Origin of the sequence: Sorangium sp. So ce128, from assembly GCF_051525245.1 — a bacterium.
Lineage (GTDB): Bacteria > Myxococcota_A > Polyangia > Polyangiales > Polyangiaceae > Sorangium > Sorangium cellulosum_B.
The window spans coordinates 3,163,834-3,207,500 of record NZ_CP150313.1; the positions used below are offsets into that span (position 1 = coordinate 3,163,834).

37 protein-coding genes (1 of these 37 running past the window's edge) are annotated in these 43,667 nt (G+C 70.5%); 23 read left to right on the forward strand and 14 right to left on the reverse strand.

From position 1 onward, the window contains the following. From WME82_RS12370 to WME82_RS12385, 4 genes are all read left to right on the forward strand, one after another. Positions 1–529 carry the final stretch of a sugar ABC transporter ATP-binding protein gene (locus tag WME82_RS12370; RefSeq protein ID WP_438043007.1) on the forward strand. 992 nt of this gene lie to the left of the window's left edge, so the window shows 529 of its 1,521 coding nt (coding positions 993–1,521); its start codon lies beyond the left edge, outside the window; its stop codon occupies positions 527–529. Next, entirely contained in the window at positions 522–1,604 is a 1,083-nt protein-coding gene (locus tag WME82_RS12375; RefSeq protein ID WP_438043008.1) for an ABC transporter permease, read from the forward strand. The genes WME82_RS12370 and WME82_RS12375 overlap by 8 nt, the downstream gene beginning before the upstream one ends. A gap of 143 nt (positions 1,605–1,747) precedes the next feature. Next, complete coding sequence (locus WME82_RS12380; RefSeq protein ID WP_437870755.1) at positions 1,748–2,608, forward strand: ABC transporter permease subunit; 861 nt, start codon at positions 1,748–1,750, stop codon at positions 2,606–2,608. 27 nt (positions 2,609–2,635) lie between these two features. After that, entirely contained in the window at positions 2,636–3,628 is a 993-nt protein-coding gene (locus tag WME82_RS12385) for an NAD-dependent epimerase/dehydratase family protein (RefSeq protein ID WP_438043009.1), read from the forward strand. Between the two features lie 76 nt (positions 3,629–3,704). Here the strand turns inward: WME82_RS12385 and galK are convergent, their stop codons facing one another. The 3 genes from galK to WME82_RS12400 all read right to left on the reverse strand — a co-directional run bounded on the left by galK (position 3,705) and on the right by WME82_RS12400 (position 6,857). Then, entirely contained in the window at positions 3,705–4,826 is a 1,122-nt protein-coding gene (gene galK / locus WME82_RS12390; RefSeq protein ID WP_438043010.1) for a galactokinase, read from the reverse strand. Positions 4,827–4,953: 127 nt separating this feature from the next. Continuing rightward, entirely contained in the window at positions 4,954–5,778 is an 825-nt protein-coding gene (gene aroE, locus WME82_RS12395) for a shikimate dehydrogenase (RefSeq protein ID WP_438043011.1), read from the reverse strand. A 176-nt stretch (positions 5,779–5,954) separates the two neighbouring features. Then, positions 5,955–6,857, reverse strand: a complete 903-nt coding sequence (locus WME82_RS12400; RefSeq protein WP_438043012.1) for a bestrophin family protein — start codon at positions 6,855–6,857, stop codon at positions 5,955–5,957. A 258-nt stretch (positions 6,858–7,115) separates the two neighbouring features. On the opposite strand from WME82_RS12400, the gene WME82_RS12405 reads away from it, so the two are divergent. Then, positions 7,116–8,432 (forward strand): metallophosphoesterase, encoded by a 1,317-nt coding sequence (locus WME82_RS12405; protein WP_437745662.1) that lies wholly within the window; start codon positions 7,116–7,118, stop codon positions 8,430–8,432. 114 nt (positions 8,433–8,546) lie between these two features. Here the strand turns inward: WME82_RS12405 and WME82_RS12410 are convergent, their stop codons facing one another. Then, a complete protein-coding gene (locus WME82_RS12410) occupies positions 8,547–8,813 on the reverse strand; it encodes a hypothetical protein (RefSeq protein ID WP_012234867.1) in 267 nt (88 codons plus the stop codon). A gap of 331 nt (positions 8,814–9,144) precedes the next feature. On the opposite strand from WME82_RS12410, the gene WME82_RS12415 reads away from it, so the two are divergent. The 3 genes from WME82_RS12415 (at position 9,145) to WME82_RS12425 (ending at position 15,962) form a co-directional block, all read left to right on the forward strand. Beyond that, positions 9,145–11,538 (forward strand): glycoside hydrolase family 9 protein, encoded by a 2,394-nt coding sequence (locus WME82_RS12415; protein WP_438043013.1) that lies wholly within the window; start codon positions 9,145–9,147, stop codon positions 11,536–11,538. 204 nt (positions 11,539–11,742) lie between these two features. Next, on the forward strand, positions 11,743–13,767 hold the full coding sequence (locus WME82_RS12420) for a bifunctional serine/threonine-protein kinase/formylglycine-generating enzyme family protein (protein ID WP_438043014.1): 2,025 nt from the start codon (positions 11,743–11,745) through the stop codon (positions 13,765–13,767). A gap of 230 nt (positions 13,768–13,997) precedes the next feature. Next, complete coding sequence (locus tag WME82_RS12425) at positions 13,998–15,962, forward strand: sensor histidine kinase (protein ID WP_438044881.1); 1,965 nt, start codon at positions 13,998–14,000, stop codon at positions 15,960–15,962. A gap of 123 nt (positions 15,963–16,085) precedes the next feature. On the opposite strand, the gene WME82_RS12430 is transcribed toward WME82_RS12425, so the two are convergent. Beyond that, a complete protein-coding gene (locus WME82_RS12430; RefSeq protein WP_438043015.1) occupies positions 16,086–17,861 on the reverse strand; it encodes a rhamnogalacturonan lyase in 1,776 nt (591 codons plus the stop codon). Positions 17,862–18,521: 660 nt separating this feature from the next. On the opposite strand from WME82_RS12430, the gene WME82_RS12435 reads away from it, so the two are divergent. From WME82_RS12435 to WME82_RS12445, 3 genes are all read left to right on the forward strand, one after another. Next, positions 18,522–19,019: a DUF1585 domain-containing protein gene (locus WME82_RS12435; protein ID WP_438044882.1), complete on the forward strand. Its 498-nt coding sequence runs from the start codon at positions 18,522–18,524 to the stop codon at positions 19,017–19,019. Between the two features lie 44 nt (positions 19,020–19,063). Continuing rightward, a complete protein-coding gene (locus WME82_RS12440; protein ID WP_438043016.1) occupies positions 19,064–20,446 on the forward strand; it encodes a DUF1552 domain-containing protein in 1,383 nt (460 codons plus the stop codon). Between the two features lie 266 nt (positions 20,447–20,712). Continuing rightward, positions 20,713–21,135 carry a hypothetical protein gene (locus WME82_RS12445; protein WP_438043017.1) on the forward strand — a complete coding sequence of 141 codons (423 nt, stop codon included), beginning with the start codon at positions 20,713–20,715 and terminating at the stop codon, positions 21,133–21,135. 118 nt (positions 21,136–21,253) lie between these two features. On the opposite strand, the gene WME82_RS12450 is transcribed toward WME82_RS12445, so the two are convergent. Beyond that, the gene (locus WME82_RS12450) at positions 21,254–22,192 is read right to left on the reverse strand and encodes a LysR family transcriptional regulator (RefSeq protein ID WP_437870768.1); all 939 of its coding nucleotides are present in this window, start codon (positions 22,190–22,192) and stop codon (positions 21,254–21,256) included. Between the two features lie 91 nt (positions 22,193–22,283). Here WME82_RS12450 and WME82_RS12455 point away from each other — a divergent pair, with 91 nt between their 5' ends. From WME82_RS12455 to WME82_RS12470, 4 genes are all read left to right on the forward strand, one after another. Continuing rightward, on the forward strand, positions 22,284–23,276 hold the full coding sequence (locus WME82_RS12455; RefSeq protein ID WP_438043018.1) for a quinone oxidoreductase family protein: 993 nt from the start codon (positions 22,284–22,286) through the stop codon (positions 23,274–23,276). A gap of 126 nt (positions 23,277–23,402) precedes the next feature. After that, positions 23,403–23,732 carry an ArsR/SmtB family transcription factor gene (locus WME82_RS12460; protein WP_437870770.1) on the forward strand — a complete coding sequence of 110 codons (330 nt, stop codon included), beginning with the start codon at positions 23,403–23,405 and terminating at the stop codon, positions 23,730–23,732. Next, positions 23,729–24,220, forward strand: a complete 492-nt coding sequence (locus tag WME82_RS12465; protein WP_438043019.1) for an SRPBCC family protein — start codon at positions 23,729–23,731, stop codon at positions 24,218–24,220. The genes WME82_RS12460 and WME82_RS12465 overlap by 4 nt, the downstream gene beginning before the upstream one ends. A gap of 931 nt (positions 24,221–25,151) precedes the next feature. After that, entirely contained in the window at positions 25,152–26,789 is a 1,638-nt protein-coding gene (locus tag WME82_RS12470) for a basic secretory protein-like protein (RefSeq protein WP_438043020.1), read from the forward strand. A gap of 84 nt (positions 26,790–26,873) precedes the next feature. Here the strand turns inward: WME82_RS12470 and WME82_RS12475 are convergent, their stop codons facing one another. Continuing rightward, positions 26,874–27,479: an ATP-dependent Clp protease proteolytic subunit gene (locus tag WME82_RS12475; protein ID WP_437745674.1), complete on the reverse strand. Its 606-nt coding sequence runs from the start codon at positions 27,477–27,479 to the stop codon at positions 26,874–26,876. 123 nt (positions 27,480–27,602) lie between these two features. Here WME82_RS12475 and WME82_RS12480 point away from each other — a divergent pair, with 123 nt between their 5' ends. Together WME82_RS12480 and WME82_RS12485 are read left to right on the forward strand one after the other, a co-directional pair. Continuing rightward, positions 27,603–28,517 carry a helix-turn-helix domain-containing protein gene (locus WME82_RS12480; RefSeq protein WP_437745675.1) on the forward strand — a complete coding sequence of 305 codons (915 nt, stop codon included), beginning with the start codon at positions 27,603–27,605 and terminating at the stop codon, positions 28,515–28,517. Between the two features lie 403 nt (positions 28,518–28,920). Beyond that, positions 28,921–29,322, forward strand: coding sequence for a YciI family protein (locus tag WME82_RS12485; protein ID WP_438043021.1), 402 nt, complete (start codon positions 28,921–28,923; stop codon positions 29,320–29,322). Positions 29,323–29,364: 42 nt separating this feature from the next. On the opposite strand, the gene WME82_RS12490 is transcribed toward WME82_RS12485, so the two are convergent. The 3 genes from WME82_RS12490 to WME82_RS12500 all read right to left on the reverse strand — a co-directional run bounded on the left by WME82_RS12490 (position 29,365) and on the right by WME82_RS12500 (position 30,848). Next, positions 29,365–29,535, reverse strand: coding sequence for a hypothetical protein (locus WME82_RS12490; protein ID WP_438043022.1), 171 nt, complete (start codon positions 29,533–29,535; stop codon positions 29,365–29,367). Between the two features lie 255 nt (positions 29,536–29,790). Then, the gene (locus tag WME82_RS12495; protein WP_438043023.1) at positions 29,791–30,654 is read right to left on the reverse strand and encodes an NAD(P)-dependent oxidoreductase; all 864 of its coding nucleotides are present in this window, start codon (positions 30,652–30,654) and stop codon (positions 29,791–29,793) included. Beyond that, positions 30,651–30,848 (reverse strand): hypothetical protein, encoded by a 198-nt coding sequence (locus WME82_RS12500; protein ID WP_438043024.1) that lies wholly within the window; start codon positions 30,846–30,848, stop codon positions 30,651–30,653. The genes WME82_RS12495 and WME82_RS12500 overlap by 4 nt, the downstream gene beginning before the upstream one ends. Before the next feature lie 102 nt (positions 30,849–30,950). On the opposite strand from WME82_RS12500, the gene WME82_RS12505 reads away from it, so the two are divergent. Further along, positions 30,951–31,862: a LysR family transcriptional regulator gene (locus WME82_RS12505; protein WP_438043025.1), complete on the forward strand. Its 912-nt coding sequence runs from the start codon at positions 30,951–30,953 to the stop codon at positions 31,860–31,862. Between the two features lie 223 nt (positions 31,863–32,085). Here the strand turns inward: WME82_RS12505 and WME82_RS12510 are convergent, their stop codons facing one another. Then, complete coding sequence (locus WME82_RS12510; RefSeq protein WP_438043026.1) at positions 32,086–32,949, reverse strand: hypothetical protein; 864 nt, start codon at positions 32,947–32,949, stop codon at positions 32,086–32,088. Between the two features lie 100 nt (positions 32,950–33,049). Between WME82_RS12510 and sigJ the strand changes: the two genes are divergently transcribed. Further along, positions 33,050–33,931 carry an RNA polymerase sigma factor SigJ gene (sigJ, locus tag WME82_RS12515; RefSeq protein WP_438043027.1) on the forward strand — a complete coding sequence of 294 codons (882 nt, stop codon included), beginning with the start codon at positions 33,050–33,052 and terminating at the stop codon, positions 33,929–33,931. A 330-nt stretch (positions 33,932–34,261) separates the two neighbouring features. Then, complete coding sequence (locus WME82_RS12520) at positions 34,262–35,401, forward strand: glycoside hydrolase family 16 protein (protein WP_438043028.1); 1,140 nt, start codon at positions 34,262–34,264, stop codon at positions 35,399–35,401. 186 nt (positions 35,402–35,587) lie between these two features. On the opposite strand, the gene WME82_RS12525 is transcribed toward WME82_RS12520, so the two are convergent. Then, positions 35,588–36,043 (reverse strand): GNAT family N-acetyltransferase, encoded by a 456-nt coding sequence (locus WME82_RS12525; protein ID WP_438043029.1) that lies wholly within the window; start codon positions 36,041–36,043, stop codon positions 35,588–35,590. Positions 36,044–36,413: 370 nt separating this feature from the next. On the opposite strand from WME82_RS12525, the gene WME82_RS12530 reads away from it, so the two are divergent. From WME82_RS12530 to WME82_RS12540, 3 genes are all read left to right on the forward strand, one after another. Next, on the forward strand, positions 36,414–37,922 hold the full coding sequence (locus WME82_RS12530) for an FAD-dependent monooxygenase (RefSeq protein ID WP_438044883.1): 1,509 nt from the start codon (positions 36,414–36,416) through the stop codon (positions 37,920–37,922). A 459-nt stretch (positions 37,923–38,381) separates the two neighbouring features. Then, positions 38,382–39,851: a glucuronyl esterase domain-containing protein gene (locus tag WME82_RS12535; RefSeq protein WP_438043030.1), complete on the forward strand. Its 1,470-nt coding sequence runs from the start codon at positions 38,382–38,384 to the stop codon at positions 39,849–39,851. Positions 39,852–39,870: 19 nt separating this feature from the next. Continuing rightward, positions 39,871–40,950 carry a hypothetical protein gene (locus tag WME82_RS12540; RefSeq protein WP_438043031.1) on the forward strand — a complete coding sequence of 360 codons (1,080 nt, stop codon included), beginning with the start codon at positions 39,871–39,873 and terminating at the stop codon, positions 40,948–40,950. A gap of 68 nt (positions 40,951–41,018) precedes the next feature. On the opposite strand, the gene WME82_RS12545 is transcribed toward WME82_RS12540, so the two are convergent. Next, entirely contained in the window at positions 41,019–42,299 is a 1,281-nt protein-coding gene (locus WME82_RS12545; RefSeq protein WP_437745686.1) for a sigma 54-interacting transcriptional regulator, read from the reverse strand. A 119-nt stretch (positions 42,300–42,418) separates the two neighbouring features. Then, a complete protein-coding gene (locus tag WME82_RS12550) occupies positions 42,419–43,432 on the reverse strand; it encodes a hypothetical protein (protein WP_438043032.1) in 1,014 nt (337 codons plus the stop codon). Positions 43,433–43,667 lie beyond the last annotated feature (235 nt).

A 43,667-nucleotide genomic window follows, 5' to 3' on the forward strand; every position in this document is an offset into this window, starting at 1 on the left:
CCGCGCCGGCCTCGCGTACTGCCCGGAAGACCGCAAGGTGGATGGCATCATCCCGAACCTCTCCGTGCGAGAGAACCTCGTGCTCGCCTTGCAGGCCTCCCAGGGGGCGCTGCGGGTGCTCCCGCGCCACGAGCGGGATCGTCTGGTCCAGCACTACATCAAGGCCCTGAGCATCAAGACGCCGTCCCCCGAGACGCCCGTCAAGCTGCTGTCGGGCGGCAATCAGCAGAAGGTGCTGCTCGCGCGCTGGATGGCCATGCAGCCACGGATCATGCTGCTCGACGAGCCCACGCGCGGCGTGGACATCGGCGCCAAGCTGGAGATCGAGGCGCTGGTGAGGTCGCTCAGCGAGAAGGGGGTCGCCACGGTCTTGATCTCGTCGGAGCTCGAGGAGATCGCGCGCAACTGCTCCAGGGTGGTGGTCTTGAGAGACCGCAAGCAGCAGGGCGAGCTCGCGGGAGAGTCCGTGACGCCTTCGTCCATCATCCAGGCCATCGCCCATCAGAAGGAGGCGCCGCCCGATGCTTGAGAAGATCACGGAAGCGGCGCGCACGAACGCCACCCCCACGGGCATCGGGATCCTCCTCTTCATCGGGTGCGCGGGCGCCCTGCTGCTCATGCGCGGGCGCCGCGAGGCCTGGCCTTTGCTCGGCCTCCTGGCGCTCCTTCTGTTCAATTCCGTCCTGTCCAAGAATTTCTTCTCCATCGTCGAGCGCGACGGGGCTTATTACGGGACGCCCATCAACCTGCTCAACCAGGGCTCGGAGGTGATGCTCCTCGCGATCGGCCTGACCCTGGTGATCGCCGTCAGGGGCATCGACCTGTCGGTCGGCTCGGTCATGGCGTTGTCCGGGGCCACCTGCGTGATCCTGATGAAGGAGGCTCACTGCGGGCCGCTCCTGGCTGCGTTCTTGTCCCTCGCCGTCGCCGGCGGCGTCGGTCTGTTCAACGGCGCGCTGGTGACGGCGCTGAACATCCAGCCCATCATCGTGACCTTGATCAGCATGGTCGGTGTCCGCGGCGTCGCCATGCTCATCACCCGCGCCGAGCCCGTGACGCACACGGATGCGACGTTTGCGTTCATCGGCAACGGTCACGTCGGTGGCTTGCCGTTCTCCATGGTGCTTGTGGCCGCCGTGTTCGTCGTCGCCGCGCTGCTCTGCCGGAGGACGGCGCTCGGTCTGTTCATGGAAGCGATCGGCGACAACGAGCGGGCGAGCCGGCTCGCAGGCGTCGACGACCGCCGCATCAAGCTCTGGTTGTACGGCTTCTCGGGCCTGTGCGCCGGCATCGCCGGGCTCGTGGCCGCCTCGTACATCTCCACGGCCGACCCCGATCGCGTGGGGCGCCTGCGGGAGCTGGACGCCATTTTCGCCGCGGTGATCGGCGGTACGGCGCTCACCGGCGGGCGCTTCTATCTGGGGGGCACCCTGATAGGAGCGTTGCTGATACAAACGCTCTCCACCACGATGTACATCCAGCATGTCCCCTCGGAGATCGAGCCGATGCCCAAGGCCGGCGTGATGCTGCTCAGCTGTCTGCTGGTTTCGGAGGAGTCGCGCCGGCGGCTCGTCGAGCTCCTCGGGCTCAAGCGGTGGCAGTAGCGATGCTCAGCTGGGATCGGCGGGATCTGCCGCTCATGGTGACCGCGGTCCTCCTGATCGCGCTCTACTCGGGGGTGCTGGTCTGTTACGACACGGCGCGTAGCCTGCGTTTCCTTGTCGACCTGATCAAGGGGAACGCGGCGATGGGCCTCTGCGCGGTGGGCATGACCTTCGTCATCCTGTCGGGGGGGATCGACCTCTCGGTCGGCTCCGTCGTCGCGCTCACGACCGTGCTCGTCGGTACGCTGGTGGCCGGTGGTTGCCACCCGCTGCTGGCGTTCTGTATCGGCCTCGCGGTGTCGGTCGCGTTCGGCGCCATGACGGGGCACCTGATCCATCGTTTCTCTCTGCCCCCGTTCCTGGTGACGCTCGCGGGCATGTTCTTCGCCCGCGGCGCGGCGTTCCTCGTCAGCATGCAGCCGATCGGCATCGATCACCCTGTGCTGGACTGGATCGTCGATGAGCTCGGCTTCGCGCTGACGATCCCGGGCCTGGACCGAACCTGGGTCCCGGCGACGGCGCTCTTGTTCCTGGTCGTCCTCGTGCTCGGCGTGATCCTCGGCCGTAGCACGAGCTTCGGCCGGAACGTCCTGGCCATCGGCGGGGACAGGCAGGCGGCGCTGCTCATGGGGGTGCCGCTGGGCGCCACGACGGTGGGTTTGTACGCGTTGTGCGGCTTGTGCGCGGGCCTCGGCGGGGTCACGACGGCGCTGATCGACAGCGCCGGAAAGCCGAACATCGGCGCCGGCCTGGAGCTCGAGGCCATCGCCTCGGTGGTGATCGGCGGAACGCTGCTGACCGGGGGGGCTGGCAGCGTCGTCGGCACCGTGATGGGCGTGATGATCACGGGCATCGTGCGGGCGGTGATCAACCTGGATGGACGGCTGCCGTCGCCCTGGCACCACATCAGCATCGGGCTGCTGCTGCTCGTCTTCATCGTCATGCAGCAGGTACTGATCCGCTCGGCCCCCGCAGCCAGGGGGGTAGAGTACGGTCGTCATTGATGAATGTGGAGAGCGAGGAGCGATAGAATGAACGAGACCAAGCGAATTCTGGTCACCGGGGCGGCGGGCAAGGTCGGCCAGGCATTCATCCGCAGGTTCCTGTCGAACCCCGCGTTCGAGGGGTGGAAGGTCCGTGCGCTGTGCCACAACCGCATGCTGGAGCGGTCGGCGCGCGTCGAGGTGCTGCGTGGGGCCATCGAGGACAGGACCGTCGTCAACGAGGCGATGGAGGGGGTGAGCCACGTGCTGCACCTGGCGACCAGCAAGGAGACCCCCGAGAGCATCATGGACGTGGCCGTCAAAGGCATGTTCTGGCTGCTGGAGGCCTGCCGCGTCAGCCCTGCGTTCGAGCAATTCATCCTGGTCGGGGGCGACGCCGGGATGGGCCACTTCTTTTATCCGCACCCCGTCCCCGTCACGGAGGCGCAGCGGCACAGCGCCTACCCGGGCTGTTACGCGCTGTCCAAGGTGCTCGAGGAGGTCATGCTCGAGCAGTACTATATTCAATATGAGCTCAACGGATGCTGCCTGCGCGCGCCGTGGATCATGGAGAAAGACGACTTCAAGGCGCAGCTATCCTTCGGTGACGACGTGTTCGGAGGGCCGAGGTGGCGCGATCTGGTCGGCGCCGAGGCGGCAGAGGGGTACGTCCGCTCGGGCGCCGTGCCGGTGATGCTCGACCGCCGCGGCGAGCCGGTGAAGCGTAACTTCGTGCATGTGGACGATCTGGTCACCGCGATCCAGAAGGCCATCAATCATGAGAAGGCTCGCCAGCAGACCTTCAACATCTGCATGGACGAGCCGGTGGACTACGGGGAGCTGGCGCGTTACCTGGAGGCGACGCGGGGCCTGCCGAGCGTGAGGGTGAAGACGCCGTTCCATTCGACTTGGCTGGACAACTCGAAGGCGAAGTTTCTGCTCGGCTGGCGGCCGCAGTACGATCTGGCGCGTCTCACGGACGCCGCCTTCGACCACGTGCGCGCGCCCGATGACCCGCGCGTCACCTGGTACCCTGGTTGATGGGCCCTGCCTCCCCGCGGCGGCCCTTTCCCGTGGCGGGCGAGGCTGGCGATCACGCCGACGCCGAGCTTCGCTGCTAGGGGACGGGCCCGCCTACAAGCACCGTCGCCCGGCGGCCCGGCGTGCGCGCGTAGGCCTCCACGACGGCCCGCCCCACGCTCGCCGCGCGCCCGCGCTTCACCAGGGCCACGATCGCGCCGCCGAAGCCGCCGCCGGTCAGCCGGGCGCCGAACACGTCCGGCTGCGCCCGAGCGCTCTCCACCAGATCGTCGACCGCCGGCACGGACACCTCGAAATCGTCGCGCATCGACCGGTGGGACGCGTCGAAGAGCTCGCCCAGGCGGCCCAGATCCCCGGCGCGGAGCGCGGCCACGGCGGCGAGCACCCGGGCGTTCTCGGTCACGACGTGGCGCGCGCGCCGGTCGAGCGGCGCCGGCAGCGACGCGATGCGCGGCTCGATCGACGCGCGCGTCGCGTCGACGTCCCGGAGCTCCGGGACGCCGAGCGCCGCGGCCGCCCGCTCGCACTCCGCGCGCCGCGTCTTGTAGTCGCCGCTCGCGTGCTGGTGAGCCACCCCGGAGTCGATAACGAGCAGCTCGGCCTCCGCGGGCAGCGGGATGCGCTCGAACGCGAGCGTCCTCGTGTCGATGAAGAGCGCCGTGCTCTCGTCGGCGAGGCTCGCGGCCATCTGATCCATCGTCCCGACCGGCGCGCCCACGAAGTCGTGCTCCGCGGCGTGCGCGATGCGGGCGATCTCCACGTCGTCGATGGACAGGCCGAGCATCGATCGCAGGGCGCGGGCGAGCGCCACGAGCAGCGAGGCGCTCGACGACAGGCCGCTTCCGAGCGGTACTGTCGACTTGATCCTCGCGTCGAAGCCGGGGATCGATGCGCCACGGCTGCGGAGGACCGCGGTGATGCCCTGCACGTAGTCGAGCCACAGTCCGCGGCGCGCCTCCTCGCCGGCGCGGAACGAGAGCCGGGCGCCGCCGTCCACGTTCGCCGTCGCGACCTGGATGAGCCTGTCTTCCCGGGGCGCGAGCTCGACGCGCGTCTTCTGCGGGATCGCCGTCGGCAGCACGTAGCCGCCGCTGTAATCGGTGTGTTCGCCGATCAGGTTCACGCGCCCCGGCGCCTCGGCCACGACCTTCGCCGGACGGCCGAAGACGACCTCGAAGCCATTCTCCTTCACCGTCATCGCGGCGCACCCATGTTCACGGGGGACAGGGAACCCAAATGGTTCGGAGACGTCAAGCCACAACTGCGGGAGATCGCCGTCCTTGGTTGAGCTCGAGGGGCTCGCTCATCCATGCCGGGCGCGCCGCTCAGGCTCCCCGCAGCGCAGCGATGACGGGCGCCGTGTCGGGCCGCATGCCGCGCCACAGGGTGAAGCACTCGGCGCCCTGCTCGACCACCATGCCGAGGCCGTCGGCTGTCTGACCCACGCCGGCCGCGCGCGCGGCCTGCACGAAGGCGGTCGGTTCCTTCTTGTAGGCCATGTCGTAGGCCAGCGAGCCCTCGCTCCACACGCCGGCGGGCAGGGGCGGCACCTCGTTGGTCATGGAGGAGGCGGAGCCGTTGATGATCACGTCGAAGCGCCCGGCGATGTCGGCGAAGCCGCCGCCGGCGAGCCGGACGGCGCCGGCATGCGGGCCGAACTCGGCGGCGAGCTCCACGGCCTTGCTGGCGGTGCGGTTGGCGACGAAGATCTCGGCCGGCTGCTCATCGAAGAGCGGCAACAACGTGCCCCGCACCGCGCCGCCCGCGCCGAGGAGCAGCACGCGCGCGCCCTCGAGGCGGCGGCCGAGGTTATGGGTGATGTCGCGCACGATGCCGAAGCCGTCGGTGTTGTCGCCGAGGACGGTGCCGTCGGCGCGCAAGGTGAACATGTTGATCGCCCCGGCGGCTCGGCCGCGCGGCGTCAGCTCGTCGGCCAGCGCAAAGGCCTCGAGCTTGAAGGGCATGGTGATGTTCATGCCCTTGCCGCCGCTCTTCTGGAACTCACGCACGGCGGCGGCGAAGCCATCCAGCTCGCCGAGGATCGCGCCGTACACCATGTCCTGCCCGCACTGCCTGGCAAAGGCGGTCTGCAGCGCCGGCGACTTGGTCTGGGAGATGGGATTGCCGATGATGGCGTAGCGATCGGTCATGGGTGCGTCCAGGCCTCAGCGACGCGGGGCCACGCCCGCGAGCGCCGCAGATCTACGATGGTGTCCGGCCAATTGCCAGGAGCGCGCGACGGCGCCACGGTGGCCGAGGTGCAGAGCGCCTTCCACCGCCCTCCCCGGGAAGAGGCGAGAAAGGCGCCGCCATCGCCGCGCCGCGCTCAGTCCTGGTAGCTCTCGGCCTTCGACGCCATCACCAGATTGAGCGGCGACGACCCCAGGAGGTCGCGCTCGATGGTGTCGCAGATGCGCGTGAGGGGCAGGTCGTTCGGCTCGTGGCCGAACGGGTCGTCGAGCTCCCCGCCGAGCGCCTCGATCATCAGGACGGGATACGCCACCATCATCGTCACGACGGGCGTCAGCACCCCGAGCGCATCGACGAGGGCGAGGGGCAGCGTGGCCAGGTAGAGCGCCACGCCCCGCTGGAGCAGCAGGATGTAGCCGAGCGGCGTGGGGGTCTTGAGGATGCGCTCGCAGCCGCCGAGGCAGTTGACCAGGACGCTCAGCTGCTCCTCGGCGCACACCGCCATGTTGCGCTCGAGGCTCCCGGCCCGGACGAAGGCCGCGAGGCGCTCGGAGACCTGCTGCGCCGCGCGGAGCGGCGGGTGAGGGTGCGCCGAGAGGGCCTCGATCTGCTCCGCCGGGAGCAGCCGGTCGATCTCCGGGCGCTCCGCCTGCCCGCGCAGCGAGCGCCGCGCGGCGTGGACGAACACCACCACCCAGACGGCCACCTCGCGCGCCGCGCCCGGGTCCACCGCGGCGTGCGCGTTCACGATGCGCGTGATGTTGCGGCTCGCGTTCACGATCGAGCCCCAGAGGGTGCGGCCCTCCCAGAAGCGGTTATAGGCCGTGTTCGTCCGGAACGCGAGGATGAGCGCGATCACCGCGCCGGCGACCTCGTGAATGCCGATCGAGAGCGACACGCGGGGGATGTGCCTGTGCGCGAGCCAGAGCGCGGCGGCGATGACCCCGAAGGCCAGCACGCGACGCATCACGCCCGGCGACAGGGAGCCCCGCGGCGAGACGAGCATCGGCAGCCAAGCGCGCCTGGTGTAGGGGATCATCGGGGCGACCCTCGTGGCGATGCCCTCCCGGAGCACCGGAAGGAGCCATGGACGTGAAGAGGCTTCAGCCTTTCATCGAACGTGCCAATCCTCGTGTGGCCCTGTCGGGATCGCCGCCCTGATCGCCGGGATCCAGCGCGCGCAGCGCGTGGCTCACCAAGAGGAGCATCGCGCCTCCCTACCAGCGAGGTGCCTGTGCCGCAACGCCGCCGGGCGGCGCGGGCGCACGCGCGTCACACGGCAGGCGGTCGGCCTCCGGTGGCGCCTGGCGCGGACGCGCTGGACGCGGGACACTCCGCGTCCGTCCAGGCAGAGCAGACCACGGTGGTCCTGTGCGCCTGGATCGCCTGGAGCCGTCGATTGAAGTTCGTGTCCCCCATCGTCCTGTTCTGGGCGGCCTCCGCCCTGGCCTGGCTCGTCGTCGTGGCAGCGGCGAGGCGCCGCCGGGGCGGGCTCTACGCGCGGTTCGTCGGCGTGCTGCTCGGCATCCACACCCTGATCTCGTGCGCGCTCTTCCGCCATGTCGGCCCGCTCGCGCCGGGGTTCGCCTACCTCCAGGGCGCGGTGTACCTGCATTTCCTCCTGCTCTCGCGCCCCCGGATGCGGCCGCTCGCCTACCGCGCGCTCGTGAGCATCCCCGCGTCCTACTTCGTGGCGGCGATCTTCCTGTCGTTCCCGTGGGCCATCGCGAGCGGGCTCGGGGCCACGCCGTACGGCCTCTGGGTGCCCTTCGCGCTCGCCGTCGTCGGTATCCTCCAGTCGCTCACCGCCCGCCGCGAGGAAATCGAGCTCGTCGTCGACCGCGCCCCCGTCGACGGGCTGCGCCGCCACCCGCTCCCGCGCGAGGGGGCGCCCGGCGCGCGCCGGGCCCTCCGCATCGTCCAGATCACCGATCCGCACCTCGGTCCGTTCATGTCGGTCGCTCGGCTCCGCGGCATCTGCGAGCGCGCGGTGGAGCGCGATCCCGATCTCGTCGTGCTCACCGGCGATTACCTGACGATGGAATCGCAGGACACCGCGGATCACCTCGCGGAGGCCCTGTCCCCGCTCCGCGCCCTGGAGGGGCGTGTGTTCGCGTGCCACGGCAACCATGATCACGAGTCGCCCCGCCACGTAGCGACCGCGCTGGAGCGCGCAGGGGCGCGCCTGCTCGTGGACGACGCGGCGCTCGTCGAGACCGCCGCCGGGCCGGTCCAGGTCCTCGGGATGGACTTCCATTACCGCGATCGCGCCGAGCGCATGGCGGCCGTCTGCGCCCGTCACCCGCGCATCAAGGGCGCGCTACGGCTCGTCCTGCTCCACGATCCGGGCGCGTTCCGCCACCTCGGCGAGGGGGAGGGTGATCTCGTGCTCTCGGGCCACACCCACGGCGGGCAGCTCGGCCTGGTCAGCCTCGGAGGCTCCTGGACGGCCCTCCAGCTCTTCGTGAAGATGCCCGATCATGGCCTGTGGGCCCGCGGCCCCGATCGGCTCTACGTGCACCGCGGGACAGGACACTACGGGTTTCCCCTTCGGCTCGGCGTGCCGGCGGAAGAGAGCGTTCTCAAGGTCCACCTCGCCGGCGACGGCGTCTGACGGGCCAGGCGCCGCCGCCTTGAACGCGGCGGCCACGGGGCGGATTTCAACGCAAAGACGCAAAGACGCAAAATCCGGGGCGTGCGCGCTCGCCGGCGTGCGCTCCGAGAGGGCTCAGGCCGTCTCGAGGAACTTGCGCACCTGGGACTCGATCGCGCTGCCGGGCACGATGAAGGGCTTGTCCGTGATGTCCACGGAGAAGCTCTGAGCCGAGACGGCATACGTCCCCTTCACGGTCCCCGCCGGCGTCGGCACCGAGAAGTCGCCCTTGCCCTCGTTGCCCGTGAACTTGCCGCCGGCCTTCTCGATCGCCGCCTTGGCCTTCGCGACGATGTCTTGAGAGGGACCGTTGAAGGGGACAGAGAAGCTGTGCTTTGCCATGTCGTCTCCTGGTGGGGTGCTCGATCGCCATCCTGGTACGGCGCGAGGTGCGGCGGAGGTTAGTGCGGCCTCGCCACGGGTACCAGCGCGAACTTGCTGGGCCTTCCGCGCGCCGCAGAACACGCGGGATCGCTGCGCGACGCAGGGTCGCGCCGCAGGGGCGCGCGGGATGGAGGGTGATGGCTGGTCGCGCGCCGCTGGCTGGCGAAGGTCGACGGGACGGCCGCCTCGACGGCTCGAATCCGCGCGTCCGTAAGGATTGCGCTTGACAAGACGGACGGAATCGCCGCTTTCTATGCGCCGATTGCTCCCAGCCGTGAACCGAGGACTTATGAAGGACCTTTTTCTCAAGCAGTCGATCCTCCACCGGGCGGGGCGGGTGTCCGCGCTCGCGCTCGCGCTCGGGCTGAGCGCTGGATGCGTGGTCACGCAGGGCCCCGGAGCGGGGGCCGCCGCTCCTGGCGGTGCGAGCCCCGGCGCGGGCGCTGACGCGAGCGCGGCGGGGGGCGAAGGGCCCGCGCAGACCAACCTGCTCAAGGCATCCAACTTCGACGACAACAAGAGCCTGCCCTGGACCACCTCGTTCACCGCGCCTGGCGCGGGCAGCGCCGAGGTGAAGAAGGGGGCCTATTGCGTCACGGTGACGAACAAGGGGTCAAACAACTGGGACGCCCAGTTCCGCCACCGGGAGATGGTGATCCAGAAGGGGCACAGCTACACCCTTCAGTACAAGGCCTGGGCGTCCTCGCCCACGAAGGCGCGCCCGAAGGTCGGCATGTCGGGGCCGCCTTACGAGGAGTACTGGTCGGACACCGTGATCCTCGGGACCGAGCCCAAGACCTTCTCCGGCAAGTTCACGATGGGGAAGGCCGATGACGCCACGGCGGAGCTCGCGTTCCACATCGGCGGCGCCATGGCGTCGGCCAAGGAGCCGTTCGAGGTCTGCATCGACGACATCCGCCTGGACGACCCGCAGTTCAAGGCCGCCGCGCCCGTGACCGAGGCGGCGGCGCCGAAGGTCGCCGTGAACCAGGTCGGGTATCTGCCCGGCGCCATCAAGATCGCCAGCGTGAACAGCGCCGCGACCGCGCCGGTCGCCTGGGAGCTGCTCGACGCCTCCGGCAAGTCGGTCGCCCGCGGCCAGACCAAGGTCTTCGGGAAGGACGGCGCCTCCGGCGATCACGTCCACCTCGTCGACTTCACGGCCGTCAAGGCGCCTGGCCAGGGCTACGTGCTCAAGGTGGGGGAGGAGAAGAGCTTCCCGTTCGACATTGGAACGGGCCTTTACCAGAAGCTCAAGTACGACGCGCTCGCGTATTTCTACCACAACCGGAGCGGCATCGAGATCAAGATGCCGTTCGCCGGCAAGCCCGAGCTGGCGCGCCCGGCGGGGCACCTCCACGACAAGAGCACGCGCTGCCTGAAGGACAGCGGCTGCGACTATGCGCTCGACGCGTCCCGCGGCTGGTACGACGCCGGCGACCACGGCAAGTACGTGGTCAACGGCGGCATCTCGGTGTGGACGCTGCTCAACTGGTACGAGCGCACGAAGCACGTCGGCGCCTCGAGCGCCGACTTCGCGGACGGCAAGCTCAACATCCCCGAGGGCAAGAACGGCGTGCCCGACATCCTCGACGAGGCGCGCTGGGAGCTCGAGTTCCTGATGGGCATGCAGGTGCCGGAAGGCAAGCCGCTCGCCGGCATGGTCCACCACAAGATGCACGACGAGTCGTGGACGGGCCTCGGCCTCGCGCCGCACGAGGACAAGCTGGCGCGCTTCCTCCACAAGCCGAGCACCGCGGCGACGCTCAACGTCGCGGCCACGGGGGCGCAGTGCGCGCGCATCTGGAAGACGGTGGACGCGGCGTTCTCGGCCAAGTGCCTGAAGGCCGCCGAGCGCGCCTGGGCGGCGGCGAAGCAGAACCCGGCCCTCTACGCGCCGCCCGGCGGCGACAAGGGCGGCGGGCCCTACGACGACACCGACGCCAAGGACGAGTTCTACTGGGCCGCGGCGGAGCTGTTCGTCACGACGGGGAAGCCGGAGTACAAGCAGTTCCTGCAGGCCTCGCCGCTCAACGCGCGGTTCCCGACGGAGATCGAAGGGGGCGCGGCGTCGATGAACTGGCGGGTCACCGACGGGCTCGGCCAGATCTCGATGGCGATCGTGCCCGGCCACGTGGACGCGGCGTGGCAGAAGGAGATCCGCGGCCGCATCGCGAAGGCGGCCGACCAGTACCTCGCCATCGCCGACAAGGAGGGGTACCGGACGCTCATCGCCCGGACGCGTGAAGGCAAGTACGACTGGGGCTCGAACTCGGGCGTGCTGAACAACATGCTCGTGGTGGCGCTCGCCCACGACTTCACCAAGCAGCCGAAGTACCTCGACGGCGTGGTGCTGGGCATGGACTACCTCCTCGGGCGCAACCCGCTCGGGCAGTCGTACGTGACCGGCTACGGCGACAAGCCGCTCGAGAACCCGCACCACCGGTTCTGGTCGCACCAGGCGAACAGCAAGTACCCGAAGGCGCCGCCCGGCGCCGTCTCCGGCGGCCCGAACTCCTCGCTCCAGGATCCTCACGCCCAGAGCGCCGGCCTCAAGGGGTGCGTCCCGCAGCGGTGCTTCGTGGACAACATCGAGGCCTGGAGCGTGAACGAGATCACGATCAACTGGAACGCGCCGTTCGCGTGGGTGACCGGCTTCCTCGACGAGAAGGCGAAGCCGTAGCCGCGTTGGCCGAAGGCGGGGTCGTTTGAACCGCCAAGCGCGCCAAGGACGCCAGGTAAACCACAAGAATAGTGGCGTCTCATGGCGCCCTGGCGGTTCCAACCTTCCGGCAGGGTGGGGGAGTTCCCCCACCGCCTGAGGGCAGGCTCCCGCCGGCCACGATGCGGCCGCCGGCGCGCCGGTGGTACCATCCGCCTGGTCCTCGTGGAGCTCCGACCCGACGCCGTCATCGCGGACAAGCTGCACCTGCTGAGGCCTCTCGGGCAGGGCGGGATGGGCGTCGTGTGGGCGGCGCGGCACCTCGCCCTCGACACCGACGTCGCGGTGAAGTTCATCCGCCCCGAGCGGGCGGCGGAGCGTCCTGCCCTCGTCGCGCGCTTCCAGCGCGAGGCGAGGGCCACGGCGCGGATCGCGCACCCGCACGTGGTGCAGGTCATGGACTACGGCGTCGTCGACGGCGCCGTGCCGTACCTCGTGATGGAGCTCCTGCGCGGCTTCTCGCTGGCCGAGCTCCTCGAGCGCGGCGGCCGCCTCAGCTTCGCCACAGCGAGGTCGCTCGCGCGGCAGGTGGGGAGCGCGCTCGAGAGCGCCCACGAGCTCGGCATCGTGCACCGCGACATCAAGCCCCACAACGTCTTCATCACGGAGGGGGGCCAGGGATACCCGCTCTTCGTCAAGGTGCTCGACTTCGGCGTCGCGAAGGTGGCGGGCGACGCGGCGGTGCCGGCGGCGAACCCCGCGCTCACCGAGACCGGGATGGTGATCGGATCGGCTCCGTACATGAGCCCCGAGCAGCTCGAGGGGAGCAAGGACGTCGATCTCCGCTCCGATCTCTGGTCGCTCGGCGTCATCCTCTACGAGGCGTTGACCGGCGCGCAGCCGTTCCAGGGCAGCTCGTTCGTCGCCGTCGGCGCGGCGGTCCTGAGGGGGAGGTTCCGCCCCGCCAGCGAGCAGAGGAAAGGACTGCCGGCGTCGATCGACGACTGGTTCTCCAAGGCGCTCTCCGTCGATCCGACCTGCCGATTCCAGTCGGCGCGCGAGATGGTCGATGCGTTTCTGAGCCTGGAGGTCCGGACGGCGGATGTCGACGCCCCCGCGGGCCGCCATCACCCGGCCGCGTTCGCCACGACCGTGGCCGCGCCGGTCGCTCTTCTGGGCGCGGGCCACGGCGCCGGCGAGCTCGCGAGAGAGCCTGTCACCTCAGGCGCGCTCACGAGCTCAGGCGCGCTCGCGGGCGACCCTGTGACGGCAGCCCCTGTCCCTGACACCGCGGCCGGCCACACCGTGCTCCACCAGCGCGCCGCGGAGCGGCCCGCGGCGCGGGGCCGCGGGGGCGGCTCGCGCGCGCGCGAAAGGCGCCTCCGCCGCGCCGCGCCGCTCGCCGCCGCCGCGTGCGCCGCGGGCGCGGGGGTGTACCTCTTCCTGCACGAGCCGTCGGCCGGATCGGGCGGCTGCCCGGCCGGCATGGTGCTCATCGAAGACACCGAGTTCCAGATGGGCTCCGACGCGGACGCGGAGACGCCCAGCGACGAGACGCCGCGACATGGCGTGACCGTGGGTCGGTTTTGCCTCGACGTCACCGAGGTGACGGTGAAGGCCTACTCGGACTGCAAGGCCTGCGAGCGGCCGCGGCAAACCGTCGAGTCGGAGGGGCTCACGCCCAGCGGCCGCTCCTTCTGGAGCCAGTTCTGCAACGGCCCCGAGGCGCCGGACCACCCCGTCAACTGCGTCGATTGGTACCAGGCGAAGGCGTATTGCGCCGCCTCCGGCAAGCGGCTGCCCACCGAGGCGGAGTGGGAGCTCGCGGCGCGCGGCAAGGACGCTCGGACCTACCCCTGGGGCCACGCGCCTCCCTCGGGCGAACGCCTCAACGCCTGCGGGCCCGAGTGCAGCCGGATGCTGACGGAGCGGCTGGAGAAGGTGGGGAAGGGGCCGTGGCCTCGCATGTACAACGACGGCGACGCGGCCCCGGCGACCGCCCCCGCCGGACGATCGCCGGCCGGGAAATCACCCGCCGGCGCCCTGGACCTGGCCGGCAACGTCTGGGAGTGGACCGAGAGCCATTATTGCCCTTACGACAGGGACGATTGCGACGACTCCCGCCGTGTGCTCCGCGGCGGCGGGTGGGATACGGTCGAGAGCCAGTATGTGCGCTCCGCGCACCGCCGCCCGAGCGCCTCCACGGCGCGCGGCTGGAGTATCGGCTTCCGCTGCGCCAAGACTCCGTAGGTCCGCGGGTCGGGAATCCTGCCGAGCGCGACCTGGCGGAGCCGCCGCTCGACCTCACGTCATCGATCTCGATGCGCCCGGCGCTCGCAGCCGGCGTGACCTCGACGGTCGCCCGCGGGCGTACCAAGAGCTTCCGCATGATCGTGGAGTCGTTGCTCCCCTGGCCAGTGATGAGGCTGACCAGCACGGGTGAAGTCCAGGCGAGCGCGTCCTTGAGCGAGCTCCTGGAGATGGAGTCACCGATCCCGGAACGCCTGTCGGAGCGCTTCGAGATATCACGGCTCGGGAGCCAGGCGGCGCTCGCCGAGGGAGAGTTGCCGTGGCGGCGCGCCCTTCGCGGCGAGTCCTTCAGCGACGAGGAGGTCTGGTACGATCGACCGACCGGCCGCTGCCTCCTGTTGCTTGTGCGCTGCCGCGCGTCGGCCGGCGAGGCGCTGCTCGTGTTCGAAAACGTCGCCGATCAGCCCTTCGCGATCCGGCTCGCCGATCTCGTGGCCAGCGTCGGCACCGCGCTGCCCAGCGCGGAGGAGCCCTCGGCCCTGGCCCATGGGCTGCTCGACGAGGTGGCCGCCGCCGTTCGTGCCGACGCCGTGTTTCTCGTCGCCACCGAGGGCGGCGAACGCCTCAGGCTGGTCGCCTCGGTCGGCCTTCCCGAGGCGTTCGCGCAGGATGACAACCTGAACCTGGCTGCCAGCGTCATGGCGCTGGCGGTCGAGACCGGCGACATCCAGGAGGTCGCGCGCATCGAGGATCTACCAGAGGGCGCCTTCCGCGGCACCCTGCGCCTGCTCGAGCTCGGGCTCCACGCGGTGGCGGCGTTCCCCCTGAGCGCGGGGGGCGAGCGTGTCGGGGTGCTGGGGCTCGCGCGGCGCAAGCCGGGGAGACTCAGCCGGATCGAGCGCCGCTTGCTCCGGGGCGTGGCGGGCGCCTGTGCGCTCGGGCTGCGGCAAGCGCGGCTGCGCGACGCCGAGCGCCGCGAGGCCCGCCGGCTGCGCCTGCTCCGCGACGTGGCCATGGACATCGAGGCCGCCATGCCCCTGCGCGCGCTGCTGCGCCGCCTGGTGGAGCAGGCCTGCGAGCTGACCCGCGCCCGTTACGGCGCGCTGGGTGTGCTCGACGCCGAGGGCGCCGGGCTCTCCGACTTCATCTATGTGGGCGTCGCCGAGAACGTCGCCGGCGACATCGGCCGCTTACCCGAGGGCCGCGGGCTCCTGGGCGCGCTCATCCACGACCCGCGGCCCAGCCGGGTGGCGAAAATCCACGCCGATCCGCGGTCGGTCGGCTTCCCCGCGCATCACCCCGCGATGACGTCCTTCCTCGGCGTCCCGCTGCTCATCGGGCAGAAGGTGTTCGGCAATTTCTATCTGTGCGACAAGGACGGTGGCGCCGAGTTCGCGGAGGAGGACGAGCGTATGGTCCGGCTCTTCGCCGCGCAGTCGGCGCTGGCGATCGCTTACGCCCAGCAAGTCGAGCGCACGCAGGAGGCCCATCGCGAGATGGACCGCCTGCGAAGCGAGTTCGCAGCCGTCATCGCTCACGATCTCCGCAACCCCGTCGCGGCCATGACGCTGCTCCTGGACGCGCTGCTCGCGAAACGCGAGGACGGTTCGGTCGTCGTGTCGGTTCAGCAACTCCAATGCTTGCGCCGGATAGGCAGCCGGATCTCGCGCATGAGCCAGGATCTGCTCGACGTCTCTCGCATCGAGCTCGGGCGGCTCTCGCTCGAGCGCCAGTCCGTGTCGCTGGAGGAGGCGACGCGCGCGCTGCTCACCGAAATCGAGCCGACCCTCGGGCAGCACCCGGTGACCCTCGACGTGGAGGGGCGTGTGCCGGAGGTCTTCGTCGATCCGGCCCGGCTGTCGCAGATCCTCACGAACCTGCTCGACAACGCCGCGAAGTACTCCGGTGCCGGCTCGCCGATCCACGTGACCCTCCGTCCGGAGTCGGGAGGCGCGGCGCTGACGGTCGAGGACCGCGGCCCGGGTATCGCGGCGGCGGATCTGGGCAGGCTGTTCGATCGCTTCTTCCAGGCCCCGCGGGCGCGCGAGAAGAACACGGGGCTCGGCCTGGGCCTCTACATCGTCAAGGGGCTGATGGAGGCGCACGGCGGCAGCATCGCCGTGGAGAGCCCGCCGGGCCAGGGCTCGACCTTCCGGCTGTGGTTTCCGGCGGCTCACCCCGCGCAGGCAGCATAGCTTGCCCGGCGCTGAAGCTCCCACGCGTCACGGCACGAATCTATTCTTTTTTCCTCAGCCCGTCGATGCGGCGGAGCGAAGCCGCTGACGGCAGCGCTCCGGCCGCACGACGGCGCTCGGGCATCACCGCACCGTGATGTCGGGTCTGGGGGGCTCCCTCATGCCGTCGCCGATGTGGAAGCTGGTGTGCGGCGGCTGGTTGTAGGTCGCGTTTTGCGCCGACACGTTCGCGCGGTACTGCGGATCGTGCATCAGCGTGTAGATGCGGCGTTCGGTGATCTGATCGGTGGTGTAGATGCGCAGGCTGTCGCCACACAGGAACACGACCTCCTCGCGCCAGTCGCCGAACAGATCCGCGCTGAGCGTCGGCACCGATTTGCTGCCGTTGATCGAGGTGCAGCCGCTCGCAGTGAAGCCCCGGCCTTCGCCGTCGAAGTTCGTGACGGTGTTGCCGTCGAGCAGCTCGCGGCTCTCGTCGCCGTCCCACCAGATCAAGAAATTCACCTGCCGGGGACGGGATCCGATGTTGCGACCGTCGGCCGCGTTGAACAGGCCGGCGGTGTTGGTCCAGGCCTCGCCTCCGGGGTTGTCGGGAGAGATGTCGTCGGCGGCGCCGCGGCCCGGTCCCTCGCCGTCGCTGTTGGGGCCGCGCCACAGGATCTCGCAGGTCTCCGCGTCTCGGAGGAAGTAGGAGGGCACGCCGTTCGATTCGGTCGGCTGGAACACCTCGAGCCCTGGGCGTGAGGGGACCAGGTCGGTGATGTGAAGCGCGTCGCCGTGCGCGCCGAAGTTGACGGCGCACTTGCCCTTGCCGTCGGGGCCGATCGTCGCGCCACCAGGGATGATCTCCTGTCTCAAGTCGCCGTCCGTATCCGCTGCCATGACGCTGTGAGTGCCCTTGCTGGCGTAGGCACCGTTGCCGTTCGCGGACGAATCGAAGCTCCACATCAGGCTCAGCTTGTCGTCGCGGTAGTTGTACGCTCCGAACGTCGTTCGGGCGTAGTAGCCCCGCTGCATGACGACGCTCGGTTGGCCCGAGTCATCGAGGAACGCCAGCGTGGCGTTGTAGCGATCCGAGCGGTTGCCGTTGTTGTCGCCGAAGCTGCCGCTCGTGATGGGGGCGTGGTACGCGATGGTCGCGAGCTCCGAGCCGTCGACGCCGCTGAAGATCGTGAGATATTCCGGCCCGCTCAAGATCTTGCCCGCGCTGTTGCGGTAGTCTCGCGAGTCGTCATCGTCGGCGGCGGGACCGGTGTGCAGGAACGCTCCCTTCCCATCGCGTGTGCCGGGCGCGGTCTTGACGGCGATCTCGGCGCGGCCATCGCCGTCCAGATCGTACACGACGAAGGGCGTCGTGTGCTCGCTCTCGCGGATGTTGATGCCCAGGTCGATGCGCCACAAGAAGGTGCCGTCGGTGTCGTAGGCCGCGAGCTTGGGCTGGCCGGTGCGGCCGTCTTGCGACGGATCGCGCGGGCTGTTCTGCTCTTTGACCACCAGCTCGTAATCGCCGTCGCCGTCGAGATCGCCGGGAGAGGCGTCACCGGCTTCGTAGTTGTCGGGCGTCTTGAGCGGGATGGTCAGGTAGTTTCGCTCCCACGTGGGTGTGCCCGCGTCCCCGTCGCGCGTGTTGGCCGAGTCGCCCTGCTCGGCGCCATCGATCACGGCGCGGACGGTGTACTTGGCGTCTCCGGGGGCCCCCGGGTCGAAGTAGTTGGTCGAGTCGGTGATGGGCGTGTCGTTCACCTTGGCGCCGTCGCGGTAGACGTTGAACCCGATCTCGGGATCCTCGTAGCCCATCAACCGCCAGCTGATGAAGTTGCCTTCGCCCGAGCGCACGGCCACCACGCCGCGGCACAGGTTCTCCAGCGTGACGTGGCCAGCCGCGGCGGCCGGCGTCACTCCGCAGATCGACTCGCCTGGACTGTCGGTGCCGCCCGTGCCGGAGGCTCCACCGCCCGAAGCGCCGCTGGAAGTCTGCCCCGAAGCGCCGCTGGAAGTCTGCCCCGAAGCGCCGCTGGAAGTCTGCCCCGAAGCGCCGCTGGAAGTCTGCCCCGCCGCGCCGCTGGACGTTTGCCCCGCCGCGCCACTGGAAGTCTGCCCCGCCGCGCCGCTTGCATTCGGAGCGCCACCGGAGCCGTCATCGCCCGACTCGGACCCGCTGCACGCACTCAGGGCTGCCGCCACGACCAGAGCCATGGTCCCATACGCAATGTCTCTCATTATAGTGTTCGCCTTTCAAGCCAATCGAGAATAAGCCGAACGCCGACGCCGGCGCTGCCGGACGTGGCGTGCGTGAGCGGGTCGCGGATCACCCCGCAACCGAGCGGCCGCGGAGCCGCCGCTACGGAACGTCCGAGATCACCGTTTCCAGAGCTCGACGGGTATGTGGGACGAGGTGCTGGCTTTCGGTCACCACTCTGAGGCGTCCACTCGTTTTTTTTCGATGGCGCATCCCGGAAGAACCACAGGAGTGCAACTTTGTGGCCTGGCGCGCCTCGGGAACTCGAGTGTACTGCTGCTGTGTTTCTACCATGACATGATATTAAGGACATTTAACTAATTGAACCGGTTAATTACCCCCCGCCGGCGAACGTCGCCAACGTCCCCCCGCCGGTGGACGACGTGACCTCCACGCGCGAGCGCTTCGCCCAGCACGTGGCGGACCCTGGCTGCGCGGGCTGCCACCGGTTCATCGATCCGATCGGCCTCGGCTTCGAGCATTACGACGCCATCGGCAAGTACCGCGCTATGGACGGCCTCGGCGAGGTGAACGCGGCGGGCGAGATCACGAGCGCACGCGAGGACCTCGCGGGTCCGTACTACGGCGGCGTGGAGCTCGCGAAGAAGCTCGCGGGGAGCCCGGAGGTGGCCGAATGCGTCGCGAACCAGTGGTTCCGCTTCGCCCTCGGCCGGATCGAGAGCCTGGACGACGCTTGCTCGATCCAGACCCTCCACGACGAATTCAAGGCGTCGGGCGGGAACATCCGGACCCTGTTGTCTCAGGTGGCGCTGAGCGACGCCTTCCGCCACGTGCGGCTCACCGCCAGCGAGGAGTGACCGTGATGAATCGTCGAACGCAACTCGGAGCTTCACGCCGCAGCATGCTTCAGGCCCTCGGCCTCGGCGCCGGGGCGGCGGCGGTGGGATCGCTGCTTCCGCTGATGAACGCCTCCGGGCAGGAGAAGGTGCGCCCGAGGCGCCTCCTGCTCATCTTCCAGCCCGACGGCGCGCCGGCGCGGGACTGGAACAACGTGATCGACTGGAGGCCGCAGGGCTCGGAGAGCAGCTTCTCGCTGCACGCCATTCACGCGCCGCTCGAACCCTGGAAGTCGAAGCTGGTGATCCCGTGGGGGCTCACGATGACGGCCGGCGGCGCCGGCGAGGCGCACGCCTACGGCATGGCGGGGCTCTGGACGGCATCGACGCTGAACGGTCCGTCCTCCGGAGCGAACTTCGACGGCGGCAACGGAAACCGCACGGGCTGGGGGAGCGGCGCGTCCATCGACCAGATCATTGCCGGCGCCCACGGCAGCGGCATGCCCTACGAGCGCGCTCCGGACGACCCCATGCAGGAGACGCCGTACCGCACCGTCGAGCTCGGCGTCCAGTGCCTGAATCCGAACAGCCTGAACCGGATGATCTACGCCGGCGAGAACTCTCCGATTCACCCCGAGACAAGCGCCAAGGCCGCGTTCAATCGGCTGTTTGCCGGGGTGACGTCGACCGGCGAGGCGCACGCGATCGATCTGGGGGCGGAGCAGGAGCGGGCGGAGCGCAAGGCGATCGTCGACCTGCTCAAGAGCGATCTCACCAGGATCCGCAGGCGGGTGGGCAAGGAGGACTACCACAAGCTCGACGCGCACCTCGAGGGGCTGCTGGCCATGGAGCGCAGGCTGAACCGGTCGGCGGAGCCTGCCGACCCGGCGCTGAGCTGCACGGTCCCGGAGGCGCCGGTGGAGACCAGCGGCCGCGGCTCGGACTATCCGGCGGAGATCAGGAGCATGATGGACATCGCGGTGGCCGCGTTCTCCTGCGACGTCACGCGCGTCATGAGCCTGCAGCTCAGCTACGCCTTCAGCCATATCCTGCACTCGTGGCTCGGACACACCAGCGATCACCACACCATGTCCCACGACGGGCGGGATCGGCGCCAGGAGCTCCAGCAGATCGACGCCTGGTACTCGGAGCAGATCGCGTACCTGCTCGGGAGGCTCGACTCCGTGAGCGAGGGCGACGGCACGCTGCTCGACAACACGCTCGTCGTGGTGGGCAGGGAGCTCGGCAGCACGGCGCACCGGATGGAGCGTGTTCCTTTCGTGATGGCGGGAGGCGCGCGCGGGGCCCTGAAGACCGGGCGTTACCTCGATTGCGACGGGGAGGACCACGCCAGGCTCCTGGTCTCGATCGCCCAGCTCATGGGCCTAGAGACGAGCAGCATCGGGAACCGCAAGCGCGATTCCGGCCCCCTCTCCGGCCTCGTGTGATCCGCCGGACGCAGACGCCCGCCGAGCGCCGCTGCTGGCTCGCCTCGGCGGAGCTGGGATGGATCGACGAGTACGAGTTCGGCTGGAAAGACTGATGTTTCCTGACATCCACAAAAGCGCTTGGGCCTCCTGCCCGCCCAGGTTGTGCCGGGGCACACGCCATCGAGCGCCTTCCGTTCCCGCGGGTGGAGCCTCATGACAGGCGAGTAGCCGCGCGATGCGCCCGCGTCGCCGGCGACTGCGAGCACGCGCGCGATGGAGGCAGCATGAAAACGAACCGGACTCGCCTGGGGATCTCTGCGCTCTTTGCCATGGCTTCATTCGGGCTCGCGATCGCGGGCTTCACCGACACGATGGAACGCACGGAGGACGAGAGAGAGGTGGACTGGAGGGCCTGTCAGCAGCTGCATGCCCGCGCCTCCGGCCAGGTGGAGCGTGTCCGGGCCGCTTACCGGGCATGTGGTACCGACAACGATTGCGTCATGGTCGATACGAGCACCGACTGCGGCGGCACCTGTGGTGAGGTGGTCAACCGGGCGGGCGTCCAGCAGATGAGGCGCCTCATCGTCCACCTCGACGCGACCGTATGTCGTGAGCATCGGAGGATGGGCTGCCCCTACGGCACGCCTGCGTGCCTCGCGTCCAGGCCCGTCTGCGCCGGCGGTGCGTGCACGTTCGCCCCTCTGTAGACGACGTCGCGCTGCCCGGCGTCACCGCGCCGACGCGGGCCGCCCGGGCGCGCCGAGAAGATGTACCCGCAGGCCGTGGAGTGAAGGCTGCCTCATCGTCGATGCGTGGAGGGCCGCGTCAGGCGTCGCGCGACCGCCGGGCGGGCGCGGAGGCCGGCCGCGACGCCTGCTGCTCGGCCGCGGCCTCCGCGAGCTGCTCGCGCAGCCAAGCGTGCGCCGGATCGTCCGTGAGCCTGGGGTGCCAGACGGCCGAGAGCGTGAAGCCCGGGAGAGCGAGCGGCGGCGGCGCGACGACGAGCTTCAGCGCGGGGGCGATGTCCCGCGCGACCTCGCCAGCCAGGACGCCGATGAGATCGGTGCCCGAAAGCAGGTGCGGCGCCATCAGGAAGTGCGGCAGCGTGACGTGGACGTCGCGCTCGAGCTGCTGGGCGGCGAGCGCGCGATCGACCACCCCGACGCGCCCGCCGTGCGGTGAGACGAGCAGGTGCGGCCGCGCGAGGAACGAGCGCAGCGTGCGCGGCGCGGGCGGCTGGCAGACGAGGGCGAAGTCGTCGCGCAGGAGCGGCCGGGACTCGAGCCCGGTCAGCCCGGGCCCCTCCACCGCGAGGCCGACGTGGACCTCGCCCGCGTCGAGCGCCCGGGCGGCGTCGCGCGTCTCGAACGCCAGCACCGCGAGCCTGGCCCTCGGCGCGCGCGCCCGGAGCCGCCGGACGAGCCGCGGCAGCAGCACGTACGCGGCGTAGTCGTTCATGCCCACCCGCAGCTCGTCGCAGAGCGCCGCGGGGTCGAACGCCGGGCGGCGGGCGAGCGCCGCCCGCAGGCGGTCCAGGGCCGGGCGCACGTCGCGCCGGAGCTGCTCCCCGCGGGGCGTCAGGAAGAGCGCGCGGCCGCGCCGGACGAGCAGGCGATCGCCGAGCAGCGCGCGGAGCCGGCCGAGGGCGTTGCTCGTCGCGGGCTGGCTCAGGCCCACGCGCTTGCCGGCGGCGGTCACGCTGCGCTCCTCGAGCAGCGCCTCCAGGACGACGAGAAGATTGAGGTCGAGCGCAGAGAGATTCACGGCGTGAATGCATAGCATCCGGTGCATCCATTGGACCGGCGGACCGCGCGCCCGCACGCTCGGGCCTGTTCAACGCGGAGGGACAGCACGGATGAGAGCTGCATTGTTGGGGCCGGGCCCGGGCGCGGGCGGCGCTGTGATCGGCGAGCGGGAGCTCGGCCCCGTTCCACGCGGGCACGTGCGCGTGCGCGTCGCGTTCGCCGGGGTGAACCACATCGATCTGCTCCTCGCCGACGGGAAGCTCCCGCTCACGCCGAGGCCCGTGGGGCTCGGCCTCGAGCTCGCGGGCACGGTCGAGGCGCTTGGCGAGGGCGCGCGCGGGCCGGCGGTGGGCGCGCGCGTCGTCGCGATGGGCACGCCGCACACCGGCGCGTTCGCTGAGCTCGCCGACGTCGAGGCGCGCCGCGCCGCGATCGTGCCCGACGGTGTGCCGCTCGACCGTGCCGCCGCGTCGATCGTCAACTACGCGACGGCGTGGGGGCTCCTGCGCGAGCGCGCCCGGATCGCCTCCGGCGAGACGGTGCTCGTGCACGGCGGGGCCGGCGGCGTTGGGACCGCCGCGCTGCAGCTCGCGCGGCACCTCGGCGTGCGCGCGGTGGCGCTCGTCGGCGACGCCTCCAAGGTGGATCATGCGACGCGCAACGGCGCCGCCGCTGCGATCGTCCACGGCCGCGAGGACGTCGCGGCGCGGGTGCGCGCGCTGACCGATGGGCGCGGCGTCGATGCGGCGCTCAACGCGACCGGCGGCGCGACGCTCGCGCGCGATCTCGGCTTGCTCGCTCCCTTCGGCCGCCTCGTGTCCTTTGGCTTCCTCGAAGGGCCGCCAGGCGTCGAGCTCGGCGCCGCGCTCGCGGACGGCTTCGGACGCAGCGTATCGCTCGCCATGAGCGACCTGTTCACGGTGGTCGATGAGGCGCCGGAGCGGTTCTCGCGCACGATGGAAGAGGTGCTCTCGCTCGTCGAGGGCGGAGCGCTCGAGCCGGTCGTTCACGCGACATGGCCGCTCGAGCGCGTCGCCGACGCGCTCGATGCGCTGCGGGCGCGCGTTGTTCAGGGGAAGATCCTGCTGCGCTGCGCTGCCTGAGGACGCGGCGACGGAGGCACCGCGCCGGGGGCCAAGGCGCAGAGGTGCCGGCTCAGGCCGCGCCCTGGGGTGTGACACAATCAATTAGCACTTGCTAATTGATGAGTCGTGACTAATGTATGGGGCATGGCCGAAGCCGCCGCGCTCGACGCCGTCATGCGCGCGCTTGCCGATCCCACTCGGCGGGCCGTGTTCGAGCGGATCGTCAGCTCCGACGAGATCACCGTGGTGGAGCTGACGCGGGGCAGCGGCGTGACCCAGGGCGCCATTTCCCAGCACCTGAAGTCCCTGAAGCAGGCCGGCCTGGTCGCCGAGCGCCCGGAGGGGCGCAAGGTCTACTACCGCGCCCAGCCGGAGGGGCTGGCGCCGCTGGTCGACTGGATGAGCCACTACGGCGTCTTTTGGCGCGAGCGGTTCGCCGACCTCAGAACCCTCCTGAAGGAGATTGATCCATGAACAGTGCCGCCATCGTGGCCGACAGCCGAGAGATAGTCGTTGACGAGGTGTTTCCCCACACGCCCGAAAAGGTGTGGAAGACGCTGACCACGCCCGCATTGATGGGCCGCTGGCTGATGACGCCGATCGGCTTCGAGCCGATCAAGGGCGCCCGCTTCACCTACCAGACCACGCCGGCCGGCGAGTGGGATGGCGTCATCCAGTGCGAAGTGCTGGAGGTCACGCCGAACGAGCGCCTGGTCTACACCTGGAAGGGCGGACACGTCGCCAACGCCGACTATGGCTCGCCTCTGGAGACGGTCGTTACCTGGACGCTCACCAAGGTCAGCGGCGGCACCCGGCTGCGCCTCGTGCACTCCGGCTTCCAGACCCCGAAGAACGACTATGCGTTCCGCAACATGAGTGGGGGATGGCCGAAGGTTCTCCAGAAGATCGACGCCATCACCGGCGAGAACGGCGCCGCGCCGGCCGAGGCCTCGAATGGATAGGATCACCGTCACGGGGTTCCGCTGGGCCCCGCCGTTCGCCGCCTGAGCCTGGCCTCGGTGAGGGCCGCGTCCGAGCGGCCCTGAGGCTCCCGCGCAGGGGCTCGACCGCGCCCCCAAGGGACGCAACGAGACGGGCGCCTGGTCTCGCCGCCACGACGAGTAAGACAAGGGCTGAGCCGGTGGCCGGTCCACGTGAATCCATACGGGCACGCCCTCGAGATCGAGCGTCGCCAAGGCGCCGGCGGCCACAGCGGGGGATATGCAGCGATCCACGAGTACCACGGGCTGGTGAGCCGGACGCTCCCGCCAGGGCTCTCCGCCATGGCGGGAGGGGTCTCGCCCCTGCGAGCTGCTCCTCCACGACGCCTCGCCGCGAGCGCCGGAGTCCAGCCCTCCCCCGATCCCGGATTCCGTACATCTCGTCGAGCGCGGTACTCCATTCCAGGAAGCGGCGTCATGAGGGCGCCGAGTATTGCCGAACGGCGGGGGACTTCTACTCTCTTTATCTGGCGCTCGCATTAAGAAGTGTGAAGCTGGTTTGTCAAGAGCTGTATGAGACGTGGGGCTCGGCGCGCGTTCACGCCGAGATCGTGTGGCTCAACGGGCCTCGCGCCGGTGTCGCCTTGCGCCCCCGACAAGAGGTGCCATATTGCCGCCCTGCCAGGTTGGACAGCGCGCTTCGCGCAGCGCGGCGATCATCTCGTTAGCTCGAGAGGCGTCTCCGGGAGAACACGGGACGGCTGAAGCTCGTCGCGCCCGGTGGGCATGCATCCACGGGACAATCCCAGGGATCTGCGAGCCTCGTCGAGGCGGCGCGGCCCGCGGGGCGTGTCTGGCTGACCTGAGGCAGCCCGGCGCTCTTGGCGTGGCGTGCGACGACGTCGCTCGTCCTGGCCCCGAGCGATCCGAACAGGAAAGGAAGGCAAACGCGATGACGAAGATTCTTCAACACACCGCGGCCCTGGTAGCCATGGCGGCGCTCTCGGCGTGCGCCCTCGGCGAGGAGCTCGGCGACGGCGATATCGAGGCCGCCGAGCAGGCGCTCGTGGATGCGCGGCTCGAGGGCGGCACCTTCTATGCAAGCACCTACGACTCTCCCGCGGGCGAGCGGCTCGACAACGCCTTCGACGAGGATGTCGGGACGAAATGGCTCATCTTCGCGGGCCAGGGCTTCCTCCAGTACGACTCGCCGAACAATGAGGCGTACGTGCTCGGCTCGTACAGCATCTCCTCGGCGAACGATTTCCCGGAGCGCGATCCGCGCGCCTGGCAGCTCCTCGGCTCGAACGACGGCATGACGTGGACGGTGCTCGACACGCGCTCGAACGAGAGCTTCTCGGCGCGTTTCCAGACGAAATCGTACACGGTCGCCGGCGCGCAGGCGTACAGGAAGTTCCGCCTCGAGATCCAGCAGAACCTCGGGGGCTGGGCCCAGATCCAGCTCTCCGAGTTCGCGCTCTTCGGGTCGCCGGGCACGCCGGTCCTGCCGACGCCGCCCGTGATCACCGCGAGCGGGGAGAACGGCCCGCAGGAGACCGCGGCGAGGGCCTTCGACGGCCGCCCCATCAGCAAGTGGCTCACGTTCAGCAGCACCGGCTGGATCCGCTACGAGCTGCCCACCGCGTTCACGATCGACGGGTACGCCATCTCCTCTGCGAACGACTCCCCCGCGCGCGACCCGAGGTCCTGGACGCTCCAGGGCTCCAACGACGGCGTGACCTGGACAACGCTCGACACCCGCGCGGGCCAGAGCTTCACGAACAGGTTCCAGCGAAACCATTATTTCATCAACAACGCCACGGCGTACAAGAAGTACCGGTTCAACTTCACCAGCGACACCTCCGTCCTGCAACTCAGCGAGATCGAGCTCCTCCGGACCGACGATCCGTACCGCGCCGTCCTCCCGCAGACGGTCCAGTACCAGAACCAGTCCACGACCACGGGCGGACAGCGCTTCAACGACGCGATCGGCAGCACCCTCGTGCGGGACGTGCGCGAGATCTCGCGCGAGGTGGTCGAGGGGCTCTATACACAACCCGGCGCCTTCTGGAAGCGGAGGAACACCCTGAACGTCAGGGTGGTCGACCAGTCGGGGTACGCCTGGGCGGAGTACAGCGGCGATGTGGCCACGGTGTCGTTCAGCGCGTTCTGGATCAATGATGTGTACAACAGCGGCGACGACGTGCGGCGCGTCATCATCGGCACGCTCTACCACGAGCTCGCGCACGTTTATCAGCTCGACGACGTGGGGACCGGCAACGGATACATCATCGAGGGCCTCGCAGACTCGCTGCGCCTGCGCGCCGGGCATCACGACCTCACCGTCCGGACCGCCGGGAACTTCGTGCAGAACGACGGCGAGATGGCGACGTTCCTCCTCTGGATCGAGCAGTTCAAGAAGCCCGGGTTCATCCCGGCCTTCAACAGGAGCCTCGCGCCCTACGACGCGCTCCCGTACGACGAGAGCGTCTTCGTCACGGAGACCGGGCAGACGCGCGCGGCGCTCTGGAACGAGTTCCGCGACCATTACTGGTGGGGCGTGGACTTCCCCGGCCCCGGCAGCCTCTGAGGGATACCTCCCCTGACCGCGCCGCGCGCCCTCACGGCGCGCGGCGCAGCATACCCATCCTCCGCGACCAGCACGTCGGCCCGCTCAGACCTCCAGCGCGCTCTCGACGATGCGATGCACGAGGCCGTACTCCTGGGCCTCGGGCGCCGTCATCCACAGGTTGCGCTCGGTCTCTCGCGCTATCTTCGCGGCCGGCTGCCCCGTCGCCTCCGCGAAGATGCGGTTGAGCCGCTCGCGCGCGGCCATGATCTGGGCCGCCTCGATCTCGATGTCCGACGCGGGGCCGCGCACGCCGCCGAGCGGCTGGTGCAGGAGGAAGCGCGTGTTCGGGAGCGCGAACCGGTTCTCCCGCCGCGCGGCGACGAAGATCAGCGCGCCCGCGCTGGCGACCCAGCCGGTGCCGATCACCTTGACCTCGGGCCGGATGAAGCGAATCACGTCGTGGATCGTGTCCCCCGACTCCACGTGCCCGCCCGGCGAGTGGATCAGGATCCGGATCGGCTTTTCGCCGTCATCGCTCGCGAGGGCGAGGAGCTGCGCGGTGGTCGCCTGCGCCAGCTCGCTGGTGATCTCCCCGAAGATCAGGACGGTCCGGCTCCTCAGCAGGCTGCTCTGGACCTTCTCGGACAGCGCGCGCGGGTGCGGCTCTTCGTTCGGCGTGGAATCCGGCGTGGAATCGAGGCGTGTCATGGCCCCGAGCTTCCGGCGGCCCTCGCCCGCGCGCCATGACCGCGAGGCGCGGAGTCATGCTCGCGCGTCTCGATCCGCGAGCGAGCGCTGGACGAGCGGCCTCGGCGCGGGCAACCATGGGGCATGGCGGACGAGTTGGAGCGGCTGCTTCCCCGCGGCGTGGTGGTCTCCCGGCATCACGGCCATCCTGGCGCGCCCTGGCGCGCGGGCGCGGGTGATCCGCCGAGCCTCCACGTCGTCGTGCAGGGCGCCTTTCGCCTCTCGCAGGACGGCGTGTGCGCGCTGGAGCTCGACGCCGGCGACGTCGTGCTCCTCGGGTTCGGCCCGCGCGGCGCGGGGCCCCGCGAGCAGAGCCTCCGCTGCGTCGCGCCGCCGCCCGGGCGCGCTCCCGCCGAGGCGGAGCTGATCTCGGCGACCTACGCCGCCGCGCCCGGCGGGGCGCTCGCCTCGCTCGCGCCCGTGGTCCACCTGCCTGCCGGCGAGGTGCGGCGCGCGCCGGGGCTCTCTGCGGTCGTGGGCCTGCTGCGCGCCGCGCTCGCGGAGGCTTCCCCGGGGCAGGCCCAGCTGGCGCGCTCGCTCCTCGAGCCGCTGCTCGCCTATGCGCTGCACTGCCACGAGCATGCGCGCGAAGGGCGCGCGTCGCGCGCGCTCGACCGGCGCGGCGCGCGCGCCTTCGACCGTCGCGTCGCGCGCGTGCTGCGGCTCATGCAGGAGAAGCCGGCCGAGCGCTGGAGCGTCGAGGCGCTCGCGAAGGCGGCGGGCCTCTCCCGCGCCGCGCTGGCGCGCCGGTTCCTCGCCGAGCTGGGGGTCCCGCCGCTCCGCTACCTCGCCGAGCTCCGCATGCAGCGGGCGGCCGAGCTGCTCGCCGAGGGCGACGGCTCGCTGGCCGCCGTGGCGGCCGAGGTCGGGTACGACTCGGAGTTCGCGTTCAGCCGCGCGTTCAAGCGGCACACGGGCGAGGCGCCGGGCGCGTTCCGCCGGCGCAGCCGCTCCGAGGGGGCCGCGTTCCGCCTGCCGCCGGTCCGCGCGGCGGCGTGAGCGCTCCGCCTGGGCGGAGCGGGAGCCCGCAGGCTGGCCGGCTCGCCGCTCGAGGTGCGCCGCTGCGGCGAGGTGCCGTCGGCGCGCGAGCGCTGTCACGGACGAGCCGGATGCCTTCCCAGGCGGGCAGTATCCCATCGATGCGCGCCAGAGTGAGATGGCGAGCCCTGCGAGGACGGAAGCGCGGCGGCCGTGGAGCGACACGATGAGCACGGTACGGAGCCTTCGGCGTGGGGGGCTGTTCCGATGTGGGGACAGGCCTTCCTCTTCTCCACATCGTCTGCCAGCCGCCAGGAAATTCTTCGAGTATCGCGCTCCGCGATGTCGAGAACGCCGCCTGGGCTCCGACTCCTCTGTGAACGCGCGCCCGACGCGGGGCGCGCACGCTGAAAGGGAGCTGACGATGAAATACCTCCTGATGATGCACGTGCCGACCCGAGAGCCCTACAAGTTGATGAGCTGGCCGCGGAAGGACCTGCAAGCGCACCTCGCGTTCCTGAACAGCTTCAACCAGAAGCTCCGCGAGTCGGGCGAGCTCGTGGGGATCGAAGCGCTGACCGCGCCCGACCAGGCCAGGCTCGTGCGCGCCGGCGAGGACGGCAAGCCCATCACCGACGGCGTGTTCCCCGAGGCCAAGGAGTTCCTCGCCGGCTTCTGGGTGGTGGACGTCGGGAGCCCCGAGCGCGCCTACGAGCTCGCCGCGCAGGCGTCCGCCGCGCCCGGGCTCGGCGGCGAGCCGCTCAACATGGCCATCGAGGTGCGGCAGGTGATGAGCGGGAGCGAGCTCCCCAAAGAGCTCCTGTGAGCTCACCCTCGCTCGGCGCGCTGATCGGGCGGTTCCGCCGCTTCAGCGCGCGAGGGCGATCACCTGCTCGAGCTCCCAGTGATCGGCGGCGTGAGCTCCGTAGTGCACGTCGAGCAGCGCGCCGTCGGGGCCGACGAGGAAGTCGGCGGGCAGCTGGTCGTCCGCGAGGCGCCGATCGCCCTGCCACAGGTCCCCTTCGCGCTGCTGTGGCACGAGCGCTTCCAGGCCGATCCCGCGCACCGCTGGGCACGCGAGCGGGTCGCCGCGGCGATGCGTCGTCGCCTCGGGCTCGACGACGCGGCGGGGCGCGCCGCTCCCCGGTCGCGCCGCGCCCGGTGATCACGCGCGACGCGGCGGCCCTCTCGAGCGCGCGCCGATGATGCTGGAGCTCGTGCTGTCGCGGGGGCTCCACCTGCAGGTGAGGAGCAGCGATGGGCCTTGTCGGACACGGAGAGCTCGGCGCGAGGTTCACTCCTCGTCGTAGAGCTTGGCGACGGCCGTCAGGTTCTCGTCGCGGAGTCCGCCCGCGAGGCCGCGTTCGAACACCTCGCTCGCGCCCCGGCTTACCGGCAGCTTGGCGCCGGCGCGCTCCGCTGCCTCGAGCGCGTATCGCAGGTCCTTGGCGGCGAGCGACACCGGGAACATCGGCTCGAATCGACGAGCCAGCATCCCCGTCGCGGCGCTGCTGGCGGCGGGGCTCAGGACCGGGAGCCCCTCCAGCGCGTGCATCAGCGCCGCCGTATCGAGCCGCGCTCGCGCCGCGAACCCGAGGATCTCGGCGAGCGCCGCGACCTGGACGCCGAACAAGGTGTTCACGATGAGCTTCGCGTACGCTCCCGCGGGCGAGGCGCCGACGTGCTTTACCGCGCCGCCCATGCGACCGAGGATCGGACGGAGCGGCTCCAGCACCGCGGCGTCTCCGCCGACGAGGAAGATCAGGTGACCCCTCTCGGCATGTGGGCGAGAGCCGACGACGGGCGCGTCGATGAACTCGAGCCCAGCGTCCTTCGCGCGCCCGGCGAGCGTCGACACCCAACCTGGACTCAGCGTGCTGCACTTGACGATGACCGCTCCGCTGCGCATCCCGCGCAGAGCGCCGACGTCGTCGTCGAGCCACACGGAGCGCGACGCTTCGTCGTCCGTGACCATCGCGAAGACGGCATCGGCGTCTCTGGAGGCATCGGCCGGCGTTCGCGCGGCGAACGCGCCCAGCGACGGCGCCCACGACGGTACTCCCGAACGGCTCCAGACCTTCAGCTCGATGTCGTCGTTCACGAGGCAAGAGGCCATCCGCCCGCCCATCGCACCGAGGCCGAGGAACGCCACCCTCATGCGCTTGCACATAGGGTCCTCCGCCGCGCGCCCCTTTCGCTGGAACCGCAGGTCGTGATGTTCACCTCGTCGCCGACGGCGACGCCACCGGCCTCGAGCGTCGTGCTCCGCGCGAGGCCGGTGACCGTCATGCGCCGGACGCTGAGGTCGACGTAGGTGTGCGTGGGGTCGAGCTCGTCAACAGTGGTCGTCACGGATTGCCTCCTGGTAGGTCGCCATCATCGTCGGGCAGGAATGACTCATTCCAGGAGGGGACGAAATGTCGCATTCATGCTAGGAATTATTCCGAAAGGGGCATGATGGATCGACTTGAAGCGCTGCGGTTGTTCTCGCGACTCGCCGAGCGAGGCAGCTTTTCGGCCGCCGCCCGGGACCTCAAGATCAAGCAGTCGACCGCGAGCAAGTGGATCGCCGAGCTCGAGGCGCAGTTCGGCGCGAGCCTCGTCGAGCGCACGACGCGATCGGTTCGCGTCACGGAGGCCGGTCAGCGCCTGGTGGCCCGCGCACGGGAGCTGCTCGCGGCGTTCGACGAGCTGAGCGGCGAGCTCAACGAGAGCGACCGGGAGCCGCGCGGCCGTGTCCGCGTGAGCATCCCGGTCGTCTTTGGTCGGCTCTTCATCGCCCCTTCGGTCGGCGACTTCCTGAGACGCCACCCCGCGGTGAGCGCAGAGCTCGTGATGACCGACAGGTACGTGAGCCTCGTCGACGAGGGGTTCGACCTGGCGATTCGCGTCGGCGTCCCCGCTGACACCAGCGCCCGCGGGCGGAAGCTCGCCGACAGCTGTCGCGTGCTCGTCGCCGCGCCGTCGTACCTCAGAGCGCGCGGCCGCCCGAACGCCCCGAGCGACCTACGGACCCACGAGTGCCTCGTTCACGGCGAGGCGAACGCGCCGACCGTTTGGCGCTTTGGGAGGGAGCCTGGCAAAGGCGTCCCGGTCCCGGTCCGTGGTCGCTTCGCCGCCAACAACAGCGAGGCAGTGGCGCTCATGGCGCGACAGGGCCTCGGGGTGGCGCTGCTCGCCGACTGGCTCGTGCGCGACGATATCAAGCGCGGCCGACTCGTCCCGCTGCTCGAGGACTTCGTGACGCCGCCGGCTCCCGTCTTTGCGCTGAGCCCACCTGGACGGTTTTCATCGACGACGGTCCGCGCGCTGACCGAGCACCTCGCTGCAGGGCTCGCCGCGCGACTGGAGCGAAAAACGGGTTGAATCAGGGTGGCGCGCAGGGCCTCCATCTTCTTGGCGCTGCTCAAGCTGTCAGCGTCCTTCAGGCTCCCGACCAGCACGAACGCTTCTACGGCTGCCTCGCTGAAGGGTGGCAGCGGCGGAAATGCAGGAGGTGCGCTCCTCCGTGTGTTCGTCACGGGCCGCTTTCACTCCACGGCCTGCGGAGGGCTCGACGACGACGGCATGCCCCAGGCCGGATGAGCTCTTACTGGCGGACGCGCTCGCCGACGGTCAGGAGGACGCGGCAGCCGGCGCGCTCGCCGCTGCGGACCTCGAAGGCGTGGCCGCCTTCGCCGGCCAGGGCCCAGTGATGAAGCGTGAGCGGGCCGCAGCTCTGCGTCGGCGGGTCGAGCAACGCAGTGTTGCCGTGGACCGCGAAGGTCCAGGTGCAGCCGTCGCCGTCGGTGGCGGCAGCCGTGTGCGGCCCGGTGCGCTCGATCGCGATGCTGCCGAGCTGGGGCTCGTAGCTCGGCGGCAGCGGGTTGCCCTCGGCGTCGGCGCAAGCGACGGTGGCGACGTTGGTGCGGGTGACCGGATCGGGCGGCACGTAGGCCCACGAACCGACGAACGCGGCGGCGGGATCGTCGTCGGCATCGGGGTCGACCCAGGTGCGCTTGCCGGCGGCGAGCACGAAGTCGCAGTCGGCGCCGCCGGGGCGGTGGCTGATGGCGTCGACGATCTCGGCGGCGCCGGCGCCGTCGCGGGCCAGGGTCCAGCCGGTGATGGTGTAGCTCGAGCCGATGACCGGGTTATCGCAGGTCGCCTCCGCCGACGCGAAGCTCGCGTGCTCGTCGTCGGCCTCGCGGAAGCTCCACGAGCAGCCCTGATCGGTGCGGCCGGCGAGCGTCTGGTCGCCGTCACGGGACAGCACCAGGTGGCCGATCTGCGGGATGTCGAGCTCCACCGCCGGGGCGCCGCCCTGGGCCGGGCAGGACAGGTGAGCCAGGTTGGTGCCGCTGGCGCGGTCGGGCAGGTCGTAGTTCCAGGTGCCCTCGAAGCCCGAGGGCGACGAGGATCCGTTGCAGGCCGAGAGCAGCGGGACGAGAACGAACAGGAGGAGATTGCGCATGGTGGCCGGCAAGACCACGCAGCGGGTCGTCGTGTGACATCCGGGCCGATGTCACATCGGCGCCGGCCGCGCCGTCCATGATCGAGGCAAGCCAAGAACCATGAAACCCGACGTCGAGATCCACCGCAGCTTCCTGTTCGCGATCGCCTACCGCATGCTCGGCAGCGCGGCCGACGCCGAGGACGTGGTGCAGGAAGCCTACATCCGCTACCTGGCCGTGCCCGAGGCCGAGGTCGAGTCGCCGAAGGCCCTGCTCGGCACCATCGTCACGCGGCTGTCCCTCAACCTGCTGGACTCGGCGCGCCGCCGGCGCGAGACCTACGTCGGCAGCTGGCTGCCCGAGCCGATCTGGAGCGAGGCCGACGCGCTCGACGCCTCCTCCCCCTTGGCCCGCTGGCAGTCGGTGTCGATGGCGTTCCTGGTGCTGCTGGAACAGCTCTCGCCGCTCGAGCGCGCGGTCTTCGTCCTGCACGAGCTGTTCGACTACGACTACGCCGAGATCGGGCGGGTGGTCGAGCGCACGCCCGCTGCCTGCCGCCAGCTCGGGTTTCGTGCCCGCGAGCACCTCGAGCGGCAGCGGCCGCGGCTTCCGCCCACCCCCGAGGCGCACCGCGAGCTGGTCGCGCGCTTCGCCCGCAGCGTGGGCTCGGGCGACCTGCGCGGGCTGGTCGACCTGCTCGCCGAGGACGTCGTGCTCGACGCCGACGGCGGCGGGCGATTTCCCGGCGCCGTGCTGGCGCCGTTGCGCGGCCGCGAGGCGGTGGCGGGCTTCGTCGCCTCGACGCCGCGGCTCCCGGCCGGCCCCTTCGACGCGGCGATCGGCGACATCAACGGTGAGCCGGCGCTCGTCTTGCGCGCCCGCACGGACGCAGCGATCCGTGTCGTCATCACACTCGAGATCGACGGCGGCGTGGTGCGCGCGATCCGGGCGATGGCCAATCCCGACAAGCTGCGGTGGCTCAACGCCAGCCGCGATCCTTGAGCGGGTAGGAAGTCCAAGCGCCCGACCTCGCCCTGCCGCGTCACGCAGGACCACCTGGAGCAGCCCGTGCTCCTCGAGGCGGCCAGGGCGCGCGGCGTCGACGCGCGCTTCGAGCGCTGCGCGGAGATCGGCGCGGGCTCATGACCGGAAGGTCCGGGCTCGCGAGGCGCTGGACCATGCGGCACGCCTTCCCGTACTTCGTGGTCGGGTAGGGCTACGCCTCGGAGGCCGTGATCCTCGATCCGACCTCGCGAAGCGGGGGCGGAGCATCATCCTGGTCTCCTCGGAGCTGCCCGCGATGGGACGCTCGTCCCGAAAGGAACAGTCTCGATGAAAACGGATCGCGAAGGCCAGGGGATCGCTGCTTCGAACGGGGCGCCCCGCGGCGCGCGCTTCATCCACGCCGCGGGGGCGGCGCTCCTCGCGGTGCATGCGCTGGTGGGTTGCTCGAGCGAGCTCGACGTCCCTGCCGGCCATGGCGGCAGCGGCGCTGGCGGAGGGAGCGGCGGTGAGGGCGGCAGCGGCAAGGGCGGCGAGGGCGGCAGCGGCGAGGGCGGCGGCGCTGGCGGCGCTGGCGGCGAGGGCGGCGGCGCTGGCGGCGCTGGCGGCGAGGGCGGAGAGGGCGGCGGCGCTGGCGGAGAGGGCGGCGGCGGGGTCGTGGTGTCGGCCGAGTTCTTCGACGACTTCAGCTACAGCGGCATCGCCGACGATGGTCTCAAGAGCCGGTGGTGGGTACGGACGACCGACGGAGCGCCCGGGGTCGCCGGCGCACAATGGCTCTCGTCCAACGTGTCGTTCATCGAAGATCCCGATCTCGCCTCGAACAGGCTGCTGCGGCTCGAAGCGACCTCGCGCGGATCGGGAGCGAGCACCTCGCACGCGGAGATCCAGTCCAACGACGACAGGTTCCGCCTCGGGACCTACTCCGCCAGGGTGAGATTCCGCAACACGCCCCTGACCGGGACCCGGCACCTCGGCGACAAGCTGGTCGAGACGTTCTTCACGATCAGCCCATGGATCAACGACCCCGAGGCCGATCCCAACTACTCGGAGCAGGATTTCGAGTACATGCCCAACGGCGGGTGGGGGCAGGGCGATAACAGCACGCTGTGGCTGACCTCGTGGGAGACGGCCACGCTCGAGAATACGCAGTCGAACCAGGTCGCGGGGGACCAGTCGGGCTGGAAGAGGCTCCTCCTCCAGATCGACGCGTCCAGTATCCATTACTACGTCGACGGCGCGCGGCTCTGCACGCACGACGCCACGTACGTCCCCGAGACGGACCAGCACCTTGACTTCAACCTATGGTTCGACGAGCTCGCCGCTGGACAGACCGGCTCGCGGACGTACGCCGAGGACGTCGACTGGGTTTACTTCGCGAAGGACGTGCTCTTGTCGCAGGCCGAGGTGGACGCGCAGGTGGCCGGTTTCCGGGCGTCCTCGCTCGCCCTCGTGGACACCCTGCCCTAGCACCCCCGCTCAGGGCGAGGGATTGTTTTACTTTTCCTTCTCTGTATTCCATTCTTCCCGGCAAGGCACAGGCGGACCTGGACGCGGCGGCAGAGGGCGCCCTGTTGGGCCACACCGGAGCCACCCTCGGCGGCGAAACAGGCGGGCCGATATCGTGGACGCTCGGCCAGCGCGAGCGGCGGCGCGTCAACGAGACAGGTCGAGCTCGAAGAGCGGGAGCAGCCGGCCAGGGATGCTGGCAGAGCCCTTCTCGCCCACGCGTCGCGCGCCGCAGGCCTCGTAGAACCGCGCGGCGTTCGGATCGCCCTGGATCACGAGGACGCGGTACCCGCGTCGCCGCGCTTCGTCGCGCGCGTGCGCCAGGAGCGCGCGGCCATGACCGCGCCCGATCTCCTCCGGCTCGACGAAGAGGTGGCCGAGCTCCACCCGGGTCGGGCTCAGGGCCTCGAGCGTGTAGAACCCGAGCGCCTCGTCTCCGCGCACCAGGACGAAGGTCGGATGCCGCGCCACGTACGCCGGCGAGATCGAGAGCTCCGCGCGGCACGCCTCCATGAACTCGCGCGTGTAGCCCCAGTGCGCCTTGGAACGGAGGGCGAGCGCGCCGAGGAGCTCAGCCTCCTCGGGGCGAGCGGCCCGGATCACGGGGACCTCCGGCAGGCGAGCCGACCGGGCGCGCCGGGGACGGCGGCGCGCCGGTCTCCGCCGGGCGGCGTCTGCTGGCGCAAGGGCATGGCTCCGGTCCAAAGGCCTGAAAGAACGCACGCACGACGGCGTCGATGGCGCGCTCGTCCTCGCTGCGGGTCATGGCAGGCCGGCCTCCATCGAGGGGTCTCAGAGGATCACCAACGAACGTCGGACGAGCGCAAAAATTCGGCGCGCCGCCGTGCGCCGCGAGGCGCGCGCGCAGCGAGGAAACGAGCGAGCCTCCCGCCCATCTCCAGCCCCAGCGTATACCAGACATGGGGGCTTGCCGGAAGCCCCCAGGCATGCCGCACCATGCTGCATTATGAAGATGCCGAAGCACGCCGTGGTGATCGCGGGTGGAGGTCCGACGGGGCTCATGTTGGCGGCCGAGCTAGCGCTGGCGCGGATCGACGTCGCCGTCGTCGAGCGGCGCGAAAACCAGGACCTCGCCGGCTCGCGCGCTGGCGGTCTGCACGCACGCACGATCGAGGTCTTCGATCAGCGTGGCGTCGCGGAGCGCTTTCTCTCACAAGGGCAGGTGATGCAGGTCGCGGGATTCTCGTTCATCCCTCTCGACATCAGCGACTTCCCGGTTCGCCACAACCACGGGCTCGCGCTCCGCCAGAACCGGATCGAGCGCATCCTGGCCGACTGGGTCTCCGAGCTGCCGGTGAAGTTCTATCGCGGGCGTGACGTGACGGGGTTTGCGCAGGACGACACGGGCGTCGACGTCGAGCTGTCTGACGGCGCGACGCTACGAGCGAAGTACCTCGTCGGGTGCGACGGCGGTCGCAGCCTGGTCCGCAAGAAGGCGGGCATCGACTTCGCCGGATGGGACGCGTCGACGAGCTACCTGATCGCGGAGGTGGACATGGTGGACGAGCCCGCGTGGGGCGTCCGCCGCGGCGAAAAGGGCGTCAACGCGCTGGGTAAGCTGGAAGACGGAAAGCGTGTTGGCGTCGTGCTCGTGGAGCCGCACGTCGGCAAAGCCGACAAGCCGACGCTCCAGGACCTGCGCGATGCGCTCGTCGCGGTCTACGGCACCGACTTCGGTGTTCACAACCCGACCTGGCTATCCCGATTCAGCGACATGGCTCGGCAAGCGGCGTCCTACCGAGACCGGCGAGTCCTCCTGGCGGGCGACGCGGCGCACGTGCACGCGCCGGCAGGTGGACAGGGGCTCAACATCGGCGTCCAGGACGCCGTGAACCTGGGATGGAAGCTCGCCCAGGTGGTGAGCGGCACATCGCCCGACAGCCTGCTCGATACCTATCACGCCGAGCGGCACCCCATCGCTGCCCGCGTGCTGCGCCTTACCATGGCGCAAACCGCGCTCGGTCGCGGCGACGATCGAACGGAGGCCCTGCGCGAGACCGTGACCGAGCTGCTCAAGATCGACGAGCCTCGCAAGCGCTACGCCGCGATGATGTCTGGTCTTGACATTCGCTATGACCTCGGTGAAGGACACCCGCTGCTCGGACGTCGGATGCCCGATCTCGACCTGGTCACCGAGAGCGGACCGCTGCGCGTATTCACGCTGCTGCACGAGGCAAGACCGGTCTTGCTCAACCTCGGCGAGCCGGGTGCCTTCGACATCGCTCCCTGGGCCGCTCGTGTTCGGCTGCTCGAAGCTCGCCCCGCTGGTGTGTGGGAGCTCCCGGTGCTCGGCGCGGTACCTGCGCCGACTGCCGTCTTGATTCGACCCGACGGACACGTCGCGTGGGTCGGAGAAGGGACGGACCACGGCCTTCGCGACGCCCTCACCACCTGGTTCGGACCGCCCACCCAGCGGAGCGCCGCGGCACACCTGCTCTCCCGGCACACCGCCTCCGCGTAGGCGCTCAGCGGGGGAGGACGTGCCGTCGAGGGGCAAACAGGAAATCGGCTTCGGCCTGCTCCTGGCCCTGGCGTGGGCGAAGGGGACGATTACCAGCTGCGGCCGGACGGATCGAGGCCATCGAAAAGCACGCAAGAGCTCGTTCGGCGGCAGGCCGTCAAAGCAGCGCACCGGCTGCACGCCCGTGCGCATCTCGCAAGAATCGACATTTTGCAAGAGCCGAGAACAGTCCACCTGAGCGGTACGCGCGGCGCACGAACGTTACGAAAAGTAGCACAAAATCAGCTTGAAGACGACCGGCAAAGTGGGGAATAACTTCGGCGGCACTCGCGGGTCGGGCCCTCGTCCGCCATCCCATCGCCCGACCCCAGCGGGATCCTGTTTCACGACCCCTCACGAGGAGCGCTCAACATGCGTCTACGCACTGCACGTCCCACGATCTCTTTGGCTTTGTTCGCAGTGCTGCCTTGGGTGCTCGCCGCCTGCGGCAGCGAAGGCGGATCGGAGGATCCCAGCGGTTCAGGAGGAAGCCCTGCTGCCAGCACGGGGGGCGTCGGCGCCAGCGGCAGCGGCACCGGAGGGACGCCGACGGGCACGGGTGGACCGTCCTCTTCGAGCGGTACCCCGACCGGGACGGGCGGCGACGTGACGACGGGCGAAGCCAGCACCGGTGGCGGGGGCCCGGCCGGAACGGGCGGAGCGCCGGGAACCGGTGGTGCCGGGGGCAACGGCGACGGCGGCAACGCCGTGAGCGCCGAGTGGGGTGAGGTGGAGAACCCTGGAGCCGGGTGCACCGTCGGAGCGATGCCGAGCGTCGCTTCGCTCACGGCGAACTCGAAGCTGCCGGACCCCTTCAAGAAGATGGACGGCAGCCGCATCGCCAGCAAGAGCGAGTGGGCCTGCCGGCGCGAAGAGATCCTCCAGCAAGCCTACAAGTTCATCTACGGCGACAAGCCCGTCCCGGCAAAGGGCGCCGTGTCCGGCACCGTGAGCAACAGCAGGATCACGGTCGAGGTCAAGGATGGCGGCGGCACCGCCTCGTTCAACCTCACCGTGAACATGAACGGGGCGACTGCGCCCGCCCCGGCCATCATCGGCTACGGCGGCCTGAGCGGCATGCCGGTTCCGAGCGGCGTCGCGACGATCACCTTCACCGCGGTCGAGTCGCAAGGCACCAGCGGCGCGAAGAACGGGCCGTTCTACAGCGCGTACGGTTCGGACCATCCCGCGGGTTACCTCACGGCACAGGCCTGGCAGATCAGCCGCGTCCTCGACGTCCTGGAGCAGAACCCCGGCGTCATCGATCCGCGCCGGGTGGGTGTGACGGGTTGCTCACGCTGGGGCAAGGGTGCCTTCGTCGCCGGCGTGCTCGACAACCGCATCGCCTTGACCATCCCGGTGGAGTCGGGTCTCGGGGGCACGATCGGCCTGCGCCTCGTCGAGGTGCTCGATAGCTACAGCGGCTCCGAATGGCCCTATCATGGCATCAGCTACGTCCGCTGGCTTTCGGAGGTGGCGCTCGGTCAGTTCACCACGGGCAACAACGCTGGGGCCGACAACACGAACAAGCTGCCCGTCGACATGCACGAGATGATGGGCCTCATCGCTCCGCGCGGCCTCTACATCGTGGACAACCCGAGCACCATGTACAACGGGCTCGATCGGAACTCGGCGTGGGTCACCGCCAACGTCGGCAAGATGATCTTCGAGGCGCTCGGCGTCGGAGACCACATCGCCTACACGGGCGCAGGTGGGAGCCACTGCAGCTGGCGCTCGCAGTACACTGCATCCCTCAACGCCATGGTCGACAAGTTCCTGAAGGGCAACGCCGCCACGGCGACGGGCAATTTCGCTACGGACCTGCCCAACAAGCCCAACCACCTGGACCACATCGACTGGACACCGCCGACGCTCACCGGCGAGCTTTGATCCAGCGCAGAGGTAACGTATGAATCCTAGCTCGTTCCTCTCTCTCGGGGTCGCCCTGGCGCTGACGCTGGGCGCTTGCGGCCCTGGCCAAAACGATGACGCCACGGGCGGCACCGGAGGTGGTGGAGCCTCGGGCAGCGCGGCGGGCTCTGGCGGCCAGAGCCCCGCGGGAGGCGCCGGCGGCACGCCGCAAGAGACCAGCAGCGCCTCATCGGGCGGCGCCAGCGGCGGCGCGGGGCCGAGCAGCGGCGCGGGGCCGAGCGGCGGCACCTCCACCGGCGGTGGCCCCGGAGCGGCCACCAGCGGAGCGACGGGGGCGGGCGGCGCTCCGGGTGGCGACTGCACGCGCGAGCTCCTGGATGGCCTCCTGGACGACTACTTCGCCGCCCTCGCCGCCGGGGATCCTTCCAGCCTACCCCTGGCAGAAGGCGTGAAGTTCACCGAAAACGGCATGCAGGCCGAGATCGGCACGACGGCCTTCTGGAGGGACGCTGGCGAGGTGAAGCATTCGCAGCGTGCCCTGGATACCGAGGCGTGCAGCGCCGGCGCTCAGGCGGTGATTCCGGAAGGCGGGAGGGATCTTCCCGTCGCCCTCCGCATCAAGGTGGAAGGTTCGGAGATCACGGAGATCGAGACGATCGTCGTCCGCCCGGGCGATTACACGGCATCCTTCGCGGTCGCTTCGGATCCCGCCGCGATCATCGCCATCTCGGACGACATCGGCTGGCACGACGAGGTCCCGGAGGCCGAGCGGGCCACCCGGGAAGAGCTGACGAGCTGGATCGACAAGTACTTCCGCTCGTTCCCCTCCGGCGTCTGCGACGTCACGGGAGCCTGCAAGCGCCTGGAGAACGGGGGCGGCAACTTCTCTTGCCGCACCGGAGCATCCTGCAGCGCCAGCGATCCTGGGTCCGGCGGCACCTTCGTCCCGCGCGTCATCCTGGCCGACGAGGTGCGTGGCATCGCCATCGGTCTCACGATCTTCGACTTCATGACGGACGGGCATCTGGACATGCATATGATCAAGATGTCCGGCGGTCAGGTGCACGCCGTCCACGCCATCCTGCGCGACACGAACGGCGTGTCCGGCTGGGAGTGATGGCGACCTCCCTCGCCGCTCGCGTCGAACCGCCTGGCGGGATTTCCGACGCACCGAACCAGGCTTGATCACTCCCCTTGCTGCGTGCGCTTTCGGAAGCGCAGCAGCTTCCCGCGCGAGACGCCGAGCCGCTCCGCGGCCGACGTCACGTTGCCGCCGGCGGCCGCGAGGGCGGACTCGACGCGCTCCTGCGTGAGCGCGGTCTTCTGGTCGTCCGGCGCCTTCCCGAGCACCTCCTCGACCGGCCACAGCCGCAGCCCGGGCTCGTGATCGAGGCGGCGCACCTCCGCGAGGGCCGCGTCGAGCCCGCGCACGTTGCTCGGCCAGGGATCGAGCAGCAGCCGCTCCATGGCCTCGACCTCGACCGCTTCGGCCGGGAGCGCGACGCCCGCGCGCCGCGCGAGCTCGCCCGCCACGCTGAAGAGGTCCTCGCGCCGCTCGCGGAGCGCCGGCACGTGGATGCGCGCCATCGCGAGCCGCGCGAACAGGTCGCGCCGGAACGCCCCGCGCTCCACCATCTCCTCGAGGTCCCTGTGGGTCGCGGCGACGACCAGCACGTTCACGTGGACCGGCCGCTGCGCCCCGACCGGCAGCACCTCGCGGTTCTCCAGGAGCCGCAGCAGCTTCGCCTGGAGATCGGGATCCAGCTCGCCGATCTCGTCGAGGAACAGCGTCCCGCCGTCGTGGGCCACGACGATCCCGGGCGCTGCGCTGCGCGCGTCCGAGAACGCCCCCGCCACGTGGCCGAACATCTGGGACTCGAACACGCCGCGCGCGACGCCGGCCACGTTCACCGCCGCGAAAGGCGCTGCGCGCCCCAGGGCCGCCGCCGTGGCGCGCGCGACGAGCTCCTTGCCCACGCCCGTCTCCCCTTCGATGAGCACGTTGCCGGGGCGGCTCCGCGGCAGGCCCTCGAGGGGCTGCGCCACGGTGCGCAGGCCGTACGGCCCGACGAGCCCGCCGACGGGCGGCGCCGGATCGAGCGGGCCGAGGAGCTCCTCGCGGAAGACGAACAGGACGCGCCCGAGCCTCAGCACCGCCCCGTCGTCGAGCGGCGTGAGGTCGCGCGGCGCGAGCCTCGACCCGTTCACCCACGTGCCGTTGCGCGACCCGACGTCCGCGACGCGCAGCGCGCCGCCGGCGCGATCGATCCGCAGGTGCTTGCCTGACACCTCCGCGTCGGCGAGGCCGCGTTCGGCGAGCCAGGCGCGGCCGATGACGGTCCCGGAGTCGGGCAGCGCGAACGCCATGGGCCGCGGGAACGCGCACACAAGCGCTGGCCGCCGCCTCCCGGCCTCGGGCCGCACCGGGCTCCGGTGCTCGACGGTGCTCGACACGTCCTTGGCCATTCTCCTCGCAGGGTGCCATGCACCTCCGGAGCGTGGAAGCGCCGCGCTGGGGGGCGACGGTTGTGTCGTTCGCCCGGAGCTCCGCCGAGCTCCCCGCAGAGAAGCGCGGATTCAGCGCTTCAGAGAGACCGCCCGTCGAACCCGCACATCGGGTCGCCCGGGTTCGTGCACCTGGGCTGCTGGGGCCCCACCCCCACCTGCGGTCGCGGTCCGGACGCCGCAGGTCGGGCGAGCGCCTCCCGCAGGTGGGTGAGCGCGCCCTCGTAAGCGCGGAGCGCGCCCTCGTCGGCGCCGGGCGTCCTCGCGCGCGCCGCGGCGACCTCAGCCGCCGCCGTGGCCTCGGGCCGCCGCCGCTCCGCGGCCCATGCGGCGAGGTCGGCGTGGCGCCGATCGAGCGCCGCGACCCTCTCGAACGCGTCGAGCCGTGTCTGCAGCGCGTCGAGCGCGTCCCCGAACGCCCGCAGCCGGTTGTGGTCCAGCGCCCGCGGATCGAGGGCGCTCCGCGCCGCCTCCGCGGTCGCGGTTGCCTCCTCGGCGTCGCGGGCGAGGGGCCTGCCGCGCAGCGCCGCGTGGCGCCTGTCGAGGGCCGCGAGCTCGGCCGCCCTCGCGCTCTCGCGTTCGTCTGCCAGCGCCGCCTGTGCATCACGGAGCCGCTGGGCCTCTTGCTCCAGGCCTGCCACGTGCTGCGCGACCCCGTAGGTGGCCGCTGCGCCGCCGCACAGCGCCAGGCCGAGCGCGGCGGCGAGCGCGTGCGTCAGGCTGCGGCGCCGTCCCTCGGCGCGCGCGCGGGTGACGGCCAGCTCGTGCGCGCGCGCCGCGTTATCCGCCTCGAGGCGCGCCTTCGCCTCGGCCTCGATGCGTGCCACCTCGAGCGCCGCCCGCGCCCGCGCTTCCGCGCGCGCCTCCGCCTCGGCCTGCTCCCGCTCGCGCCGCGCCTGCGTCTCTGCCTCGGCCGCGGCCCGAGCCGCATCCGCGGCGCGCCGGCGCGCTTCCTCCTCGCGCTGCTCGCGGGCTTCCTTCTCGCGCGTTCTCGCGCGCTGGAGGTGCTCCTCCCGCACGCGCGCCTCCTCGAGCTTCGCGAGCTCCGCGAGGGAGAACGTGACGGACGTATCGGAGGTATCTCGGCTCATCATCGGCATCGGGGCTCCTCTCCGAGCGCCCCCGTAGCAGCCCGCGTGCCGACGATATCCAATGTAAATTCAGCAACTTAGGCCCACGATTCGGCCCGAGCGGGCGATCGCGATCGCGCCAGGCGCTACCGATCGCGATCGCGATCGCGCGACGTCTGCGCGCTCCAGGTGGACCCGCGACCACGGGGCGTCGCTGGGCCTCTTCACGGTCCGCGCGGCCGGCTCCCACGGTAGGCCC

Coding starts and splice junctions, on each gene's coding strand:
- WME82_RS12375 (WP_438043008.1), top strand. CDS start 522: ATGCTTGAGAAGATCACGGAAGCGGCGCGCACGAACGCCACCCCCACG.
- WME82_RS12380 (WP_437870755.1), top strand. CDS start 1,748: ATGGGCCTCTGCGCGGTGGGCATGACCTTCGTCATCCTGTCGGGGGGG.
- WME82_RS12385 (WP_438043009.1), top strand. CDS start 2,636: ATGAACGAGACCAAGCGAATTCTGGTCACCGGGGCGGCGGGCAAGGTC.
- galK (WP_438043010.1), bottom strand. CDS start 4,826: ATGACGGTGAAGGAGAATGGCTTCGAGGTCGTCTTCGGCCGTCCGGCG.
- aroE (WP_438043011.1), bottom strand. CDS start 5,778: ATGACCGATCGCTACGCCATCATCGGCAATCCCATCTCCCAGACCAAG.
- WME82_RS12400 (WP_438043012.1), bottom strand. CDS start 6,857: ATGATCCCCTACACCAGGCGCGCTTGGCTGCCGATGCTCGTCTCGCCG.
- WME82_RS12410 (WP_012234867.1), bottom strand. CDS start 8,813: ATGGCAAAGCACAGCTTCTCTGTCCCCTTCAACGGTCCCTCTCAAGAC.
- WME82_RS12415 (WP_438043013.1), top strand. CDS start 9,145: ATGAAGGACCTTTTTCTCAAGCAGTCGATCCTCCACCGGGCGGGGCGG.
- WME82_RS12425 (WP_438044881.1), top strand. CDS start 13,998: ATGGAGTCACCGATCCCGGAACGCCTGTCGGAGCGCTTCGAGATATCA.
- WME82_RS12440 (WP_438043016.1), top strand. CDS start 19,064: ATGCTTCAGGCCCTCGGCCTCGGCGCCGGGGCGGCGGCGGTGGGATCG.
- WME82_RS12445 (WP_438043017.1), top strand. CDS start 20,713: ATGAAAACGAACCGGACTCGCCTGGGGATCTCTGCGCTCTTTGCCATG.
- WME82_RS12455 (WP_438043018.1), top strand. CDS start 22,284: ATGAGAGCTGCATTGTTGGGGCCGGGCCCGGGCGCGGGCGGCGCTGTG.
- WME82_RS12460 (WP_437870770.1), top strand. CDS start 23,403: ATGGCCGAAGCCGCCGCGCTCGACGCCGTCATGCGCGCGCTTGCCGAT.
- WME82_RS12465 (WP_438043019.1), top strand. CDS start 23,729: ATGAACAGTGCCGCCATCGTGGCCGACAGCCGAGAGATAGTCGTTGAC.
- WME82_RS12470 (WP_438043020.1), top strand. CDS start 25,152: ATGACGAAGATTCTTCAACACACCGCGGCCCTGGTAGCCATGGCGGCG.
- WME82_RS12475 (WP_437745674.1), bottom strand. CDS start 27,479: ATGACACGCCTCGATTCCACGCCGGATTCCACGCCGAACGAAGAGCCG.
- WME82_RS12480 (WP_437745675.1), top strand. CDS start 27,603: ATGGCGGACGAGTTGGAGCGGCTGCTTCCCCGCGGCGTGGTGGTCTCC.
- WME82_RS12485 (WP_438043021.1), top strand. CDS start 28,921: ATGAAATACCTCCTGATGATGCACGTGCCGACCCGAGAGCCCTACAAG.
- WME82_RS12495 (WP_438043023.1), bottom strand. CDS start 30,654: ATGAGGGTGGCGTTCCTCGGCCTCGGTGCGATGGGCGGGCGGATGGCC.
- WME82_RS12505 (WP_438043025.1), top strand. CDS start 30,951: ATGATGGATCGACTTGAAGCGCTGCGGTTGTTCTCGCGACTCGCCGAG.
- WME82_RS12510 (WP_438043026.1), bottom strand. CDS start 32,949: ATGCGCAATCTCCTCCTGTTCGTTCTCGTCCCGCTGCTCTCGGCCTGC.
- sigJ (WP_438043027.1), top strand. CDS start 33,050: ATGAAACCCGACGTCGAGATCCACCGCAGCTTCCTGTTCGCGATCGCC.
- WME82_RS12520 (WP_438043028.1), top strand. CDS start 34,262: ATGAAAACGGATCGCGAAGGCCAGGGGATCGCTGCTTCGAACGGGGCG.
- WME82_RS12530 (WP_438044883.1), top strand. CDS start 36,414: ATGCCGAAGCACGCCGTGGTGATCGCGGGTGGAGGTCCGACGGGGCTC.
- WME82_RS12540 (WP_438043031.1), top strand. CDS start 39,871: ATGAATCCTAGCTCGTTCCTCTCTCTCGGGGTCGCCCTGGCGCTGACG.
- WME82_RS12545 (WP_437745686.1), bottom strand. CDS start 42,299: ATGGCCAAGGACGTGTCGAGCACCGTCGAGCACCGGAGCCCGGTGCGG.
- WME82_RS12550 (WP_438043032.1), bottom strand. CDS start 43,432: ATGATGAGCCGAGATACCTCCGATACGTCCGTCACGTTCTCCCTCGCG.